The organism is Mesorhizobium sp. LCM 4577, from assembly GCF_001854795.2.
GTDB lineage: Bacteria > Pseudomonadota > Alphaproteobacteria > Rhizobiales > Rhizobiaceae > Mesorhizobium > Mesorhizobium plurifarium.
This window is the reverse complement of the sequence record NZ_MDDU01000055.1, coordinates 225,391-277,715: the sequence shown is the minus strand read 5'-3', so window position 1 is coordinate 277,715 and position 52,325 is coordinate 225,391. Positions and strand designations below refer to the sequence as shown.

The window sequence follows — 52,325 nt, the reverse complement described above, 5'->3', positions numbered from 1 at the left end:
CCATCCATGCTGGCCTCCTGCCCAGCATCAAGGTTGAATCAGATCATCGCTGATTTGGGAATCCCACGACTCCCATAAATCTCATCCGGCTCTAATGAAGATAAATCTATGGTGAGGACCGTTGTCCTGCTCAACGTCGACTGAGGGAGGCTTACCGCTTCAGCGCCAGCCCGATGGCGATGAAGCTCCAACCCTGGAACACAAGGTCGATCGCCAGGAATATGCCAAGCACCCAGAGGCTGTTCACCGGCCAGCCCATGGCGATCATCAGGCCGAGCAGAATGGTGATGATGCCGGCCGCGAGCAGCCATCCCCAGCCTTGCTGCGGCCGGTGACTGAAGGCCACCCAGGACCGCAAAAGCCCGGAAGCGACAAGCGCGATGGCCAACAGCAGCGTCAGCACCGCCGAGGCGAGCAGCGGATTGTCGAAGGCGAAGAAGCCGGCGACGGCGTAGAGCAGGCCGCTCAACAGCCAGTAGAAGAAACGCCCCCACGTCTTGACCCCGAAGGCATGGATGATCTCGATGATGCCGGCCATCAGCATCAGCCAGCCGACGACATAGACCGAGGCGACGGTGGCGATGAACAAATTGCCGAAAGCGATGCCGCCGAAGATCAGCAGCAACACGCCAAGCGCCACGAACCATCCCCACTTGTCCCGCGTCTGGCCGATCGCGTCCCTGAGAGCGTCGCTTGGCAGAGTCATGGTTTCATCTCCCTCGAAATTCACCGCCGATCGTGCGGCGAAAGGAAGCTAAACTGAATGGCAATGGCCGTCCAGCAACGCGGGACCGGGCCGTGGGCGGCCGGTTGTCCATGACCTCCGCCGCGGCCGCGCTGTGATGCCGCTGCACGCGGACCAGGGCGGCCGGATCYGAGTATCGCGCCATGCTCGTGAGATCGACGACAGGTCGCATCCGCTGGGTCGCATCAGTTCGGCCGCGCGATCATCCTGCGCCAGGCCAGTCGAGGTCCGAGTGCGAGCGTCCTGAAAGAGGGGGCGCCGACAGCCGCGAGCAACAGCAGCTTGCACGTGACGGCGATGGGTATGCCCGCGGTTCGCAACAGCAACTCGATGTCGCGTCTTTCCAGTCTTGAGACGCCGGCCCCCGTGGCGGCGCGCCATGCCAGAAAACCTGCGATGGCCTGCGCGGGTCGGCCGTTCGCGTCGAACGGCTCGCCGCGATAGYGGCGCAACAGCGCCGACTGCCTGGCCAATGCCGCGGCCGCCTTTTGCTGGTCCTGCTTCACGCGCGATACTTGTCCCGGATGCGATCTCAGCTTTACGAGYGGGATTGCCATATTGGCCAGTTTTCCCGTCTCGGAAAGCCGCAGCCATAGATCATAGTCTTCGGCATAGGTGAACGCGTGGCGGTAGCCTCCCGCGCGCCGGACGGCCTCGGTCCGGAACATCACCGTCGGGTGAAGCATGGGATTGTATCTGGCGAGCGCTTCCCGCAATGGGTCGTTGCCGGTAGGCACGCCGATCGGCCTCAACAGCTTCCCGTCCCGGTCGATCTGCAACCCCGCCGTACCGAGCAGCTGCAAATCGGCATCCGCTTCGAAACACGCCACCTGCAGGCGCAACCTGTCGGGCAGCGAGACATCGTCGCAATCCATGCGCGCCACAAGAGGGGCCCGCGCGAGTGCAATCCCCATGTTCAGCGCATCGACGATCCCCTTGCCGCTGTTGGCGACAACTCTGACCCGGCCGTCACAGTCGCCGATCGACGTCGCGATCGCGGCGCTGTCATCGCAAGATCCATCGTCGACGACGATGACTTCGATATCCGTCAGATCCTGGTCCAGGATGCTTTGCAGGGCCTCGCCGACATATTGCGCACCGTCTTTCACTGGAATGATCACGCTTACTGTCGGCAATGGAATGGCCCTTGCGATGACCGGCCGGATCGAACGGCCGTTGAATTGCCGGATATCGGCAGCCTGGTTTCAGAATTCCAATTCCAAAGTTCCGACATCTGTCGACTGTCAATTTTCTTGTCTGGCCGATCCGAGCGAGATCTCGATGGCCGGGGCGAGCAGCCTAAGGACCGCTTCGCGCTTTTTCGCCTTCAGCGACAGGTCGCCGTCGAGGCCGACTTCATGAAGCCAGCTTCCCCGCCATTCGCAATAGGCCTGCCTGAGCTCAATCCCGGGCAAGGCGGCGAATGCGGTTATCGGCCGTTGCGGCACCGTGTTCGGGTCCACATGCCGATAGAGCACCTCCCAATTGGCTCCGCCGGTGTCGAGGCCGGCGAACCAGTCGAGCCCGAAATCGAGAGGCTCTCGGCCGACGGCGTCGAAGCGAAAGAAACAATAGCCGGCCCACAAAAACCATCGCGCGCCGGCCCAGCGCAGGTCGCCGTAAAAAGCCGTGGCTTCAAGAGGTTCGAAGGGGTCGCATGGCTGCGTCGGGAAAAGGTCCTGGTCGAGGAATCCGAATGCGGCCGGTGCGGCAGGCTCAAGCACATTGCGCCACATCCAGTTGAGCGCCGCGCCGTGCGACCGGCTCGGGTTTTTCACAGTCCACGGATTGGCCGGCAGCCTGACATAGGCGGCGCCACGGTTCGCGCAAACCCGCCTGTTCTCGTCCGCGGAAGCATCGCTGACGCTGTTGTCGGCGACGATGTGGAGATCGTGGCGGACAAGTCCTTCCGTCAGCCGCAATTGCAGGTCCAGGCACCGAGGATCGTCGAAGGCAACAGTAAGCAGGACATGGCGGCCGCGGGCGGCATCGCGGATGGCCGGGACATCGTCACCCTCGACCGGTTGGTGCACGAACCTCTGGTCGATTCTCCGGTAACGGGCAGTCTTGATGGCGTGCAGCAGCGGCTGCAGCCTCAGCCATTGCCGCCATTCATATTCGCGCAGGGCCTTTGGCACGGTATGGCGGCTTTCAGTCGAACCCGGCCTGGCAATCGCGATCGACCGGGGGAATCTGCATGAACGCACGCTCCAACTGATTTTTGGAAAAAGCTCGAACGCGAAAGCATCCGAGTCTCTTGATAACTGGTTATATACAGCATATTCGTGTTTTCAACACGACCGACATTTGAGCGCCCGCTGTGTTTGTTTGAATGGGGAAGTCTGGGGCGCACCCGGAGTCTCTCTCCGTCAATCTTGGGGGGTAGGGCGGCGCTCCGGAAAATGTGATGAGAATCTGCTGTGCAATCTCTGCCCTGTTTATGAACGGGGGTCTGCAGAGGGATTGTCTGAATATCAGCGACCGACTGATCGCGCGCGGTCATAATGTGACGATCCTGACGACCCGCCAGGTCGGTCATGTCGAGAGTTCGGCGACGATAAAAGTCCATCCGGCACGGGTTCTCTCCAATCCGGGCACGGAATATGCGCTGGGAAGGACCGTGCTGGCGGCCAGGCGCGACTTCGACTGTGTGGTCGGTTTCAACAAGATGGCCGGCCTGGACATCTACTATGCCGGCGACCCGCCTTATTTTGCCTCGAAGCTCGGATGGTGGCGGCCGTTTTCGCCTCGCTTCATTCGCCAGCAGAATCTCGAATCGATGATCTTTGCCCCCGGCAACGCCGTGCAGATCATTTCGCTCAGCGAAAAGCAGGCGGCGCTTTACCGCGACTTCTGGCGAACTGAGGAATCCCGCATTCACGTCGTCGGGCCGACGCTCGATCCGAGACGCTGCAGACCGGAACTGCAAGCCGGCGACCGCAATGAGATCCGCGATCGCTTTGAGCTGCCTCGCGAAGCGGTCATTGCCTTGAGCATCGCCAACAAATCGAAGGTGAAAGGTCTCGATCGGGCGGTAAAGGCCCTTCAGCCGTTCCCGGGGGTACATTGGCTGGTCGCCGGTTTTCGAAAGGGCAGTGAGGAAGAAATCCGGCTTCGCGGCCTGATCGCCAAATCCGGGATGTCGGATCGGGTCACGCTGCTGGGCATCCAGGAAGATATCCCGGCGATCGTGGTTGCGAGCGACTTCATGCTGCACGCGGCGCGCCTGGAAAATACCGGCACGGTGATCCTCGAGGCGCTCGCGAACGGCCTGCCGGTCATCGCCTCGGACGCCTGCGGATATGCAAAATATGTCGAAGCCAGCGGGGCGGGACTGGTCGTGGCCAATCGCGACGATCCCCAAATCTGGCGGCGAGCGGTCCAGAAGGCCGGCGACCCGGCGGTCCGCGCGCAATGGCATCAGGCGGCCCTTGCCTACGGAGCGTCAAACCCGCTTACCGGCGGACTGGAAGCAGCCTGCGATCTGATAGAGAGCTTGCGCCGCAACCGGCGTGTTGGCTAAGGCATGTCCCGAAAGTGGGAACCGGTTCCGGGATAAAGACATGCGCAAAATCAAAAACCTAAAGCGCATGGAGCGAATCTGAAAGATCGCGACGCGCTTTAGTTGGCCTGTCTGTTCCGATGTTACGATTTTAAGTCAAATTTTACCGAACGCACGGCATGGCTTGAGCGTCGGCGGGTAGTGCTGCCGGCGCGTTTCGCGTAAGGGGTGACGATGCGTATTGTCGGGAAGATTCCTCTGGCTGTCGCCTTGGGCCTGGTCACCGCGCCTGCCGCGCAGGCGGGGGAGGGCAGCTGGATTTCCGGCGACTGGTATCTGACATTGGGCGCCACCGGCCTCGTCGCGCCGAATTTCGAGGGCGGCAAGAAATATATGTTCAGCGCCCAGCCGATCATATCGCTCGGCAAGGTCGGTCCCGAGGCGCGCTTCACCTCGCGCAACGACAACATCTCGCTGGCGCTGATCGATGACGGTTCCGTTCGCGCCGGCTTGACCGGCAAGTTCATATTCTCGCGCGATAGCAAGGACGAACTGAAAGGCCTCGATCCGGTGCGCTGGGGCGGCGAGGTGGGCGGCTTCTTCGAATTCTATCCGCTGGATTGGGTAAGGGCGAGGGCGGAGCTCAGGCACGGCATTCGCGCCCATAACGGCTTTGTCGCGGACATCGCTGCGGACGCCTTCTACGACATCACGCCGACGGTGCGCATTTCCGGCGGCCCGCGCGTCTCCTTCGCCTCGTCCAACTATTTCGACGCCTACTACGGCGTCAACGCCAAGGAAGCGGTTGCTTCGGGCTTGAGCGAGTACCATCCGGGCGGCGGGCTTAGGTCGACGGGCCTCGGCGGCGCGATCACCTGGAAGGTGACCGAGCCGATGACGGCAAGCGTTTTCACCGAATACTCGCGCCTGATGGGGCCGGCTGCCGATTCCAGCCTGGTCAAGGAACGGGGCGACCGCAACCAGTGGACCTTCGGTGTCTCGACCACTTACCGCTTCAATTTCACGATGTAGGTCGTGAAAGCGGCTTCATGCCTTGAAATCCGCGCTTTATTCCTGTCGCGCCATCCGCTAAAAGCCACGCCATGACGAGCTTTTCGCGCCTTTTCGCGATCGCGATACGAATTACGGGCCCGGTGTTCCGGGCGGCCTGAGCGCCGCTGGAGCCGCCGGGAATTTTCGCGCGCGCCCCTCGCGTTTTTCATGAACATCAACGCATATCGCCCGAAGGTGGCTTCGGTTTTGGGAAAACGATATGCGTCGAAGCAAGACTTGAACGCCCGGCTTTTGTCGTCGGGTACCTTGAGATGGCAGATCAATGACCGATACCGTTGAGACGATCGACTATTCCAAAACGCTTTATTTGCCGCAGACGGATTTCCCGATGCGAGCCGGCTTGCCCGAGAAGGAGCCTGGCCTGGTCAAGCGCTGGCAGGACATGGACCTTTACAAAAAGCTGCGCGAGGAGGCCGCCGGCCGCGAGAAATTCGTGCTGCATGACGGCCCGCCCTACGCCAACGGCAACATCCATATCGGCCATGCGCTGAACAAGATCCTCAAGGATGTCATCAACCGCTCCTTCCAGATGCGCGGCTACGACGCCAACTACGTGCCGGRCTGGGACTGCCACGGCCTGCCGATCGAATGGAAGATCGAGGAGCAATACCGCGCCAAAGGCAAGAACAAGGACGAAGTGCCGGTCAACGAGTTCCGCAGGGAATGCCGCGACTTCGCCGCCAACTGGATCAAGGTGCAAGGCTCAGAGTTCCAGCGCCTTGGCGTCATCGGCGATTTCGACAATCCCTATACGACGATGGCCTACCACGCCGAGTCGCGCATCGCCGGCGAGCTGCTGAAGTTCGCCATGTCCGGCCAGCTCTACCGCGGCTCGAAGCCCGTGATGTGGAGCGTGGTCGAGCGCACCGCGCTGGCCGAGGCCGAGGTTGAGTATCAGGATTACGAGAGCGACACGATCTGGGTGAAGTTCCCGGTCGCGAGCCTCGCCCAGCCGGTGGCCGGCGCCGCGCCGGCGCTGGATGGGGCCGCGCTCGATCTGGTCGAGGCGCATGTCGTCATCTGGACGACCACGCCCTGGACGATCCCCGGCAACCGCGCTGTGAGCTATTCGCCGCGCATCGCCTATGGCCTCTACGAGGTGACGGCGGCCGAGAACGCTTTCGGCCCGCAGCCCGGCGAGAAGCTGATCTTTGCCGATGCCTTGGCCGAGGAATGCGCAGCCAAGGCCAAGGTCACACTGAACCGGCTTCACAGCGTATCGGCGGAACAGCTTGGGAAGCTTACGCTTTCACATCCTTTCAAGGGCCTTGGCGGCGGCTATGAATTCCCGGTGCCGATGGTTGCCGGCGAGCACGTCACCGACGATGCCGGCACCGGCTTCGTGCACACCGCGCCCGGCCACGGCCGCGAGGACTTCGACGCCTGGATGGAGGCCGCGAGCGAGCTGAGGGCGCGCGGAGTCGATACCACGATCCCCTTCACCGTCGACGATGCGGGCTTCTTCACCAAGGACGCGCCGGGCTTCGGTCCGGAACGCGAGGGCGGGGCGGCGCGCGTCATCGACGACAACGGCAAGAAGGGCAACGCCAACCAGGCGGTCATCGACGAGCTGATCAAGCGCAACGCGCTCTTCGCGCGTGGCCGCCTGAAGCACAGCTATCCGCATTCCTGGCGCTCGAAGAAGCCGGTCATCTTCCGCAACACCCCGCAATGGTTCGTCTATATGGACAAGGACCTCGGTGACGGCACGACGCTGCGCAGCCGCGCGCTGAAGGCGATCGACGACACGCGCTTCGTGCCGGCGGCTGGCCAGAACCGTATCCGCGCCATGATCGAGGAGCGCCCCGACTGGGTGCTGTCGCGCCAGCGCGCCTGGGGCGTGCCGATCGCGGTCTTCGCCGACGAGGACGGCAATGTGCTGAAGGACGAGGCCGTCAACCAGCGCATCATGGACGCTTTCGAAAAGGAAGGCGCCGACGCCTGGTTCGCCGAGGGCGCCAAGGAACGCTTCCTCGGAAATCACGATGCGTCCAAATGGCATCAGGTGAGGGACATCCTGGACGTCTGGTTCGATTCCGGCTCGACGCATGTCTTCACGCTGGAAGACCGTCCGGACCTGAAATGGCCGGCCGACGTCTATCTCGAGGGCTCGGACCAGCATCGCGGCTGGTTCCATTCCTCGCTGCTCGAAAGCTGCGGCACAAGGGGCAGGGCGCCTTACGACACGGTCATCACCCATGGCTTCACCATGGACGAGGAAGGCCGCAAGATGTCGAAATCGCTCGGCAACACCGTCGTGCCGCAGGATGTCATCAAGCAGTCCGGCGCCGATATCCTCAGGCTCTGGGTGGTGACGACTGATTATTGGGAGGACCAGCGGCTCGGCAAGAACGTGCTGCAGACCAATATCGACGCCTACCGCAAGCTCAGGAACACGATCCGCTGGATGCTGGGCACGCTTGCCCATGACGACGGCCAGGATGTGCCGGTCGAGGCGATGCCGGAACTGGAGCGGCTGATGCTGCACCGGCTGTCCGAACTGGACGAGGTGGTGCGCCAGGGCTACGACGCCTTCGAGTTCAAGCGCATTACTCGTGCGTTGCTCGACTTCATGGTGGTGGAGCTTTCGGCCTTCTATTTCGACATTCGCAAGGATGCGCTGTACTGCGACGGGCCGTCGAGCCTGCGCCGCAGGGCGGCGGTCCAGGTGGTGCGTCACCTCTTCGAATGCCTGGTGAAGTGGCTCGCGCCGATGCTGCCCTTCACCACCGAGGAGGCTTGGCTCGACCGCCATCCGGAAGCCGTCTCGGTGCATCTCGATCAGTTCCCGGCGATCCCGCGGAACTGGCGCAACGAGGCGCTGGCCGAGAAATGGCGCAAGGTGAGGCAGGTGCGCCGCGTCGTCACCGGCGCGCTGGAAATCGCGCGCGCCGAGAAGCTGATTGGCTCCTCGTTGGAAGCCGTGCCGGTGGTCACCATCGACGATGCGGTGCTGGAAACGGCGATCGCCGATGTCGACATGGCCGAGATGGCGATCACCAGCGACCTCGTCATCAACCGCGGCAAGGCGCCGGAAGGCGCCTTCACGCTCGACGACGTCAAGGGCGTGGCGGTGGTGGTGGAGAAGGCCGAGGATCGCGGCTTGGTCAAATGCGCGCGCTCCTGGCGTTACACCGCCGATGTCGGGCAGGACGCGGAATTCCCTGATGTCTCGGCCCGCGACGCCGCCGTGCTGCATGAGCTGAAGGCGCTTGGGCGCCTGTAGACCTGTTCATAAGCCGGTGCACAAATGCCACGCCGGGCGGTCTCAAACCGCCCGTGCGTTGCCCTTAACAAGTGGTTGAGGTAAACACGCGACACTCCGGCAGACAAATTGTCGCCGGATTTCCATCGCAAGTGCGGGGAAGAAGGGGACCGTGCCGTTGGCCGGTGGCGACCGAAAGGCTGTTAGAGTGGGACTTTTTGGCATGACCGACAGAACGTTTGCGCGCGCCGCGCTGGTGGCGCCGCTTGTGGTATCGGCCATCGCTCTGTCGGGCTGCATGAGCTCGCCCACCTACGGAACCGACAAGACGGCGGCCGCGCAGCTCTTCGACGATGTTTCAGGCGCTGCCTCGATCACGCCGAAGCGCCGCACTCCGATCGATTACAAGCCGCGCCCCGACCTGGTGAAGCCTGCCCCGGGGCAAAAGGAAAGCCTGCCGCCGCCGCAGGAAAGCATCGAGACGGCGAGCGCCGATTGGCCCGAATCGCCGGAGGCGCGCCGCGCCCGCATCCGCGCCGACGCCACCGCGCACCAGAACGATCCGAACTACCAGCCGGAAGCGGTCGAGGACATCCAGACCGACCCCGAGGCGGTGAAGAAGGCGTTGGCCGAATCGGGCTCCAGCCATCCGCCGCGCTGGACGCCGGACGATTCCAACAGTGACGCCCGCAAGGCCGCGATTCAGCGCAACCTTGCCGAACAGAAGCAGGGCGACCCGACCGTTCGCAAATATCTGAGCGAGCCGCCGCTCGCCTATCGCCAGGCTGCCACGACGGCGCCGCAGAACGAGCTTGGCGAGGACGAGTACAAGAAGGAGCGCCGCCTCAAGGCGCAGGCGGAAGGCAAGAAGAGCGGTGGCTGGTTCGACTGGCTGGGTCTGTAGCGAATAGATAGCTACCCACTACTCACTGCTCGCCAAATTTTTCACCATTCACCGCCATTCCGTTTCTCGCGAAAGAAATCCTTGAGGATGAGGGCGGCGTCGCTCTCGCCGAGCCCGGGATAGATGTCCGGCGTGTGGTGGCAGGTGGGCGAGGCGAAGAAGCGCACGCCGTTGATCACCGCGCCGCCTTTTTCGTCGGCAGCGCCGAAATAGAGCCGCCGCAGCCGGGCGAAGGAGATCGCGCCGGCGCACATCGTGCATGGCTCCAGCGTCACATAGAGGTCGTGGCCCGTCAGCCGCTCGCTGGTGAGCTTCCGGCAGGCCTCGCGGATCGCCAGCATCTCGGCATGCGCGGTCGGGTCAGAGAGTTCACGCGTACGGTTGCCGGCTTTTGCGACCAGGGTGCTGCCGCTGGCGATAACAGCGCCGACCGGCACTTCGCCGCGGCTCGCCGCCGCCTTGGCCTCTTCGAGCGCCAAGGCCATGAAATCCGGTCGTTTCAAGCGGTTTCCATTCCGATTACTTCTCGCCACCCGAGAGTGATCCTGTTATCTAGCGCGAGACCTTGAAAACCGGAATCGGTTTTTGTCGCGCGACTGGATGCGCAAAATCAAGAATGACACTGCCTGCGTTGGGCGTCCGAAAGGGCGCGCGGCGCCGTAGCAGGCGAAGACGAGCAAAGTAATGGACGACGACAAGAAATCTTCACGCGGACCGCGCAAGAGCGGCTCGAAACCGGCCGGCCAGCGCGGCGGCAAGCCGGGTTTCGGCGCCAAGAAGCCGTTCGCCAAGCGTGAGCGGCCGATGGCCGCCGAAGGCGGGCGCGACTTCAAGCGCTACGAGCCGCGTGAGACGGGCGAGGGAGCGGAGCGAGGCGACAGGCCTTTCCGCAAAGGCCCGCGCCCGGAAGGCAAGCCGTACACGCCGCGCGGCGACCGGCCGATGGCCGGCGAAGGCGAGCGCCGCGATTTCAAGCGCAGCTACAAGCCGGGTGAACTGAACGAAGGCGGGGAGCGTGGCGACAGGCCGTTCCGCAAAGGTTCGCCGCGCGACGGCGCGCCCTTCGAGAAGCGTGAGGGCCGTGAGCCCTACACAGCGCGTGGCGACCGGCCAGCGGCCGCCGAAGGCGAGCGGGGCGAGCGCCGTTTCGACCGCCCCAAGCGCGAGTTCGGCGATCGTCCCAAACGCGATTTCGCCGACCGGCCGAAACGGGACTTCAGCGATCGTCCACGCGGAGCCGGCGGAAAACCGGAAGGCGGCTTCAAGCCACGACCGCGTCCCTCGGAAGCCATGCCGGAGAGCGGTGAGCGCATCGCCAAGCGGCTGGCGCGCGCCGGCATCGCCTCGCGCCGCGACGCCGAGGAACTGGTCGCGGCGGGCCGCGTCAAGGTCAACGGCAAGGTGCTGGACTCGCCCGCCTTCAATGTCAGCGCCAACGACGTCATCCATCTCGACGGCACCGAGATTCCGCCCATCGAGCGCACGCGTCTCTTCCTGTTCCATAAGCCGGCGGGCGTCGTCACCACCAACCGCGATCCGGAAGGCCGCAAGACCGTCTTCGACGTGCTGCCATCCGACCTGCCGCGGCTGATGACCATCGGCCGGCTCGACATCAACACCGAGGGCTTGCTGCTTTTGACCAATGACGGCGGCCTGTCGCGCGTGCTCGAGCTACCGGCCACCGGTTGGTTGCGGCGCTACCGCGCGCGCGTCCACGGCAAGGTCGAGGAGAGCGCGCTTGCCGGCCTGCGCGACGGTATTGCCGTCGACGGCGTCTTCTACGGCTCGATCGAGGCCTCGCTCGACCGCGAGCAGGGAACCAATGCCTGGCTGACGCTCGGCTTGCGCGAAGGCAAGAACCGCGAGGTGAAGAACATCCTCGGCGCGCTTGGCCTCGAGGTGACGCGGCTGATCCGCATCTCCTACGGGCCGTTCCAACTCGAGGATCTGCCGGAAGGCCATGTGCTCGAGATCAAGGGCCGCGTGCTGCGCGAACAGCTCGGCGAGCGGCTGATCGAGGAATCCGGCGCCAATTTCGATGCCGAGATCCAGAAGCCGTTTTCCAACAAACCGGTGCGCGGCAGCGGTCCGCGCCGCGAAGAAGCTGATAGGCCGAAATTCACGCGTGACAGCCCCCGCCTACCGATCGGCGAGGGCGGCCTGATCAAGGCGCGCAAGCGCCGCGAAGGCAGCCGCGACGAGGCGCTGAGCAAGCTTTCGACAAAACCGGATAGGGCGTTTGGCGAGCGCGGCGGCTTCGGGGATAAGCCGCGCGGCGGTTTCGGCGACAAGCCCCGCTTAGGCGGTAAGAAATCCTCACGCGAGCAGCGGCCGATCGACCCGCCGGGCCAGCGCAAGGCCAATGTCTGGATGGCGCCGGGCGCCAGGCCGATCGGCAAGGGCAGGGCGGAGGCCGATGCCGCCAGGGTCGCCGAGGCGAAGGCGCGCAAGGCGTCCTACAAGCCGGGCGGCAAGGGTAAGTCAGGCGCAAAGCCGTTCGGCAAGCCGCGCGGCGAGCGGCCTGAAGGCGATGGCGGTCATAGGCCGCGCGGTCCGAAGAGGGGCGGCGATGCGGATCGTCGGCGGTGAGTTCCGCGGGCGTCCGCTAGCGACGCCGAAAAGCAATGCCATCCGCCCGACCACCGATCGCACCCGCGAGGCGGTGTTCAACGTCCTGGCGCATCGCTACGCAGAAAAGCTCGAAGGCGGCCGCGTGCTCGATCTCTTCGCCGGCACGGGCGCGCTCGGGCTCGAGGCGCTGTCACGCCACGCCTCCTACTGCCTCTTCATCGAGGAATCGACTGAGGGGCGAGGTCTGATCCGCGAGAATGTCGAGGCCTATGGCCTCACCGGCCGCACCAAGATCTTCCGCCGCGACGCCACGCATCTCGGCGAAGCCGGCACGATCTCGCCCTTCGGGCTGGTCTTTRCCGATCCGCCCTATGGCAAAGGGCTCGGCGAGCGCGCGCTGCGCTCGGCCAAGGCCGGCGGCTGGCTTCTGCCTGGCGCGCTCTGCGTCGTTGAGGAGGCTGCCTCGGCGCCGTTCGAACCGGGCGCCGGTTTTTCCGTCATGGACGAGCGCAGTTACGGCGAAACGGTCATCCGCTTCATCGAAGCCAACTAGCCTCGCCTCGAAAATGCCGAACAATTCACTTTGCCTCGCCGGCGAACCTTGCCTATCGTCGCGCAACCGGAACCGGAGATCTTGATGACACCAACGGGGATTGGGCTGCGAGCGGCGCTTCTTGTCGGCACGCTGGCGCTCGCCGCGGCTCCGGCTCGCGCTGCCGACGACGGCGAGGTCAAGGATTTCCTGCTCGACAACGGTATGGAGGTGGTCGTCATCCCCGACCACCGCGCCCCGATCGTCACGCATATGGTCTGGTACAAGATCGGCAGCGCCGACGAGCCGCCCGGCAAATCCGGCATCGCGCATTTCTTCGAGCACCTGATGTTCAAGGCCACGACCAACCATGCCGCCGGCGAGTTCGACCGCGCCGTGTCCGAGATCGGCGGCTCCAACAACGCCTTCACCTCCTACGACTACACCGCCTTCCACGAGACGGTGCCACCCTCGGCGCTCGAACAGATGATGGGTTTCGAGGCCGATCGCATGCGCAACCTGATCCTGACCGACGACGTCATCAAGACCGAGCGCGACGTGATCCTCGAGGAGCGCCGCTCGCGCATCGACAGCAATCCTCAGGCGGTGCTCGACGAGGAGGTCGACGCGACTCTCTGGCAGAACCAGCCATACCGCATTCCGGTGATCGGTTGGATGCAGGAGATGGAAGAATTGAACCGTCCGGACGCGACAGCCTTCTACAACGCGTACTACCGGCCGAACAACGCCGTGCTGGTGGTGGCGGGCGACGTCGATCCCGACGCGGTGAAGGCAATGGCCGAAAGGACCTACGGCAAAGTCGCCCGCGGCCCGGACCTCAGGCCGCGCATCCGCCCCGTCGAGCCCGAGCAGAACACGAAGCGCACGGTGACGCTGACCGACGCGCGCGTCTCTGTGCCGAACTTTTCGACGCAATGGGTCGTGCCGTCCTATCACACGGCCAGGCCCGGCGAAGCCGAGGCGCTCGACCTGCTTGCCGAGATTCTCGGCGGTGACAACCGCAGCAGGCTGTACCAGCAACTCGTCGTCAAGCAGGGTATCGCTTCCGAGACCGGCGCCTACTTCCAAGGCACCATGCTCGACGCCACCAACTTCACCGTCTATGGCGCCCCGCGCGGCGACGCCAGGCTTGCCGATGTCGAGGCGGCGGTCGATGCCGAGATCGCCCGCATCGTCAAGGACGGCGTGAGCGACGATGAGCTGGAGCGGGCCAAGACCCGCTATGTGCGCTCGATGATCTTTGCGCGCGACAAGCAGGACGACATGGTCAACATGTATGGCTCGACGCTTGCCACCGGCGGCAACGTCAAGGACGTCCAGGAATGGCCGGACCGCATCCGCAAGGTAACTGCCGATGAGGTCAAGGCGGTGGCGGCCCGGTACCTGGTGCTCGATCGCTCCACCACCGGCTATCTCTTGCCGCAGCAGCAGGCGGGGAATTGATGATGAGTATGGGACATGCCAGCAACTTCCCTTCTCCCCTTGTGGGAGAAGGTGGATCGGCGCGCAGCGCCGAGACGGATGAGGGGTGCTCCAGGGAACGCAACGTCTCACTTCGCTGGAACACTCCTCATCCGTCGCCTTCGGCGACACCTTCTCCCACAAGGGGAGAAGGTAAAATCTACCGCGCCGTCGTCACCCTTTGCTTCGCCCTGTTCTTCCTGCTTTTGCCGGTGCTTGCCGCGCACGCCGAGATGAACATCCAGGAGGTGAAGTCGAAGAAGGGCGTCACCGCCTGGCTGGTGGAAGACCATTCGATCCCGCTGATTGCGATCCGTTTCGTCTTCGACGGCGGCACGGCGCAGGACCCTGCCGGCAAGGAGGGCCTGGTCAACCTGATGACCGGCCTGTTCGACGAGGGCGCCGGCGACCTCGACAGCGAGGCCTTTCAACTGAAGCTCGACGATGCCGGCGCCGAGATGAGTTTTCAGGCGGCGCGCGATGGCACCTACGGCTCGATGCGCWTGCTGTCCGACCAGAAGGACGAGGCGTTCGGCCTGCTGAAGCTGGCGGTGAACAGCCCGCGCTTCGATCAGGCGCCGATCGACCGCATCCGCGCCCAGATACTGTCCGGCATCCTCGCCAATGAGCGGGACCCAAATACGATCGGCCAGCAGCGCTGGCTGCGCGCGATCTATGGCCAGCACCCTTATGCGCGGCCGGACGAAGGCAACAAAGACAGCCTCGCCACCATCACCGCCGACGACCTCAGGGCCTTCCACAAGGCGAATTTCGCCCGCGGCGGACTGCATGTGACGGTGGTGGGCGATATCGACGCCGCCACGTTGAGCGGCAGGCTTGACGAGGTGTTCGGCGACCTGCCGGACAAGCAGGCGCTGGCGCCGGTTGCCGACATCAAGCCCAGGCTCGGCCAGCAGCTCGAAGTGAATTACGACTTGCCGCAGACCTCCCTGCAGCTTGCCTGGCCGGGCGTGAAGCGCAGCGATCCCGATTTTTACGCCGCCGTGCTGATGAACGAGATTCTCGGCGGCTCGACATTCACCTCGCGCCTTTACGAGCAGGTGCGCGAGAAGCGCGGCCTTGCCTATAGCGTCAGCTCCGCTCTCGTCGATCACGAGCATTCCAACGCGCTGCTGGTGACGACGGCGACGCGTTCCGACCGCGCGGCCCAAACGCTTTCGATCGTGCGCCAGGTGGTGAAGGACATGGCCGAGAACGGCCCCACCGAGGAGGAGCTCGCGGCGACCAAGAAATACATGATCGGCGCCTACGCCATCAACAATCTGGATTCTTCCAGCTCCATCGCCGCGACGCTGGTGGAGCTGCAACTCGACAATCTCGGCATCGATTACATCAAGCGGCGCGCGGCTCTCATCAACGCGGTGACGCTGGCCGACGTCAAGGCGGCGGCGAAGAAGCTCCTGTCGACCGACCCCGCGGTGATGGTGATCGGGCCGCCGCTGGTGCTGGTTGCGGGAGGCGGCAAGGGATGAGCCCGACCTTCGGGGTGGCCTTCGGCGGCGGCGGCGCGCGCGGTCTTGCGCATATCCATATCATCGAGGCTCTCGACGAGCTTGGCATCAAGCCGGCGGCGATTGCCGGCTCGTCGATCGGCGCCATCATGGGCGCCGGCATGGCGTCGGGCATGAAGGGTGTTGAGATCCACGATTATGCCCGATCGATCCTCGGCAGCCGGGCCGAAGTGGCGGCGCGCATGTGGCGCTCGCGGCCGGGCACGATCGCGGAGGCCATGCAGGGCGGCATCCGCGTCAGCCAGTTCAACGTCGAGCGCATTCTCAAGGCTTTCCTGCCGGAGGCGATCCCGCAGACTTTCGAGGCGCTGAAGATCCCGCTCAAGGTGACGGCGACCGATTATTTCGGTCACAGCCTTGCGGTGTTCACCGAAGGCGACCTGCATTCGGCGCTTGCCGCTTCGGCGGCCATCCCGGCGGTCTTCCGTCCGGTGACGCGCGAGGGTCGAGTGCTGATCGATGGCGGCATCTACAATCCCGTGCCTTTCGACCTCATCGAGAAGGACGCCGACATCATCATCGCCATCGATGTCGTCGGCGCGCCGAGCGAGGCCGAGCGCAGGCATCCGACCACCGTCGACCTGATGTATGGCGCCACGCAGCTGATGATGCAGTCGATCATCGCCAACAAGCTCAGGCAGCACCCGCCGGACATTCTGATCCGGCCGAATGTCTCGAAATACCGCGTGCTCGAATTCCTCAAGATCGAGACGCTGATGGCTGAGACGGTCGAGATCAAGGACGAATTGAAGCGCGCCGTCGAGAAGGCCGTGGACGCGCATGGCGGCAGGCGGGGCAAGAAGGTGGTCTGAAAGCCTCGGCGATCGCCGTCGTTTGTGGAGTGGGAGCGACCGAAGCCCGGCGCCTGAGGTCTGATGTGAGCGGCGCAAAGGTCCCTGGTAAAATAAGACTTAATATAGCGCCAAGTATTCTTTACGCTGATTGGCCGTATTTGCGCATAAGTTTGACTTTTGTCATTAACTCTTCATGGAATTGCCCGTTGACGCACGCTGCGGTAGAGTTAATAATATGCTAATATAGAGTAGCGTGAAAAGAACCCGCGACCGGCAACAACGAGTACCACGCTACTGGGGCAGGGGATACGCAGCGCGGCATAAACAGCCGCTTTAGCCGCTACCGTCGAGCCGCCAGCCGTCGTGAGCCGCTTTGTGTTCGCTGCTCGCCGGCCGGGGCCGTTGGTTGCGGCTTGTCGGACGCTACGCCGATCCTCCTCCCGCACGGAATTCAGGCGCTGATCTCAGCGCTTTTTGGCATGGGGTAACTCGCCGCCTTGCGCGGCCAAAAGGGCGCTGCGGCGCAACGGGAGTTGAATATGGCCGATACCATAGTTGATCTGACTAGTGGAACGACCTAGGAGACATTGACCGACGGCACGATTTTTGCGGCCGAGCAGCAAGGTGACTCGGGCACCGGCAACTACGATACGTTCCTTGTGCTCGGCGCGAAGGGCACGGAAAGCGGATTCAACACCGATGGCACTCCGCTGCCATTGGATGACGGCCAACAGGAGCACACCAACGCGCTTCTGCTGAGCGACATGCAAGTCGTGACCGTGGATGGCCACAACTATTACGTTTTCAAGCTCGACGCCAATGAGCCGAACAGCCCTTCGGGGGCGTTGCTTTCGCTCAACTCGCTGCAGATTTACTCCGCGTCGGATCCAGATATTGCCAGCCTTTCGACGCTCCAGAGCCAGCAACTGCTCTACGACATAGATGGAAATGCTACCGACGGTGACGTTACCGTTCAGTTGAATGCCGGCAAAGACGCGCCAGCCGGCAGCGGACAAGGGGATCTGTTCGTCTATATCCCGACCAGCTACTTCGCCGGGGCGACCGGTGACTATGTCTATCTCTATTCGGCATTCGGTAGCCCCAGCGATTCGGACGGCGGCTTTGAGGAGTGGGGCGTCATCACCAAAGACAGCGTCGACCACGCCCCAGCGGTCGCGATCGAGAAGACTGCCGACCCAACCTCGATCAACGAAGGCTCGGCCACCGATGTCACCTACACCTACAAGGTAACAAATACGAGCGCGGATGGAGCCGCCGATCCACTGACGCTGACCTCACTGATCGACGACAATGCAACGCCCGGTATTGACGATGACATTAACCTGCTGGATGGCTTCTCGGTCGCCGGCAAGACCTATGGCTCGCACTATGTAAGTGGCGACGCCGATGGCGACTACCTTGTCGACAGTAACGAGACCTGGATATTTACGGCGGACGTCAATATTGGCGCCCACAATGCGGGCGACAGCATCACCAACACCGTTGTGGTGAACGCCCAGGATGACGAGGGCACCGCCGCGCCGCCGGCAAGCGACACCGCGACCGTGACGGTGAAGGACGTCGCGCCGTCGGTCGCTATCGAGAAGACCGTCGATCCGATCGAGATCAACGAGGGCGAGGAAAAGACCGTCACCTACACCTACAAGGTGACGAACACGAGCGCCGCTGGTGCCTTTGACCCGCTGACCCTGACCTCGCTGGTCGACGACAATGYCACGCCTGGCGACCCCAGCGACGACATCAATCTTCTCAACACCAGCTACRCCGGCGACAGCAACCACAATGGGCTGCTCGATTTCGGCGAGACCTGGACCTTCACGGCCAACGTCGACATCAGCGCCCATAATGCAGGCACCATCACCAACACCGTTGTGGTGAACGCCCAGGATGACGAGGGCACCGCCGCGCCGCCGGCAAGCGACACCGCGACCGTGACGGTGAAGGACGTCGCGCCGTCGGTCGCTATCGAGAAGACCGTCGATCCGATCGAGATCAACGAGGGCGAGGAAAAGACCGTCACCTACACCTACAAGGTGACGAACACGAGCGCCGCTGGTGCCTTTGACCCGCTGACCCTGACCTCGCTGGTCGACGACAATGYCACGCCTGGCGACCCCAGCGACGACATCAATCTTCTCAACACCAGCTACGCCGGCGACAGCAACCACAATGGGCTGCTCGATTTCGGCGAGACCTGGACCTTCACGGCCAAYGTCGACATCAGCGCCCATAATGCAGGCACCATCACCAACACCGYTGTGGTGAACGCCCAGGATGACGAGGGCACCGCCGCGCCGCCGGCAAGCGACGACGCGACCGTAACGGTGAAGGACGTCGCGCCGTCGGTCGCCATCGAGAAGACCGTCGATGCAGATCATGATGGCATCTTCCATTCTTCGGAGACGGTCCAGTCGGGAGCGCAGAACGTCACCTATCACTATGAGATAACCAACACGAGCGCAGCCGGCGCGTTCGATCCGCTAACGTTGACCTCACTGATCGACGACAATGGGACGGCGAATACAGGCGACGATATCAACCTGTTGGATGGCTTCTCGGTCGCCGGGCAGAGTTACGGCTCGCACTATGTGAGTGGCGACTCCAACGGCAACTATCTCGTCGATAGTGATGAGACCTGGGTTTTCACAGCAGATAGCTCGTTCAACTTGCTTCCCAACGCCGATTCCCGAACCAACACGGTCGTAGTGCATGCCCATGACGACGACAGCACCAATGACGTGTCCGCCCATGATACAGCGACGGTCCAATCATTCGCAGGTCCCGGCGTGCGCACGCCGGGCTTCTGGACCAATCTCGGCAAGACTTTCTGGGATGGCGTTGACGGCGTCGGTAAAACAGGCCCGAACTTCGCCACCCACGAACTTCTGTATCAAGTCGATTCCAACAACGACGGAAACAAAAATGGTTCCGATAAAGCCGGCCTCTTGATCGGAGATTACAACCTTGATGGAAAGACGGGTCCGGGTGAGGACACGTTCTTCATCTCCTACGCCGATGCGCTCAAGGTGATCAACGCGTCGACCAAGGACCTGCAGGACACACGCTTCGTCCTTGCCCGCGATACGGTAGCCACCTGGCTCAATTATTTGGCCGGGAATCCGATCGGCGACGCCTCCACCGATCCCAACAGCCCTCAGAAATATCTCGACCAGGCGATCGACTGGCTGCAGGTTACGAATGGCGGGACATCTTCGTCTCATTTCGAGGCTTGGGGCGGTGGAATCGCGGTGAAGGCGAGCAGCGCAGCCTGGAACGTGGGGCTGGAGGACGAGAATGCCACTGCAGGGCCCGAGCTTGCCGGAAACCTGATCCATCAGGAACTCGATTTCTACAACAATACCGGCATGACTTTCGAAGGGGCGATACTGCATGTCTACGCCAATGACGGTGGCTGAGGCGGCGGTCGGCCTGTCGAGTCATGATGTGCGACTGGCAGGCTGGATGACCGGAGTCTTTTGTTCAGTGTCGCTTCGACAATGGTAGCCAAGGCAGCATCTGGTTCAGCGCAGGCAAAGGTAAGGTTCATCGGCCTGATCCTTGTTGCTTGCGCTCTGCTGCTCCTTTTTGGCGGCGCCGGCTGGCTTTCGCCAGGCCTGCCCCGATCGTTAGGGGAGACGCTCGTTGGCGTGGCGATGGTGGGCTTCGGCGGCTTGGCTTTGTTTCGGGCGCGCCGGCCCGCGCCGGACAGCAGCATCGGTGATGTCGCCAGGCCAACCAATGCGGCGATGGGCGGCAAGCGGCCGGCAAAGCCGGTAGGCCGGCGAGCGCAATCTGCGCGCTCCGAGCTCGCCGACGCCCTTCGCTCCTGCCGATCGGCTTTCCTCGCGGTAGGGGTGTTCAGCGGCGTGCTCAATGTGTTGATGCTTGCCGGCTCGCTTTACATGCTCGAGGTCTATGACCGCGTGTTGCCAAGCCGAAGCCTGCCGACACTCGTCGGCATCACCATGTTGTTGGTCATCCTCTATTGCGGCCAAGGCATTCTCGATTTCGTGCGCGGTCGGGTACTCGTGCGCATCGGCGGGGCCTTGGACGAAGCGCTGGGCCGCCGTGTCTATACGTCGATGCTGCAGTTGCCGCTGAAAAACGGGCGCGGGGGCGATAGCCTGCAGCCGATGCGCGACCTCGACAGCGTGCGGGCTTTCCTGTCCGGCATGGGGCCGACGGCGCTTTTCGATTTGCCTTGGCTGCCGCTCTATCTTGTCATCATCTTCATGTTCCACTGGTTGCTTGGCGTGACAGCGCTGCTTGGGGCCATCGTGTTGGTGGCTCTGACCGTGGTTGCCGAGCGATTGACGCGAAAGCCTGTATCGTCCGGAACTTTGACCGGTATTCGGCGCAATGGGCTGATCTCGGCTGGAAGCCGCAACGCCGAGGTCGTTGCCGCAATGGGCATGACTGGCGGGCTCGCCGCTCGGTGGGAAAATGCCAACCTTGAATACGTTGCAGAGCAACGCAAGGTGAGCGATGTGGCCGGCGGCTTCGGCGCAATATCGAAGGTTCTGCGAATGCTGCTGCAGTCCTCTATGCTCGGCCTCGGTGCTTGGCTGGTCATCGAGGGGCAGGCGACGGCGGGTATCATCATCACCGCCTCGATCCTCAGCGGCCGCGCGCTGGCTCCGGTCGATCTTGCGATTGCCAATTGGAAGGGCTTCGTCACCGCGCGCCAGGGCTGGCAGCGGCTGAATAGGGTGCTGGCGGCGCTGCCGGCTGAAACCGAGCCGATGTTGCTGCCGCCGCCCAGTGCGAATGTCGGCATGCAAAACGTCTCGGTCGGCGCCCCGGGCACGCAGAGACTGCTAGTTCACGACGCAAACTTCGCTCTGGAGGCAGGCCACGGCGTCGGCATCATCGGACCGAGCGGGTCGGGAAAGTCTACGCTGGTGCGCGCGCTTGTCGGAGCCTGGTTTCCGGTCGCCGGGCGCATCAAGCTGGACGGCGCTGACCTCGATCAATGGTCTCAGGCGGAGCGCGGCCGCCACATCGGATATCTGCCCCAGGATGTCGAACTCTTTGCCGGGACGGTGGCGGAGAACATCGCTCGCTTTGAACCTGACGCCGATGCCGGCGCGATCATCGCCGCGGCGAAGGCAGCGGGCGCGCATGACCTCATCGTCGGTTTTCGCGAGGGCTACGAAACCGAGATCGGCGACCACGGCGAAGCGCTCTCGGCCGGCCAGCGCCAGCGCATCGCGCTGGCCCGCGCGCTCTATCGCGATCCTTTCCTCGTGGTGYTGGACGAGCCGAATTCCAATCTCGACATGGACGGCGAGCAGGCGCTGATCAAAGCGATGTTGGGTGTCCGCGAGCGAGGCGGGGTTGTCGTCATCGTCGCGCATCGGCCGAACGTGCTGACAGCCGTTGATTTCGTGCTGGCCATGAACCAGGGGCGTGTCCATGCCTTCGGCCCGAAGGAGGAGGTTTTCGCCAAGATGTTCCCGACGCTGCGGCCGGTGCCGGCCGGCGGTCCGCAACTGAGAGTGGCTTCGGAAGGCCCTCATCTTGCTGTAGCCGACGGAACCGAGGCGGGACGCTGACATGGCCACGCCTGGTGTCTCCCATTTATCCATCCGCTTCTACACGCGACTTGGCGTCGGTGTCGTGCTACTGCTTGCCGGCGGTGTCGGCGGCTGGGCTTCGGCCACCGAGATTGCCGGCGCGGTCATCGCCCCCGGCACGCTCGTCGTCGATTCCCACGTCAAGGACGTGCAGCATTCGACCGGTGGCATTGTCGCTGAGATTGACGCCCGCGACGGTGATCGCGTGAAAGCCGGTGACCTTCTGCTGCGCCTCGACCGCACCATGCCAGCGGCCAATCTCGGTGTGGTGAATAAGGCGCTCGACCAGCTTTCCGCGCGCAAGGCCCGGCTCGAATCGGAGCGTCGGGGAAGCGACGCCATCATCTTTCCGAACGAACTCTTGGACCGGAGCGCCGATCCCGACGTCGCCGAGGCGATTGCCGGCGAAAAGCAGCATTTCGAGACGCGGCGCACGTCCCGCGCCGGCCAGAAAAGCCAGCTCGGTGAACGCATCGCTCAACTTGAGAAGGAGATCGCGGGCAACACGGCGCAAGCGGAGGCAAAGAGCAAGGAAATCGAGCTTGTGCAGAAGGAGCTCGCTTCGGTGCGAACGCTTTGGGCCAAGAAGCTCATCTCTATCGACCGGCTGACACAGACCGAGCGAGAGGCCACGCGCCTCGACGGCGAGCGTGGCCAGCTTATCGCGGCCCAGGCGCAGGCGCAGGGGCGGATCGCCGAGATCAAGCTGCAGATCATCCAGATCGATCTCGATCTCAGCACCGAGGTGAACAAGGATCTGCGTGACGTTGACGGTCAGATGGGCGAGCTTCTGGAGCGTAAGGTCGCCGCCGAGGACCAGTTGAAGCGGGTCGATATTCGCGCCCCGCAAGATGGTGTGGTTCAGCAGTCGATCGCCTACACGATCGGCGGCGTGGTGACACCGGGCCAGACGATCATGCAGGTCGTGCCCGACAATGACAGCCTTGCCGTGGAAGCCAGGATCGCGCCGAGCGACATCGACCAGCTGTGGGTCGGCCAACCTGCCTCGCTGCGCTTCTCGGCCTTCAACCAACGCACGACGCCGCAGATTAACGGCGTGGTTGAGCGGACCTCGCCCGACATAACCACGGACCAGCGCACGGGCGTCAGCTATTACACGGTGCGCATCACGACGACCGCCGCGGAGGTCGCGCGGCTCGGCGAGGTCAAGCTGGTTCCCGGCATGCCGGTGGAATCCTTCATCAAGACCGAGGATCGTTCGGTGATGTCTTATCTGGTCAAGCCGCTGCAGGATCAGATCAGCCGGGCCTTCAGACAGTAAGAACCCTGAGCTTCAGCGAGCAGCGCCGATCCTTGCAGGGGCACACTTCGATTTCGGATCGCCGCCGTTCCGGCGACCCGTAAAAGAAAAGCCCGCCGAATGGCGGGCTTGCGGCTTTGGCTGGAGGCCTTTGCTTAGTTGAACTTGTACTTGGCGTCGATGCGCACGGTGTGGAAGGACGGGGTCGCCGTCGCGAGACCGCTCGGGATCGGGAATGCATCCGAGAAGTCTTCCTTTTCGAACTGCGAGTAGCGGTATTCGATGCCGACCGTCATCTTGTCCGACAGGGCCGTTTCCAGACCTGCGCCTACCGAGAAGCCGCTGGAGCCCCAGTCGACATCGAGCGGTGCCGGAGCATCGAGCTTGAAGTGCTGCCAGCTATAGCCTGCGAGCGCATAGGCCAGAGTGGCTTCGTTGACCTTCATGCCGATACGGCCGAGTACGTCGAAACCATAGTCGGCGTTGAGGCTAATCGAGTCGATACCGCCCAGGATGCCACCCAGATCAAGCTTCGACTTGATGCCGGAGAGACGCGCGTCGACCAGGCCGCCGACCACCCAACTGCCCATGTCCTGGTCGTAGCCGATGCTGGCCTCGCCGAACACGCCTTCGCCGCCGAGGCCGTTGAACTTGGCTCCGCCCAGTGGCGGAATCTCGATCTGATGCACGACCGCTCCGGCGCCGAGCCCACCGCCGACATAGAAGCCGGTCCAGTTGTAGGAAGGCGTCTCGAARCTGGCCGCCCCGCCGTCATTGGCGTTGAAGCGGTAGCTGGCAGCAACCTCGAAGGTATGGCGTGACGTATCGAGGTTGAGCGCACCGTCCGGAGCATTCAGCCCGGCATCCGAGAGCAAGCTGTCGTTGGTGCTGAAGCGCGTGTAGCGATACTCGCCCTTAAGAGTCCAGTTGCTGTTGATCGCCGTTTCGACACCTGCGCCGACGAAGTAGCCGCCCTGGTCCCAATCGAACCCGAAGCCGGCATTGGTGTCGAGCTTGTACTTCTGCCAGGCGTAGCCGCCCAGGACGTAGCCCAGCGTGCTCGGCGTCAGCAGGTAACCGGCGCGCACGCCGACGTCGAACCCATACGTTTCCTTGATGTCAGCGCTCAGCCCGGCAAGGTCAAGCGAAGTCTTGATCGTGCCGACATGCGCGTCGATCAAGCCACCGAGCAGGAAGCGCTGCGAGACCATATAGTCGTAGCCGACGGTCGCCTGGCCGAAGATGCCTTCGCCTCCGATGCCGTTAAGCGAAACGCCGGGCGCAAAATCGCTGCTGAGCTTGTGAACATTGGCGCCGGCGCCGACGCCGAAGCCGACATAGACGCCGCTCCAGTTGAAGCCGGGAGCCGCCTGCTCCTGGACGACGTCGGCGGCATGCGCAGCCGACATCAAAGCGACGGCCGAAACGGCGCCCAGCAGAACGGATTTCGCGGAAAGACGAAGAAACATAGCTCATAACCCCAAGTTAAAACCCGGCGATGTTCTAGCAAGGGTTGTTGAAATTTGTGGTGGCAGAAATGCCACACCGATAGGCAAACTACCGTAGCGGCAGGCGCAATTCCGGCGATGCACCCAGAAAAGGTCGGTGAGCCGCGGAAGGCCGGCACGGCTGGTCCGGCCACTTGCCTGACGCTGGACCAGTCGCAGGAAATGACCCTTGCGCGATGTCAGCCTTCAGTCTACTCTCCCTTTGAGAAAACCTTTTCCCAAGCCGCCGTTTCGATATCCGTCCCCCGGTCCGAATAAGCAGGCTCCTGTGAGAAAAGGTTTTCTCAATTTGGGAGGTCCTGCGCCGGAAATGGTTTCAGACGCCGAATCAGCGCCTGTCTTTGCCAAGCCGCCCGTCACCCTGCGCGAGGTGGCGGCGGCCGCCGGCGTCAGCGTGGCGACGGCGTCCAAGGCGCTGAACGGGCAGGGGCGCATGACGGCGGAGACGCGCGAGCGCATCCGCGAGACGGCGCGGCTGCTCGGCTTCCGGCCGAACAGCCTGGCGCAGAGCCTGCTCAGAAAACGCTCCTTCACCGTCGGGCTGCTCACCAACGATACCTATGGCCGCTTCTCGCTGCCGCTGATGGCCGGGGTTTCGGATGCGCTGGTCGACAAGGGCGTCTCGGTGTTCCTGTGCAATGTCGAGGACGATCAGCGGCTCGGCCAGCTGCATGTCGAGGCCATGCTCGACAAGCGCGTCGACGGCATCGTCGCCACGGGAAAACGCATCGACCGCCACCTGCCGGTCGATCTCTCCAATTTGCGCATCCCGGTCGTCTACGCCTTCACCCAGCCGGATCCCGGCGCGGTCGGCCTCGTCTCCGACGATGCCGGCGGCGCGCGGCTGGCGGTCGAGCATTTTTTGCGGCTCGGGCGCCGGCGCATCGCCCATGTCACCGGCCCGGCTGGCTTCGCGGTGGTGCATACGCGGGCCGAGGCCTGGCGCGGTGTCCTGAAGGAGAACGGCCTGACTACGAGCGAGCCGCTGCTCGGCGCCTGGTCGGAAGGCTGGGGGCACGAGGCAGTCGAGAAACTGTTCGGCAAGGCGGGCAGGGGAGGTCAGCCGGATGCCATCTTCTGCGGCAACGACCAGATCGCGCGCGGCGTCATCGATGCGCTGCGCGAGCGCGGCATCCGCGTGCCCGACGATGTCGGCGTCATCGGCTTCGATAATTGGGAGATCGTGGCCGAGGCGACGCGCCCGCCGCTCACCTCCGTCGACATGAACTTGGCGAGCCTCGGCCGCGAAGCCGGGCTGGCCCTGCTGTCGCTCGTCGACGGTCAGCCGGCCGCGCCGGGCATCAGGAAACTGCCGTGCCGGCTGGTGGTGCGTCAGTCATGCGGCAGTCCGCCAGGATGAAGCAACAAGGCCACGCGTCCGCCGGGCGGCGCGGCCAAAACCGGGAGGAGAACCATGAGGAGGAATAACATGAAGACCATGCTTGCCAAGCTGATGCTTGCCGCTTCCGTCATCGGCGGCGGCATGCAGGCGGCGGCCGCCGAGACCGCCAACATCTGGGTGCGCGCCGACGGCTCGAACTTCATGCCGCGCATCGTCGACGCCTTCAACAAGGCGAACAAGGACCAGATCAAGCTCGACATCATTCCCAATGCCGAGATCATCCCGAAATATGGTGCCGCCGCCGCCGGCGGCACCGCGCCCGACGCGCTCTCGCTCGACCTGATCTACACGCCGTCCTTCGCCGCCGCCGGCCAGCTGGAGGACATCACCGACTGGGCGAAATCCTTGCCCTATTTTTCGAGCCTCTCGCCGGCGCATGTGAAGACCGGCACCTATAAGGACCGCATCTACGGCTTGCCGTTCTCGGCCGACGCCTCGGTGCTGATCTGGAACAAGAAGCTGTTCAAGCAGGCGGGGCTTGACCCGGAGAAGGGGCCGGCCAACTGGGCCGAGATCGAGGCCGACGCCGAAAAGGTCAACGCGCTCGGCGGCGATATCAAGGGCTTCTACTTCTCCGGCAATTGCGGCGGCTGCAACATCTTCACCTTCACGCCGCTGATCTGGGCCTCGGGCGGAGACATCCTGTCGGAGGACGGTTCGAAGGCGACGCTCGACAGCCCGCAGCTGCGCGGCGCGATCGACCTCTACCGCTCGATGGTCAAGAAAGGCCTGGTGCCCGAGGGCGCGCAGACCGACACCGGCGCCAATTTCTTCGCCGCCTTCGCCGGCGGCAAGATCGGCCTGTCGCCGTCCGGCGCCTTCGCCATCGGCGCGCTCAACACGCAGTACCCCGACGTCGACTACGGCATCACCTTCCTGCCGGGCAAGGATGGCGGCTGGTCCTCCTTCGCCGGCGGCGACAATTTCGTCGTCACCAAGGGCACCAAGAAGATCGCCGTGGTGAAGGAGTTCCTCGACTTCGCCTATTCGCTCGAAGGCCAGACCATCCTCGCCAAATATGGCAGCCTGCCGGTGCGCAACGACATCGCCAAGGACGCGCTGAAGGATCTCGACCCGCGCTACCAGGTGGCGGCCGAGGCGATGGCCAAGGGCAGGACGCCTTATTCGGTGGTGTTCAACGACCTGATCAACTCCGCCAACGGTCCGTGGACGCAGATGATCAACGAGGTGTTCTTCGGCGACGACGTCGACGGCGCCATCAAGAACGCCCAGGAGACCATGCAGTCGATCATCGACCAGGCGCCGAACAAGTAAGCGCCTGCCTTAACCTCCCCCTTGAGGGGAGGTCGGACCGCAGGTCCGGGTGGGGTCGCCCGCGGCAGTGCTCGACGCTATCTCCCCGTCGAGTGCGTCGCGGAGGACCCCACCCCCGGCCTGCGGCCGGACCCTCCCCTCAAGGGGGAGGGGGACGCCGCGCCCAACGGATGAAAACGAAATGGCTTCCATCGCCGTCACCTCCGCGCCCGCCCGAACACGCACCGCCACCAGCCTGCGGCAATGGATCGGCCTGCTCTATGTCCTTCCGGCGGTCGCCTTCGTCACCGTCTTCTTCGTCGTCCCGCTCGGCATGACGGCGTGGATGTCGCTCAACAACTGGCCGCTGATGGGCGAGCATTCCTTCGTCGGCCTAGACAATTATGTCGCCATCCTGCGCGACACGCGCTTCTGGAATGCGCTGAAATTCACCTTCTACTACACGGTGGTCGTCACCATCGCGATCTTCGCCGTCGCCTTTCCGCTGGCGATCTTCATCGAAAGGCCGCGCCCCTTCACCAACCTCTACCGCACCGCCTTCTTCATGCCGGCGGTGGTCGGCTTCGCTTCGGCCAGCCTGCTGTGGTCCTGGCTGCTCAACGTCGATTCCGGCCTGTTCAGCCCCGCCGCCTACGACCTCGGCCTGACCGAAAAGAAGGTCAATCTTCTGGCGACCTTCCAGCCGGCCTTCTGGTCGATCATCGCCATGGTGGTGTGGAAGGTCGCCGGCTTCACCATGATCATCCTGATGACGGGCCTGCAGTCGATACCGCAGGATTTGCAGGAGGCCGCCGTCATCGATGGCGCCGGCCCGTTCGCCAGGTTCCGGGCGATCACGCTGCCGCTGATGCGCCGCACGCTGGCCTTGGCGCTGATCCTGTCGGTGGCGGGCTCGATCCTCGCCTTCGACCAGTTCTACATCATCCTGCGCGGCGGCCCGCGCAACCAGACGCTGACGGCGGTCTACTGGATCTTCAACCAGTCCTTCGTCTCGTTCAAGCTCGGCTACGGCGCGGCGCTTTCGATGGTGCTCTTGGTCATCCTGGTGGCGCTGAGCCTCATCCAGCTCTGGCTGCTGCGCAAGCCCGAGGGGCTCGACTGATGGCCGAGGCGATGTCGCAGAACCGCAAGGCGGCCTTCAGCCTCGCCAGGCATTCCACCGGCATCATCGCCTCGGTGCTGTTCCTGGCGCCGATCGTGTGGACGGTGCTGTCGACCTTCAAGCCGGCGCAGGAGGCGCGTCAGCCGCCGCTGCCGCCCTGGCCAACCACCGGCTTCTCCATCGAGAATTACGAGACGCTGAACTCCTTCGGCGACGGGCTCCGGGCCTCGGCGCAGAACAGCATCTATGTCTCGGTGATGACGGTGCTGCTCTCGGTGCTGGTCAGCGTGCTCGCCGGCTACGGCTTCTCGCGCTTCCGCTTTCCGTTCCGGGATTTCTTCTTCGTCCTTATCCTGTCGACGATCATGATCCCGTTCCAGTCGATCCTGACGCCGATCTTCCTGGTGCTGACGAGGCTCGGCCTGCACAACACGCTGACGGGTTTGGTCTGCGTCTATGTCACGCTGCAGCTGCCGTTCTCGATCTTCATGATGCGCAACGCTTTCGACGCCGTGCCGCGCGAGATCGAGGAGGCCGCGCGCATGGACGGCGCCAACAACGTCACCATGCTCATCAAGGTGATGCTGCCGCTTGTCTGGCCGGGTGTCGTCACCATCGCGCTGTTCGCCTTCCTCGGCGCCTGGAACGAATTCCTGGCCGCGCTCGTGCTGATGACCGACCAGTCCAAATTCACCTTGCCGGTGATGATGACGGCACTTCAGTCAGGCCGCTTCGGCGCCATCGACTGGGGCGCGGTGCAGGCGGGCGTCACGGTGATGATGGTGCCCTGCCTGATCCTCTTCCTGGCGCTGCAGCGCTTCTACATCCGCGGCCTCATGGCCGGGGCCGTCAAGTAATTCGAATGGAGTGAACCTCATGACCGCATCGCAGCCCGCCAACGAGACCGGCACCTCCGCCAGGCCGAAGCTCGCCTTCCGGCCGTTGCCCGTGCCGCAGGTCGATATGCGCGGCTTCTGGGGCGACCGGGTCGACGCGGTCGCCGCCAAGACCGCCGGCATTCTCTACGATCGCTGCGTCGAGGCGCGCATGCTGGAGCAGGTCGATCCGGACCGGCCGTCGCCGGGCGTCGTCATCCCGTTCCATTCGCCATCGCCCGACGAGGCCGGCGAGCAGGGCGCCGAGTTCACCGGCTCGACGGTGACGACCCAGATGTTCTGGGATTCCGACTGGGGCAAGACGATCGAGACCGCCGCCTATTCGCTCTATCGCCGCCGCAACTCGGAGTTGGAAAAGAAGATCGACGCCGTCATCGAGATGTATGAAAAACTGCAGCAGGAGGATGGCTATCTCTCCAGCTGGTATCAGCGCATCCAGCCCGGCCTGCGCTGGACGAACCTGCGCGACTGCCACGAGCTCTACTGCGCCGGCCATCTGATCGAGGGCGCGGTCGCCTATTACCAGGCGACGGGAAAGCGCAAGCTGCTCGACATCATGTGCCGCTATGCCGACCACATCGCCTCGATGTTCGGCCCCGAACCCGGCAAGAAAAAGGGTTACTGCGGCCATGAGGAGATCGAGCTGGCGCTGGTCAAGCTGGCGCGGGCCACCGGCGAGAAGAAGTACATGGAACTCGCGAAGTACTTCATCGACCAGCGCGGCCAGCAGCCGCATTATTTCGATGAGGAAGCGCGCGCCCGCGGCGCCGATCCGAAGGCCTATCACTTCAAGACCTACGAATATAACCAGTCGCACAAGCCGGTGCGCGAGCAGGACAAGGTCGTCGGCCACGCGGTGCGCGCCATGTATCTCTATTCCGGCATGGCCGACATCGCGACGGAATATGGCGACGACACGCTGCGCGTAGCGCTCGACCGGCTCTGGGACGATCTCATGACCAAGAGCCTCTACGTCACCGGCGGTCTCGGGCCGTCGGCGCACAATGAAGGCTTCACCAGTGATTACGACCTGCCCAACGAGACAGCCTATGCCGAGACCTGCGCCTCGGTCGGCCTGGTGTTCTGGGCAAGCCGCATGCTCGGCATGGGTCCGAACGCCCGCTATGCCGACATGATGGAGCGGGCGCTCTACAACGGCTCGATCTCGGGTCTCTCGCTCGACGGCTCGCTGTTTTTCTACGAGAACCCGCTGGAGAGCCGCGGCGGCCATCATCGCTGGAAGTGGCACCGCTGCCCGTGCTGCCCGCCCAATATCGGTCGCATGGTGGCCTCGATCGGCAGCTATTTCTACGGCCTCGCCGACGATGCGCTGGCGGTCCATCTCTATGGCGACTCGACCGCGCGCTTCGAGATCGCCGGCCGACAGGTTGCCCTCGTCCAGACCAGCAACTATCCGTGGGATGGCGCGGTCGCGATCGAGGTCGGGCCGGAGGCGCCGGTTGCGTTCACGCTTCATTTGCGCGTGCCGTCCTGGTGCCGCAAGGCGGCACTTCGGGTCAACGGCAAGCTCGTCGATCTCGAAGCGGCGACGGCCGACGGCTATGCCGCGATCCGCCGCGAATGGCGCCAGGGCGACAAGGTCGAGCTCGACCTCGAAATGTCGACGGCGCGCCTCTTCGCCAACCCGCAGGTGCGCCAGGACATCGGCCGCGTCGCGCTTGCGCGCGGCCCGCTGATCTACTGCGTCGAGGAGACCGACAATGGCGGCGGGCTGCACCGCATCGCCTTGCCGCGCGAAGCAAGGCTCGAGGCCCGCAAGGAGCCGAACCTGCTCGGCGGCATCGTCACCCTCTCGGCCATAGGCAGCAGGGCCGAGACGGAAAAATGGGGCCACGATCTCTATCGATCAGAGCCGCCGGCAGCGGAGGAGACGACAGTCAGGGCAATCCCGTACTTTGCCTGGGACAACCGCGAACCCGGCGAGATGCTCGTGTGGCTGAGGGAAGGGTAGGGCTCCGGCTACAGATGCACGTAAGCCGTCAGCGGCAGGTGGTCGGAGGCGACGCGCGACAGCGGCGTGTCATGCGCCTCGACGCCTGAAACCAGATCGTGTCGGTTGCCCATGATGCGGTCGAGCGCCAGCACCGGCAGGCCCGACGGGAAGGTGGGCACCGCCGGCGGCGTAGGCCCGAAGGTCGTGTGCAGCGTGTTCAGCGCCGAGCGGTTGCCGAGCCGCCATTCGTTGAGGTCGCCGAGCAAGAGCGTCGGCCTCTCGTCGGCGCTGCTCATGATGTCGAGGACGACGCGGGCCTGCTCGGAGCGCGAGCGGCGCAAAAGGCCGAGATGGGCGGCAATCACGCGCAGCGACCGTTTCTCGTCGAGATCGATTTCGGCGACCAGCGCGCCGCGCGGCTCCAGCCCCGGCAGCTTGAGCTGGTGGACGTCTCGCACGGTGCCGCGCTTGAACAGGAGCACGTTGCCGCGCCAGCCGTGTCCCTTGCCGTTGCCGGTGACCGGCACCGGCACCAGCCCCGTTTCCAGTTCCAGCCGGGCAAGGTCGAGCAGCCCGGCGCGGTCGCCGAAGCGGTTGTCTGCTTCCTGCAGGGCGATCACGTCGGGGCTGATTTCGCGGATGACGCGTGCCGTCCTGTCGGGGTCGAACCTGCGGTCCGTGCCAATGCATTTATGGACGTTGTAGGAGGCAACGACGATCTCGGCGCCGTTGACGCGCTTGCGCGGCGTCGCCTTCGCCTTGCGCGCATTTCTGGCGCGGATCGACAACAGCACGGTCTCCGGCAGGCTGCGTCCTTTGATGTCGTCTATCTCCATGATCCTGCTGCTCGATTTCCTGCTCTAAAGATAGGGCGATCCCAGCCACAGCAAACGGTCGAAGACGCGGACAATGAAGGGTCTTTCCTTCAGCGTCTGCAGCGTCACCGGCTGCGCGGTGGAGATGGCCGCCTCGATGCGGGCGTCAATCTCGGCGGCGAAGTTTTGATCCAGGACTTCCATGTCGATCTCGAAATTCAGCCTCAGCGAACGGGCGTCCAGGTTGGAGGAGCCGACATAGGCCCACACGCCGTCGATCGCCATCAGCTTCGAATGATCGAACGAACCTTCGTGGCGCCAGACCCGGCAATAGTGCTTCAAAACCTGGTCGAACTGCGCCGTCATCGCATGGTCGACGAGGAAAAGGTTGTTCACCGCCGGCACCACGATGTCGATTTCGACGCCGCGCCGGCCGGCCGTGGTCAGCGCGCTGATGAACTCCCGGTCCGGCAGGAAATAGGGCGACATGATGCGGATCGATTTGCGCGCCACCGAAAACGCGCCCATCAGCAGCTTGAGATTGGTTTCGTTGGACGCGTCCGGCCCGGTCGCGACCGCGCGCACCAGCATCGGCTGCCCGGGCGGCGGCGCGGCGCGTTCGACCTGCCAGGGCCCGTCCTTCAAGGCCTCGTTGCCGGCAAAGCGCCAGTCCTCGGCGGCAACCGCGAACAGATCGGCCACCACCGGCCCGGTGACCTCGAAATGGGTATCGCGCGAACTGTCTGAACCGGCGAATTCGGCTGAGAATCCCTTGCGGATGTTCATGCCTCCCGTGAACGCCACCGTGCCGTCGACGATCAGGATCTTCCTGTGGGTCCTGAGATTGGCATAGGGAAGTCTCAGGCCCATGACGATGTTGCCGTTGAAGAGATCGACGGTGACGTCGGCCTCCTTCAGTTGTTTCAGAATACTGGGCACCGAGTAGCGCACGCCGACGGCGTCGATCAGCACCCGCACGGTGACGCCGCGCTTGACGGCGTTGCCGAGCGACTGGACGAAAAGCGCTCCGACCGCGTCATTGTCGAAGATATAGGTTTCCAGAAGGACGCTTCTTTGCGCGGCGTCAATTGCCCGGCACATCGCCGCATACGCCTCGTCGCCGGTCTTTAGCACCGCGATGGTGTTTCCGGAGGTGAGCGGACGCCGCGCCACCCTGTCGCCGAGCGTCTTCAGCCCGGTGAAGCGTTGCCCGTATTCGGCGTTGATCAAGGCTTCCAGCGCGACGTCGCGGTCATGCCTGGCAGCGGCGGCCTCGGGCGAGACCGGCCGCATGGCGCTGATCGTCGCGCGGCGGATGCGGTTGATGCCGGCGATCGCGTAGATGATCGCGCCGAGGAAAGGCGACAAGAGCATCACGCCCACCCAGCCGGTGGCGGCGCGCACGTCTTCCTTCGTCATGATGGCGTGCACGATGCCCACCGCCGCCATCGCCAGCGAGAGGACCAGGATAAGCGTCGACCAGTGACTCGCAATCGCCTCGAACATCGGCCCGACTATTGTGCGGGCCGGCGCAGAAGGCAATGCGGACGGTCAAGGCTATTCCGGCAAATGGGCGCCAGCACGGCAATGCGCCGCCTGTACCTCGACGGCACGCGCCATTTTCCTTGCCTGCCGCGTGAAGAATGTCACGGGGCGGACGCAGCGACCTTCGGGCGGGTGCCGCGTCCGAACTCGACGTCCCAGCTGCGTTCCGCCGGGGCGGATTCCCCGCTCAGCCCGAGTTTGGGGAAAAGCAGTTCGGCGACGTTGAAGACCTCTTCCAGATGCGGGTAGGCGGACGCGATGATCGTTTCGATGCCGATCTCCTGATACTCGCGGATTCGCGCCGCGACATTGTCGGGATTGCCGACGAGCGCGGTTCCGGCGCCGCCGCGCACCAGCCCGGGCCCGGCCCACAGATTCGGACCGATGACCAGCTTGTCGCGCCGGCCCTGATGCAAAGCCGACATACGCTTCTGCCCAACCGATTCCGAGATGTTGACGAAGCCGTTCTGGGCTTCGGCGATCAGGTCGTCGGTGACATGGCTGATCAGCCGGTCGGCGGCGGCCCAGGCCTCGTCCTCGGTTTCGCGCACGATCAAATGGATGCGCAGGCCGAAGCGGATCGTGCGGCCTTGCGCCGCCGCCGCTTTTTTCACGCGACCGATTTTTTCGGCGAGCTGGTCCACCGGTTCGCCCCAGCTCAGATAGGCGTCCACATGCTTGGCGGCGATCGCGATGCCGGCATCGGAAGAGCCTCCGAACCAGAGCGGCGGATGCGGTTGCTGAATGGGCGGGAAAGAGATGTCGGTGCCGTGCGCCGAGAGGTACTTGCCCTCGAAATCGGCCGGCTCACCGGAAAGGATCCGCCGCCAGATGGTCAGGAACTCGTCTGTCTGCGCATAGCGCTCGTCATGAGCGAGCTTATTGCCGTCGCCCGCTAGGTCGGCCGGATCAGCCCCGGTGACGACGTTGAGCAGCACCCGGCCGCCGGAAATGCGGTCCAGCGTGGCCGCGTGGCGCGCGAACAGCGCCGGAGTCCCGCTGCCCGGCCGGAGCGCCACCAGGAACTTCAGCCGTTCGGTGAGCGGGATCAGCCCGGCGGCCACGATCCAGGCGTCCTCGCACCGTGTGCCCGTGGGCAGAAGCACGCCCTTGAAGCCAAGCCGGTCGGCGGCCTGGGCGATCTCCTTGAGATAGCCGAAGGTCGCCGGCCGGTGGCGCTCGTCGGTGCCGAGATAGGGGCCGTCGCCATGGGTCGGCAGATACCAGTAGAGATCGAGCGGACGGGCGTTGTTGCCGGACATCGGATAGTTCCTTCAGCGATTGCGGAATCCGGGAAGCAAGCCTCAGAGCTTGCCTTTCCAGGGGATGAGGCGATGTTCCAGCCAGCGCATGCCGCTGGTGAAGGCGAAGGCAAGCGCGGCGATGACGATGAGGCCGACGAACACGACATCGGTCGCGAGGAAATTGGCCGCCGACATGATCATGTAGCCGAGGCCGGACTGGGCCGCGATCAGCTCGGCCGCGACCAGTGTCGACAATCCGGCGCCGATGGCGATCTTCAGGCCAGTCAGGATTTCCGGCAGTGCGGACGGTAGGACGATGCTGGTGAAGAGCTGCAGCCGGCTGGCGCCGAGGGACAGCGCCGCGTTGATGCGTTCGACCGGCACGGAACGGACACCCGCCTGTGCAGCAAAGCAGATGGGCGCGAAGGTCGACAGCGACAGGAGAACGATCTTGGAAGTCTCGCCGATGCCGAGCCAGATGATCAGCAGAGGCAAATAGGCCAGCGGCGGCAGGCCCCAATAGAGATCGATCGGCACGCTGAAGATGCCTTTGACCCAGCGGTTGAGCCCCATGAGCAGGCCGAGCGGAATGCCCACGAAAATGCCGACGCCGAGCGCCGCGCCTATGCGGCCGAGGCTTGCCAGCGTGTGGTCGAGCAGCGTGCCGTTGGCATAGCCGTCGGCCGCGACGGCGGTGAACTGGGTCAGCACATCGGCCGGCGACGGCAGGAAAAGCGGCGACGCCCAGCCGAAACGCGCGGCGAGGAACCACAAGGCGATCAGCCCCGCCAGCGTGACGAGGCTGATACCGAACGTGCTTGTCGATGCGGCCCGGCGCGGTTGGAGAGAGGGCTTCCGCTGAGCCGTCGCGGGCTGGAACGAGGTTGGGGAATTGGCGGCAAACGTCATTGCAAGGTTCCTGTGCGGGCGCCTTCCGGCTGGTGGATGAGCGAGCGGATTTCCTGCCGCAATTCGATGAAACGCCGGTGAGACTGGATCGGCCCGATGTCGCCGCTTTCGGCGAAGTCGCGCACGAAGTCGGCGTCGAAGCGGGCGACGATGCGGCCCGGCCGGGGCGACATCACGACGATGGTCGTCCCGAGCGTAAGCGCTTCCTCGATCGAGTGGGTGATGAACAGGATCTGCTTGCCGGTCTTGGCCCAGACCGAGGCCAGCAACTGTTGCATCGTCTCGCGCGTCAGGCTGTCGAGGGCGCCGAACGGTTCGTCCATCAAAAGGATTTTCGGATCGGTGGCCAGCGCCCGGGCGATGCCGACCCGCTGGCGCATGCCGCCGGACAGTTCATATGGCGGCTTTTCGGCGAAATCGGCGAGGCCGACCAGTTCCAAAAGGTGCCTGGACCGCTCATGGCGTTCGCCTCGCGGCACGCCCCGGTACTTCAGGCCAAGCGCGACGTTGTCCAGCACATTGGCCCAAGGCAGCAGGGTGTCCTTCTGGAACACGACGCCGCGATCGCCGCCTGGCGCCACGATCTCCTGTCCGTCGAGCGTGATGGTGCCTTCGGAGAGCGGCAGGAAGCCGGCGATCGCGTTCAGCAATGTCGACTTGCCGCAGCCGGAAGCACCGACCGCGACAACGATGGAAGCGGGAGCGATATCGAGCGAGACGTGATCGAGCGCATGCACGTCCTGGCCGTCGGAAGCCGGAAAAGTGACACTGGCATCGCGGATTCGAAGCATGGTGGCCTCCGGGCGATTTGGCCGGCGCGCCGGCCAAATCGCGTTTCTTCAGGGATTGCTAGTTCGAGGCCTTGGCCACTTCCGCGTATTGCGGATCGGCGAAGGCCGCGTAGCTGTCCTTGATCGAGGTGATCTTGTGCTGGTCCTTCAGGAAGCTCGCGGTGTCCTTGAGGATTTTCGCGACCGCGCTCTTTTCGCCGCCCCCCAGCCATTTGTCGGAAACCTGTTCGTCGAGCGGCGGGACCACGGTCGTCTTCAGCTGTTCCGAATTCTCGGCCGCCGTGCCGCCCTGCAATTTCGCGATCGCCTTGGCGCTCTCGGAGTCCGGGCCCCAGGCGGCCGGGTTGCTCAGATAGGCCTGGTTGTAGCCGTCGATCAGCCGCACATACTGGCCGAGGAACTCCGGATTGGCCTTGGCGAACGCGCCTGTGACGACCAGCGCGCTGAAGGTCGGCGCGCCGCGATCGGCGACCTGGCCGGCGGTAAGCAAGACCTTGCCGTTCTTCTTGAGTTCGGACAGCGCCGGATCCCAGACGAAGCCCCCGTCGATGTCGCCGCGCTTCCAGGCTGCGACGATCTCGGGCTGCGGAATGGCGATGACCTGGGTTTCCTTTTCGGAAATGCCTTCCTGCTTGAGCACGGCCAGAAGCTGATAATGGTCGGTCGAGACCGGCGCCGCGGCGAGCTTCTTGCCGCGCAGATCCGCCGGCGACTTGATTTCGGGCCGCACCACCAGGGCCTCGCCGTCACGCGAGACCGACGAGATGTAGAACGCTTTCACGTCGATACCCTTGCTGACGGCAGCCGAGAACGGGCTCGACCCGACATCGCCGATCTGCACATCGCCGGATGCGATGGCGGCGAAGATGTCGGCGCCGGAATTGAAGCGGCGGAATTCGATGTTCCACCCGGTCTTCTTGGCAAGGTCGCCATTGGCGATGCCGAGATTGTAGGGGTTGGCGCCGGTCTGGTAGGCGATGACGACTTTCTTGTCGTCCGCGGCGTTCGCCGCGGTGTGCGCGGACGCCAGGGCAAGCCCGAAAAGGGCGGCGGAAATCAATTTTCGCATGGGCTTTAATCCTTTGAACGGAGGGCACTGCCTCGATTGCAGCCACCAGTGGGCCGCGAATTAAAGTCGACTAACCCGATAGAATTAGACAGAAATGATATTCCGAAAGGGCGATCCGCGATGAAAAAGAATTGAGCTGAAATGCGAGGTGATCCCGCAGGGTCATTCTACGCAGGCACAGGTCGTGCCTCGCAGAGGCCCRCCGGCTGCGAGGCCGAAGCGTGGCGTTACGACTGTCTGGCGGCAAGAACCGCGGTCATCCGATCGGCCAGTTCCGCGATCGGTCCCGTTTTTTCCCAGGCATAGATCGAGACCGCCATCGAGGGTTCGGCGCCGAACGCCGCATAGGACCGGACATGACGCCCGGCCACCGCGCTTTTGGGCAGCAACGAGAGGCCGAGCCCGGCCTCCACGCCGATCAGCACGTTGCGCAGGCTGCTGCCGGAGAAGGCGATGTACCAGCGCCGTTGTTCGCGTTCGATCCGCTCGAACATGGCCTCGCGATAGAGGCCGCCGGGCGGAAAGGCGACGAGCGGCACCGGATCGGCCCAATCGGATTGACGGTCAGCGCTTTCGAACCACGCCAGGGGTTCGGGAAAGCTCGCCCGGCAGTCGGGCTCGGCCACCGCTTCCTTGACCACCACGATGTCGAACTCGCCGGCGCGGTAACGCCGGGCAAGGTCCCGGCTCAGGCCGGCGGTGACGTCCAGCCGCGCCGCGCGGTTGTTCTTGGCGAAGCCGCCGAACACCTCCGCCATCTGCGAATTGACGATATCCTCGGGCACGCCGATCCGCACCGGCGCGGTGCCGGCCGGATCGCCAAGCGCCGTTTCCGCCTCATGCTGCAAGGCAAGGATGCGCCGCGCATAGCCTAGCAGGCGTTCGCCCGCGGCCGTCGGCTGGATCGGCCTCGTGTCGCGATCGACCAGACTTTGGCCGACCGCGTCCTCCAGCCGGGCAAGCTGCTGGCTGATCGTCGATTGCGTCATGTTGAGCCGCTCCGCGGCCTGCGTGAAGCTGCCGGCGTCGGCAATCGCGATGAAGGAACGCAGAAGGCGCGGATCGAGCATCTTTTCCGTTTCGTCGGTGCATCGGTATCGGTCATTTAAAATCATAATGCGGTGGATGCATATATTTAATTTCTAAATGTAGATGCGCGGCCCTATCTGGAAGCGCGGACAAGGCCATGCGTGGCCGCTACCGCAGGAGCCAGGAATGCGTCGTCTCTTTTTTGCTTTTGCCTTGCTGGCGCTCGCTTCCGTTTCGGCGATCGCCTCAGGAGAAACCATGCGCACCACCCCTTTGCATGCAGCGGCCGCCGCCGACGACGTGGGCGCCATCGGCAGGCTTTTGTCGCAGGGCGCCGCGATCGATGCGCGCGACGGCACCGGCGCCACGCCGCTCCTTGTCGCCACGCACGAGAACAAGATAGCAGCCGCCAAGGCGCTGATCGCTGCCGGTGCGAACGTCAACGCCAAGGACAATATCGAGGACAGTCCTTACCTCTACGCCGGGGCGCGTGGGCATCTCGAAATCCTCAAGCTGACGCTCGCGCATGGCGCCGATCTCAAGAGCATCAACCGCTATGGCGGCACCGCCCTCATCCCGGCGTCGGAGCGCGGCCATGTCGAGACCGTGCGCACGCTGCTCGAGGCCGGTGTCGATGTCGACCATGTCAACAAGCTCGGTTGGACCGCGCTGCTCGAGGCGATCATTCTCGGCGACGGCGGCGAGCGCCACCAAAAGATCGTCGAAGTGCTGATCAAGGCCGGAGCCGACGTCGATCTCGCCGACGGCGATGGCGTGACGCCGCTGCGGCATGCGCGGGACCGCGGCTTCAAGGAGATCGAGAAGCTCCTCACGGCCGCTGGCGCAAGCTGAGAAGAATGGGCGGTGCCATGAACGGACAAAAGGGCATCGAGGCGACTTCCAGCCGCGTTCTCATGCTTGCCATGGTCGCCCTGGTCGGGCTCAACCTCAGGCCGTTCATCACCGGCATCGGTCCGCTGGCGGCGGGCGTGCGTGCCGAGACCGGTCTCGGCACCCAGGGCGTCGCGCTGCTGACGCTGGTGCCGATACTGCTGATGGGGATCCTTGCCTTTGCCGGTCCTTCCCTGCAGGCGCTGATTGGTGCCAGCCGGGCGGTCATCGCGGCGCTGGCCATCCTCGCCCTCGCGTCCTTCCTGCGCCTCTTCGTGTCGACCGGTTTCGGGATGATAGGTACCGCCGCCTTGCTCGGCCTGGGGGCGGCCGTCGTTCAGGCTGTGTTCCCCGGCATCGTCAAGCGGCAGTTCCCCGGCCATGTCAGCCTCGTGATGGGGCTTTATTCATCGATGCTGATGGGCGGCGGCGCGGTTGGCGCGCAGCTCGCGCCGCTGATCGCCACGGCCTCGGGCGACTGGCATTTCGGGCTCGCCTGGATGGCGTTGCCGGCATTGATCGCAGCGGTGCTCGCCTTGGCCTGCTTGCCGCGCGACGCCGTCCGCCCGCAAGGCATGAACGCGGCGGCGGCCCTTCTCAAGCGGCCGCGCACCTGGCTGCTGATGGCTTGCTTCGGCCTCGTCAATGGCGGCTACTCGACCGCGGTGGCATGGCTTGCGCCTTACTATCAGGAACAGGGCTGGACGAGCGGCTCAAGCGGCGGCCTGCTGGCGGTCATGGCCGTAGGGCAGGCGCTCTCGGCCCTGCTGCTGCCGGCCCTTGCCGGCAAGAGTGCCGACCGCCGGCCGTGGCTCTGGCTGACCTTGGCCATGCAGGGCGCTGGTTTTGCCGGGTTGATCCTGCAGCCCGGGACCGCGCCCTTCATCCTCGCGCTGCTGCTGGGAGCGGGGCTCGGCGGCTCCTTCTCGCTCACCATGATCGTCGCGCTCGAACATCTGCCGGACCCGGCGGAAGCCGGCGCGCTGTCGGCCATGATGCAAGGCGGCGGCTTCCTCGTCGCCGCGATACCGCCCTGGATCGTCGCGGTGCTGCACGACATGACCGGCGGTTTTCGCGCCGGCTGGCTGCTGCATCTCGGCTGCATATCGATCGTCACCGTGCTGACTTTCCGCCTTGCGCCCGGCAGTTATGCGCCGGCAATGAAGTTACGGACACCTGAACCGGTCGCGGCGTGATGCAGGCTCACCAGCCGGAACCCGCCTAAAGCTTCCTGAAGAAGCCCGACAGGATGTTCGGACCCGTTTCGCCCGGCCGTAGCCGGATCCCGTCCTCGAAGCAGTTCAGCGTCACGCATTCGAAGCCGCCGGCTGCGAGCAGCGCCACCAGCGAGTCGCGGTCGAAATGGTGCAGGTGCTCGTTGGGCAGGCGCATGCGCCACTTGGCGAACCACGCGTCGCCGTCGGTGCCGAGCTCGCGCCAGCGGCAATAAGGGACGGCGACGGCCAGGTGGCGAGCCTGAAGGCGCGAGAGGAAGCTCAGGTCCGGGATGTGCTCGAGCACGTCGAACATGGCGACAAGATCCCATGAGCCGGCGAGCGCCTGATTCCAATCGACGAAGCGGACACCCTTGGGCAGCGGGAACTCGGCGATATCGCAGCCGGCGCAATCGGCGACGCCGGTTATCTTGGCGGCTTCGATGAACGTCCCGGTACCATATCCGATTTCCAGCACCGAGCGAGGAACCTCACCGGTGATGCCGAGCACCCAGCCAAGCCGCTGATAGCCGAGCTTGATGGTCCGGTCGCTCAGGTCCTCATAGTAGGAAATATATTTCTTGTCGTATTTGATCGGCGTGAAGTCGATCTGGTGGATCACACCGAACCTGTCCACCTCATAATTGTCCAACATTTGCCCACGGCCCCCGGAATTCCTTACAAGGTCAATTACACGCAGCCACGGTCTTGAGCGCTTCGGCCCGGGAGGTGGCGGGCAGATTTCCGATCCGTCGAACGGATGCGTAGAACCTCGGATAGTCGCGCGCGCATAAGTCGAACAAGCGAAGGAACGCTGGAACCTCTTCGCCGTAGACGGCAGTCGCGGCAAGCTTTGCGTTGTTGATCGGGCTGTCGAACCAGGCGTCGTAGCCGCGGTATCCGGCCCATCGCCGGTCGCGCATTTGTCGGTAGCGCGTCCGCAGCCTGTCGATCGTGGCTGCCTTGGCGGCCGCCATCTGCTCCGGACCGCGCGGGCTTCCATAGACCTGTCGCAGCTCGTCCCGGGTCTTCGCGATCAGTCCGAGAAAATCGGCCTTGCGCTTGTGGTCGATTTCGTAGCTGCGCAATCCGGCGCGATTGCCGGTGGCGCGCAGCCATTTCCTTGTACCGGTGGTTTCGACGGAAACCGCGAAAGCCTCGTTGAACGCGGAGTCGCCGTTCACATAGACTTTCTGGTGCGCCAGCTCGTGGAAAACAAGGCTTGCGAGGTAGGTGTCGTTCTGGCGCAGCATGGTGCTGAGCAACGGGTCGCTGAACCAGCCGAGCGTGGAATACGCCGTAATGCCCGTCACATAGACGTCCAGCCCCTGTCGTTGCAGTTGAGCGGCATTTTCGAGCGCGTCCTTGCGCGAGAAATAGCCTTTGTAGGGAACGCATCCGAAGACCGGAAAGCACCATGTTACCGGCGCGAGCGAGAATTGCRGCGCGGCGAAGACCGCCAGGGTCACATCATTGCGGCCGACATCGACATAGCTGCGGTAGCTGCTGTTGTCGGGCAGCGCCAGTTCTTCCGTGGCAAAGCGGCGTATGGCGCTGGCCGAGGTCAACTTGGCGCGCAATGGTTCCGGCGTCGACGGATTATGGATCAGCGTCGCAACATTCTTCCGCGCGGCCATGATCTCGACATGGCCCTCCAACGACTGCGCATAATAGGAAATGCTGGTGCATCCGGCCACGCCGGACATCAGGACTGCAGCGGCGAGCAATCGAAAAATGCGCTTCAAAGCCTGCCCACCGCCTGCTCTTCTCCTCGGGAGCAAATGTTCCCATGCTCCTCATGTCTCAAACAGGCGGACCTGCTTCGTCAAGACCAGAGAACGCTGCTGCCTACTGTCGATTTGACGAGCCGGCGTCGGATCATGCGCCATGCGGCGCTCATGGACAGGTTACCGCCCGTCTAAATGGAACCGAAGTACGGCTCGCGCGTTGTGCCTCTCGCGGGAGTGTGCCCGCAAGGGGACGTTTTTCATTCACGACAGTCTTTATCGCTATCAGCCGGGGCTGTGAGGGGGCGCTGTGAGTACGTTGAGATCCAAGCCGCAATTGGACCGCCGCCAGATTTTGAACGCGCTCAAGGCCTTCCGCCGGGGCGATTTCTCTGTGCGTATCGACAATGTCTATGAAGGCCTCGATTCCGATATCGCAGACACCTTCAACCAGATCGTGGAGATCAACGATCAGGTCACGCGCGAGTTCGAGCGGCTGAGCAGGGTGGTCGGCAAGGACGGGCGGATCGGTGAGCGCGGCCACGTGCGCAATGCCACGGGCAGCTGGGAAACAAGCGTCCGCTCCGTCAACGATCTGATCGAGGACATGGTTCAGCCGACCACCGAGGTGGCTCGCGTCATTGGTGCGGTTGCCAAGGGTGACCTGTCGCAAACCATGATGGTGGAGATCGACGGCCGGCCTCTGCGAGGCGAGTTTCTCCGCATCGGCAAGGTCGTCAACACCATGGTCGGGCAGTTGGGGTCCTTCGCTTCGGAGGTGACGCGCGTTGCCCGCGAGGTGGGCACCGAAGGCAAGCTCGGTGGCCAGGCGCGGGTGAAGGGCGTGGCCGGCACCTGGAAAGACCTGACCGACAACGTCAACGCCATGGCGACCAACCTCACCGGACAGGTCCGCAATATCGCCGAAGTCACCACGGCCGTCGCCTCGGGCGACCTGTCGAAGAAAATCACCGTCGACGTGAAAGGCGAAATCCTGGAGCTCAAGAACACCATCAACACGATGGTGGACCAGCTCAATTCGTTCGCCTCGGAAGTGACGCGCGTGGCGCGCGAGGTCGGCACCGAAGGCAAGCTCGGCGGTCAGGCGCGCGTCGAAGGCGTCGGCGGCACCTGGAAAGACCTTACCGATAACGTCAATTCGATGGCCGAGAACCTGACCGGTCAGGTCCGCAACATCGCCGAGGTCACGACAGCCGTCGCGCTCGGCGACCTTTCGAAGAAGATCACCGTCGATGTGAAGGGCGAAATTCTCGAGCTGAAGAACACCATCAACACGATGGTGGACCAGCTCAACTCGTTCGCCTCCGAGGTGACCCGCGTGGCGCGTGAGGTCGGTTCCGAGGGCAAGCTGGGAGGCCAGGCCCAGGTACGTGGTGTCGCGGGCACCTGGAAGGATCTGACGGATAATGTGAACTCGATGGCCGAGAACCTGACCGGACAGGTTCGCAACATCGCCGAAGTGACGACGGCGGTCGCGTCTGGCGATCTGTCGAAGAAGATCACCGTGGCCGTTCAGGGCGAGATATTGGAGCTCAAGGACACCATCAACACCATGGTGGACCAGCTCAATTCCTTTGCGTCGGAGGTGACGCGCGTTGCCCGCGAAGTCGGCACCGAGGGCAAGCTTGGCGGCCAGGCCGACGTGAAGGGCGTCGGCGGCACCTGGAAGGACCTGACCGACAGTGTCAACCTGATGGCTGCCAATCTTACAGGCCAGGTGCGCAATATCGCCGAAGTGACCACCGCCGTCGCGCGCGGCGACCTGTCGAAGAAGATCACGGTCGACGTCAAGGGCGAAATCCTGGAACTGAAAGACACCGTCAACACGATGGTGGATCAGCTCAACTCCTTCGCTTCGGAAGTGACGCGCGTGGCGCGTGAAGTCGGCTCGGAAGGCAAGCTTGGCGGGCAGGCTCATGTGGAAGGCGTTGGCGGCACCTGGAAGGATTTGACCGACAATGTGAACGCAATGGCCGGCAATCTCACCGTGCAACTGCGTGACGTCTCCAAGGTCGCGACCGCGATCGCCACTGGCGACTTGACGCAGAAGATCACGGTCGATGCCTTGGGCGAGATCCTGCAGATCAAGGACGTCATCAACACGATGGTCGACCAGCTCAATTCGTTTGCCTCGGAAGTGACGCGCGTCGCGCGCGAGGTCGGCTCCGACGGCAAGCTGGGTGGGCAAGCACAGGTTCGCGGCGTGGCCGGCACGTGGAAGGATCTGACCGACAATGTGAATGCCATGGCCGCGAATTTGACCGGCCAGGTGCGCAATATCGCCGAGGTGACGACGGCTGTCGCCCTTGGCGACCTTTCCAAGAAGATCACCGTCGACGTCAAAGGCGAGATCCTGGAGCTGAAATCCACCATCAACACCATGGTCGACCAGCTCAACTCCTTCGCCGGCGAGGTGACGCGTGTCGCACGCGAGGTTGGCACCGAGGGCAAATTGGGCGGCCAGGCCCAAGTCCGAGGTGTTGCGGGCACATGGAAGGACCTCACCGACAACGTGAATTCCATGGCCGAAAACCTCACCGGCCAGGTGCGTAACATCGCTGAAGTGACCACCGCCGTCGCACGCGGCGATCTGTCGAAAAAGATCACCGTGGATGTCAAAGGCGAGATCCTGGAGCTGAAGTCGACGATCAACACCATGGTCGATCAGCTGAACTCCTTCGCCGGGGAGGTGACGCGCGTGGCGCGCGAGGTCGGTACCGAGGGCAAACTCGGCGGCCAGGCCCGCGTCGAGGGTGTTGCCGGCACCTGGAAGGATCTGACGGACAACGTCAACCTGATGGCCACCAACCTGACGAACCAAGTGCGCGGTATCGCGGATGTCGTGACCGCGGTGGCGCAGGGAAATCTGCGCCGCAAGCTCACCGTCGATGCCAAGGGCGAGATCGCCTCGCTGGCCGATACCATAAATGGCATGATCGAGACGCTCGCCACCTTTGCCGACCAGGTGACAAACGTCGCGCGCGAGGTCGGCATCGAAGGCAAGCTCGGCGGCCAGGCTCGCGTGCCGGGCGCGGCAGGGCTATGGCGCGACCTGACCGACAATGTCAATCAGCTGGCAGCCAACCTCACCACGCAGGTGCGAGCTATCGCCGAAGTGTCGACGGCAGTGACCAAGGGTGATCTGACACGATCCATCAGCGTCCAGGCGTCAGGCGAAGTGGCGGCACTCAAGGACAACATCAACGAGATGATCCGCAACCTCAAGGATCAGACGCTCAAGAACGCCGAGCAGGATTGGCTGAAGACCAATCTGGCGCGGTTCTCGCGCATGTTGCAAGGCGAGCGCGATCTGGCGACGGTGTCGCGCCTGATCATGTCCGAGCTGGCGCCGCTGGTGAATGCGCAATACGGCGTCTTCTATGTGACCAACCGGGAAGAAGACGAGTCCTATCTCGAGCTCGCCGCGTCCTACGGGGCTGAAAGCAAGTCGGCGATGAAACAGCGTCTTGATTGGCGCGAGGGCTTGATCGGCCAAAGCGCCGCCGACAAGCGCGCGATCGTCCTCGACAATGTGCCGCCGGACTTCCTGCGCATCACATCGGGCCTCGGCAACGCCACACCGGCCAACGTCATCATCCTGCCCGCGCTCTTCGAAGAGGAAGTCAAGGCCGTGATCGAGCTTGCCTCCTTCAGCGAGTTCCGCGACACGCACCAGTCGTTCCTCAACCAACTGATGGAATCGGTCGGCATCGTGCTCAACACGATCGCGGCGACGATGCGCACTGAAGGGTTGCTCAAACAGTCGCAACTGCTGACCTCGGAATTGCAAGCACGCCAGACGGAACTAACCAAGAAGCAGGAGGAACTGCACGCCACCAACGAGGAGTTGCAGGAAAAGGCGCAGCTGCTCGAAAACGAAAAGAAGCAGGTGGAGAACAAGAACCTGGAAATCGAAATGGCGCGGCGAGCACTTGAGGAGAAGGCCGAACAGCTCGCCCTGACCTCCAAGTACAAATCCGAATTCCTGGCCAATATGAGCCACGAGCTCCGCACGCCACTGAACTCGCTGCTCATTCTCTCGAATCTGTTGGCCAGCAACCAGCAGGGAAATCTCAACGACAAGCAGGTCGAGTTTGCCCGCACCATCAACTCGGCCGGTACTGACCTGCTCAGTCTCATCAACGACATCCTCGACCTGTCGAAGATCGAGTCCGGCACCGTTTCCGTCGAGATCAATGACATGCCGCTGGCGCATCTGCGCCAGCACATGGAACGCACGTTCCGTCAGTTGGCCGCCGACAAGGGACTGGGCTTCACGATAGAACTTGACCCGGGACTTCCGGAGACAGTGCGCACCGACGAGAAGCGGCTGCAGCAAATCGTGCTCAATCTGTTGTCGAACGCGTTCAAATTCACGTCGACCGGTAACGTCAGCCTCACCTTCAGGCCGGAGAAGACCGCGCGGCGCAACGGTGCCCAGGCGCCGAAGGCGCTCGCTATCGCGGTCACCGATACCGGTATCGGCATTCCCGATGATAAGCAGAAGTTGATCTTCGAGGCTTTCCAGCAGGCCGACGGCACCACCAGCCGCAAATATGGCGGCACCGGGCTCGGCCTGTCGATCAGCCGTGAAATCGCGCGGCTGCTCGGAGGCGAACTGAGGGTGGAGAGCACGCCAGGCAAGGGATCGACATTCACGCTCGTAATCCCCATGGAGGGTCCGAGAGCGGTTCCGCAGCCCGTGATTGTCGAACAGGAGGTGGTGGCTCCGGCGGCTGGTGTTTCCGTCCCGGAATTGATCGACGATCGCGATGCCCTCTCGCCCGAAGACAGGGTCGTGCTTATCGTAGAGGACGATCCCACCTTTGCAGGACTGCTGCTGGGCATGGCGCGCTCGGCGGGCCTCAAGGGCGTCTTGTCCACCGCAGGCTCCGGGACAGTAGCGCTCGCCAGGAAGCTGGTGCCGGATGCGATCACGCTGGACCTCGGTCTTTCGGATATCGATGGCTGGGTGMTGTTCGATCTTTTGCGGCACGATCCCAAGACCGCCGGCATCCCGATCCATGTCATCTCGGGTGCGGAAGATACGGCGGGCCTGTTGCGCAATGGCGCCGCCAGCGTCTCGACCAAGCCTGTGTCATCTGACGACCTCATGAAGGTGTTCGAGGACATTCAATCGAGCCAGTTGCGCATCCAGCGCAATGTCCTGATCGTGGATGCCGATCCCGAGCGGCGGCTTGCCCTGGTCGAAGGGATCCGCGATGGCGTCACTTCCGTCACACCTGTCGGTCGGATCGCTGCAAATGGTCGGGGAATAGACTTCGATATCTATGACGCGATTGTGCTGGGCTTTGGGAGGTCGGGCAAGGACAACGCCAAGATGATTGAGGAGATCGCGGCCTCGCTCGAGAGCCTGTCATCCAAGCTCGTGTTCTTCGCACCCTATCCGGAGGCTCTGGAGCAACTGATCGGGCTCAAGCCGGAATTGGCGGACGTTGCCCGTGCCGAGAATTTTGGCCAGTTGGCGCTGCTGATGTCGGCAACCCTGCCGCGAGACAGWCACACCAATGGGGCCGCGACCTCCCAACGATCGGACAAGACCGACCTTGCCGGCGCCAAAGTCCTCATCGTCGACGACGACATCCGCAACATCTATTCGCTGACCAGCGTGCTCGAAACATATGGTATCCAGGTTTTGCATGCCGAGCGTGGTCGCGATGGCATCGCGCTGCTCGAGCAAAATCCAGACATGGATGTCGCGCTCATCGACATCATGATGCCTGAGATGGACGGCTATGAGACGATGCGGCAGATACGCGGCATGCCATCGATCGCGCACGTCCCCCTTATCTCGGTGACTGCCAAGGCAATGAAGGGCGACCGGCAAAAGTGCCTTGATGCCGGTGCTTCGGATTACATAGCAAAGCCTGTGGACCTCGACCTTCTGCTCGCGCTGCTCCGGGTCTGGATCGGTCGATCGCGACAGCACGCCCAGCCGGCAGAGAAGCTTGTGGCGGCCATGTGACGGGTCGCCAATGCAAAGGATGCTGAAGACCAAAACCGAACATCGTGCGGCCCTGTCAGAGGTAGCGCAAGGCGCGCGCATCCTCGCCGTTGATGATGACGATCGCAATCTCCTGGCGATCAGCGARGTCTTGGCTGGAGTGGGCGAGGTTGTCTGCGCACAGTCCGGCGAGGAGGCGTTGCGGTTCCTTTTGAAGGAAGAGTTCGCCGTAATTCTTCTGGACGTGCTAATGCCGGGATTGGACGGATACGAGACGGCCTCGTTGATCCGCCAAAGAGAGCAGTCGAGGCGGACTCCGATCATCTTCCTGACCGCGATCAACAAGGAAGAAGCGCATATGCTGCGCGGCTACGATGCCGGTGCGGTCGATTTCGTCTTTAAGCCGTTCGATTCAGCCATGCTGCGTTCCAAGGTGGCCGTGTTCATCGAATTGCACGAGAAGACCCTGGAAATCCAGCGCAAGGCAATCGTGGAGCAGACGCTGCTGGAGCAGGCGCTGGAGGCGCAAAAGTCAAGGCTTCAGGCGGAGCGAGCCTTGCGTGCCGCGGAGCAGCGCCAGGAAGCCATACTGCAATCGGTTCCGGTTTGCTTTCATGCTCGATCGCTCGAACCGCCGTTTGATGCCCGCTTCGTCACCAGCGGGATCGAGCGGTTGACCGGATTTTCTCCCGAGCGGCTGACGTCCGAGCCTGGCTTTGGCCTGAGCCGTGTGCATCCGGACGACTTGCCGGACGTCGAGGCCGCCCTGCTTGGCGCCAAAGCGGCCGGCGCCTACAGCTGCGAATTCCGATGGCAGTGCGCGGATGGCAAATACCGAAGCTTCCTGGACCAGGGCGTCATCTCGCATAATCCCGTGGAGAACACGCAAGAAATCGTCGGAACGCTGCTCGACATAACCGAGCGGCGCGAGCTTGAAGACAGGCTGCTCCAAGCGCAGCGCCTTGACGCCATCGGCAAGCTTACAGGCGGACTTGCCCATGATTTCAACAACCTGCTTGCGGCAATCCTCAGCGGGCTCGGGCTGCTCGAGCGCAGCACCGCGCTCGACGAGCAGGCGAAGAAGGTGCTCGACCTAACAAGGCGCTCGGCCAAACAAGGCGCCGAATTGGTCAATCGCATGCTCGCCTTCTCCCGGCGTCAGCATCTGAAGCCCGAACCTTTGCAACTGGCAACCCTGGTCGAGCCGCTGAACGGGCTCGTGGCGCCAGTGCTCGGAGGTCTGGTTCGCTTCGAATGGCAAATCGACAATTCGGTTTGGCCTGTGCTGGTGGACGCAGGCCAACTCGAACTCGCTCTCATGAATTTGGTTTTCAACGCGCGCGACGCGATGCCTACGGGAGGTTCGATCACCATACGCGCCGAAAATCACACCACCCACAGCAACTCCGACGAACTGGGCGCGGGCGACTATGTCGTCATCTCGGTCATCGACACCGGTTCGGGTATTCCGGCCGATCTCGTGGCGAAGGTCATAGAGCCCTTTTTCACGACGAAACCCGTCGGCAAGGGGACCGGCCTTGGCTTGAGTACCGTCTACGGCTTTGCAAAGCAGTCTGGCGGCACGCTTCGGATCGAGAGCGTTGTCGAGCGAGGCACGGCGATGCAGCTGTGGCTGCCAAGATCGTTGAAGCAGCCAGCCCGATCGATCGAGCAGGGACAGATCAGCCAGCCCCGCATTGACGGCAATGGCGCTCTGCCGTCTATACTATTGGTCGACGACGGTGATGCGCTGCGCGAGTTGACGGCTGCGTCGTTGAGGCAAAGCGGCTTCCATGTGACATGCGCCGCCGGCGGTGCCGAGGCGCTGGCCAGGATCGAGAAGGCCCCGCAGGATTTCGACGTGATCGTCACCGATTTCGCCATGCCGCTCGTTTCAGGCCTGGACGTGATTCGATTTGCGCGCAATCTCAGGGCGGATTGGCCCGCCCTCATCATTACGGGCTATGCCGAAACCGAGGCAATCGGCGATCTGCCGGCAGATGTTCTTTTGCTCGCGAAACCTTACAAAGATCAGGAGCTTGTCGAGTCAATACTGATGGCGAGACGGGGAATGGCAGCCCCTGAGGCAGACCGGGCCGTTGTCAAGCTCACTTCCGCCCTGCCACCAGCCGCAGCCACGGCGCAAGATGGAACGCCGCCATCAACAGATACATAGGCGCCATGCCGCTGAGGACCGTGGCGCCCGACATGCACATCATGTCGTGGCTGCCATAGGCAGCCGTCAGCAGCGCCATCGCCGCGAAGGTGGGCGCCGCGGCGAGGCAAAGCCAGTCGGCGAGGCCGAAGCCGCTCAGGCGAGGGGCGGGATTGTCGATGCTCATGGTGTCCACCGTCTGGAGTGATTGAGTTCTCAGGCGTCCGAGAGGGAAGGGTGCGTGGCGAGATCGGCTCCGGCGGCGCGCGCCGCCGGAGTCGCTTCAGGCTCAGGCGTTCTTGTTGCGGAACGCCGCTTCGCCGGCGTCCGATACCTCGACCCATCTCTGGTCGGGGGCGGCGCCTTCCTCGTAATTGTCGTGCCAGTTCCACCATTTGTAGGTCTGGGTCTGCGGATAGCCTTCGGGCGAATCCTCCCACACCTCCTGGCGGCCGAGCGGCGTGACATCGAGATAGCTCCAGACGGTGCCGAACGCCTCGTCGCCGCGGTTGTTGACGAAATAGGTGCGGAAGATGCGCTTGCCGTCATGGATGAAGACGTTGTGGCCATGCCATTCGTCGACGCCGAAATCCTTATCCCAGCTGTCGGTGATGGTGTACCAGGGCATCTTCCAGTCCATGCGCTCCTTCAGCCGCTGGATGTCGGCCTGCGGCGCCCGCGAGGCATAGGCGAGCGTGGTGTCGCGGGCGTTGAGATGGGCGAGGTTGCCGACCTGGTCTGCGCCGAGCGAGCAGCCGCGACAGGCATGTTCGGGCCAGCCAAAGACGCCGGGCTCGAAGAAGGCGCGGTAGACGACGAGCTGGCGGCGGCCTTCGAAGAGGTCGAGCAGGCTCGCCTTGCCGTTCGGGCCTTCGAAGACATAGTCCTTCTTGACTTCCATCCACGGCATGCGGCGGCGTTCGGCGGCCAAGGCATCGCGGGCGCGGGTAAGCGCCTTTTCCTTCACGAGCATCTCTTCATAGGCGCCTTCCCACGCTTCCTGCGAAACGACCGGCGGTGTCTTCATGTGTTGGGTCATTGCTCTTGTCCCGTTCTTGCGTTTGGTTGGGGGTGACGAGGACAGACATAGGGCCGCGCCCGGTGATGGTGAGAGTTACAAGTGTGACGCGATTTGAACCGGCGGCCCTTGAGGGGACGGCATGGACTCGCTGATCAACGCCGCCGGCCGCGCGCTTGCCGCGGGTGATCCGCTCGGCGCCTTGAAGCGCGTCGCGCTGCGCGACGATGCGCCGGCGCTGGCGCTGCGCGGCATCGCGATGGCGCAGCTCGGCGACTTCGCCAAGGCCAAGGCGCTGCTGAAGGACGCCGCCCGCGCCTTCAGCCCGAAGGAAGCGGTGGCGCGTGCGCGCTGCGTCGTCGCGGAGGCCGAGATCGCGCTCGTCTCGCGCGACCTCGGCTGGCCGGAGAAGGCGCTGCGAGCCGCAAGGGCGACGCTTCAATCGCACGGCGACCGGCTGAACGCCGCCTATGCCGGCAGCCTCGAGGCGCGCCGGCTCATCCTGATCGGTCGGCTCGACGAGGCCGAGCGGTTGCTGGCGGACTTCGACCCGGCGCCRCTGCCCCCGGTGGCGCGTGTCGCGCATGAGCTGGCCG

Annotated in this window: 37 protein-coding genes and 1 pseudogene (1 of these 38 running past the window's edge); 22 read left to right on the top strand and 16 right to left on the bottom strand. The window is 63.6% G+C overall.

From position 1 onward, the window contains the following. Positions 1–151 precede the first annotated feature (151 nt). From LCM4577_RS33125 to LCM4577_RS33115, 3 genes are all read right to left on the bottom strand, one after another. Entirely contained in the window at positions 152–706 is a 555-nt protein-coding gene (locus LCM4577_RS33125; protein WP_041009665.1) for an HdeD family acid-resistance protein, read from the bottom strand. A gap of 224 nt (positions 707–930) precedes the next feature. After that, complete coding sequence (locus LCM4577_RS33120; RefSeq protein ID WP_157900526.1) at positions 931–1,866, bottom strand: glycosyltransferase; 936 nt, start codon at positions 1,864–1,866, stop codon at positions 931–933. Between the two features lie 123 nt (positions 1,867–1,989). After that, a complete protein-coding gene (locus LCM4577_RS33115; protein ID WP_071074841.1) occupies positions 1,990–2,883 on the bottom strand; it encodes a hypothetical protein in 894 nt (297 codons plus the stop codon). A gap of 269 nt (positions 2,884–3,152) precedes the next feature. Here LCM4577_RS33115 and LCM4577_RS33110 point away from each other — a divergent pair, with 269 nt between their 5' ends. From LCM4577_RS33110 to LCM4577_RS33095, 4 genes are all read left to right on the top strand, one after another. Continuing rightward, positions 3,153–4,268 carry a glycosyltransferase family 4 protein gene (locus tag LCM4577_RS33110; protein WP_071034484.1) on the top strand — a complete coding sequence of 372 codons (1,116 nt, stop codon included), beginning with the start codon at positions 3,153–3,155 and terminating at the stop codon, positions 4,266–4,268. A gap of 213 nt (positions 4,269–4,481) precedes the next feature. After that, entirely contained in the window at positions 4,482–5,279 is a 798-nt protein-coding gene (locus LCM4577_RS33105; RefSeq protein WP_041009670.1) for a MipA/OmpV family protein, read from the top strand. A 304-nt stretch (positions 5,280–5,583) separates the two neighbouring features. Beyond that, a complete protein-coding gene (ileS, locus tag LCM4577_RS33100; protein WP_071074840.1) occupies positions 5,584–8,547 on the top strand; it encodes an isoleucine--tRNA ligase in 2,964 nt (987 codons plus the stop codon). Positions 8,548–8,749: 202 nt separating this feature from the next. Further along, the gene (locus LCM4577_RS33095) at positions 8,750–9,430 is read left to right on the top strand and encodes a hypothetical protein (RefSeq protein WP_041009673.1); all 681 of its coding nucleotides are present in this window, start codon (positions 8,750–8,752) and stop codon (positions 9,428–9,430) included. Between the two features lie 41 nt (positions 9,431–9,471). Here the strand turns inward: LCM4577_RS33095 and LCM4577_RS33090 are convergent, their stop codons facing one another. After that, complete coding sequence (locus tag LCM4577_RS33090; protein WP_071034491.1) at positions 9,472–9,933, bottom strand: nucleoside deaminase; 462 nt, start codon at positions 9,931–9,933, stop codon at positions 9,472–9,474. Between the two features lie 181 nt (positions 9,934–10,114). On the opposite strand from LCM4577_RS33090, the gene LCM4577_RS33085 reads away from it, so the two are divergent. The 8 genes from LCM4577_RS33085 to LCM4577_RS33050 all read left to right on the top strand — a co-directional run bounded on the left by LCM4577_RS33085 (position 10,115) and on the right by LCM4577_RS33050 (position 23,220). Then, positions 10,115–12,019: a pseudouridine synthase gene (locus LCM4577_RS33085; RefSeq protein WP_071074839.1), complete on the top strand. Its 1,905-nt coding sequence runs from the start codon at positions 10,115–10,117 to the stop codon at positions 12,017–12,019. After that, on the top strand, positions 12,000–12,554 hold the full coding sequence (gene rsmD, locus LCM4577_RS33080; protein WP_071074838.1) for a 16S rRNA (guanine(966)-N(2))-methyltransferase RsmD: 555 nt from the start codon (positions 12,000–12,002) through the stop codon (positions 12,552–12,554). The genes LCM4577_RS33085 and rsmD overlap by 20 nt, the downstream gene beginning before the upstream one ends. 84 nt (positions 12,555–12,638) lie before the next feature. After that, a complete protein-coding gene (locus LCM4577_RS33075; RefSeq protein WP_071074858.1) occupies positions 12,639–13,997 on the top strand; it encodes a pitrilysin family protein in 1,359 nt (452 codons plus the stop codon). A gap of 2 nt (positions 13,998–13,999) precedes the next feature. Then, positions 14,000–15,508 carry a pitrilysin family protein gene (locus tag LCM4577_RS33070; protein WP_244508497.1) on the top strand — a complete coding sequence of 503 codons (1,509 nt, stop codon included), beginning with the start codon at positions 14,000–14,002 and terminating at the stop codon, positions 15,506–15,508. After that, positions 15,505–16,359 carry a patatin-like phospholipase family protein gene (locus LCM4577_RS33065; RefSeq protein WP_071034494.1) on the top strand — a complete coding sequence of 285 codons (855 nt, stop codon included), beginning with the start codon at positions 15,505–15,507 and terminating at the stop codon, positions 16,357–16,359. Before LCM4577_RS33070 ends, LCM4577_RS33065 begins: the two co-directional genes overlap by 4 nt. A gap of 569 nt (positions 16,360–16,928) precedes the next feature. After that, positions 16,929–19,778, top strand: coding sequence for a hypothetical protein (locus tag LCM4577_RS33060; protein WP_071074837.1), 2,850 nt, complete (start codon positions 16,929–16,931; stop codon positions 19,776–19,778). Between the two features lie 330 nt (positions 19,779–20,108). Continuing rightward, entirely contained in the window at positions 20,109–21,917 is a 1,809-nt protein-coding gene (locus tag LCM4577_RS33055; RefSeq protein WP_071074856.1) for a type I secretion system permease/ATPase, read from the top strand. A gap of 1 nt (position 21,918) precedes the next feature. Continuing rightward, a complete protein-coding gene (locus LCM4577_RS33050) occupies positions 21,919–23,220 on the top strand; it encodes an HlyD family type I secretion periplasmic adaptor subunit (RefSeq protein WP_071034500.1) in 1,302 nt (433 codons plus the stop codon). 134 nt (positions 23,221–23,354) lie between these two features. Here LCM4577_RS33050 and LCM4577_RS33045 read toward each other — a convergent pair whose 3' ends face one another. Further along, positions 23,355–24,668 carry an outer membrane protein gene (locus LCM4577_RS33045; protein ID WP_040986675.1) on the bottom strand — a complete coding sequence of 438 codons (1,314 nt, stop codon included), beginning with the start codon at positions 24,666–24,668 and terminating at the stop codon, positions 23,355–23,357. Positions 24,669–25,017: 349 nt separating this feature from the next. Between LCM4577_RS33045 and LCM4577_RS33040 the strand changes: the two genes are divergently transcribed. The 5 genes from LCM4577_RS33040 (at position 25,018) to LCM4577_RS33020 (ending at position 31,354) form a co-directional block, all read left to right on the top strand. Beyond that, positions 25,018–26,067: a LacI family DNA-binding transcriptional regulator gene (locus tag LCM4577_RS33040; protein WP_071074836.1), complete on the top strand. Its 1,050-nt coding sequence runs from the start codon at positions 25,018–25,020 to the stop codon at positions 26,065–26,067. 69 nt (positions 26,068–26,136) lie between these two features. Further along, on the top strand, positions 26,137–27,384 hold the full coding sequence (locus tag LCM4577_RS33035; protein ID WP_071074835.1) for a sugar ABC transporter substrate-binding protein: 1,248 nt from the start codon (positions 26,137–26,139) through the stop codon (positions 27,382–27,384). Positions 27,385–27,565: 181 nt separating this feature from the next. Beyond that, positions 27,566–28,486 (top strand): carbohydrate ABC transporter permease, encoded by a 921-nt coding sequence (locus LCM4577_RS33030; RefSeq protein WP_071074834.1) that lies wholly within the window; start codon positions 27,566–27,568, stop codon positions 28,484–28,486. After that, a complete protein-coding gene (locus tag LCM4577_RS33025) occupies positions 28,486–29,343 on the top strand; it encodes a carbohydrate ABC transporter permease (protein WP_071074833.1) in 858 nt (285 codons plus the stop codon). Before LCM4577_RS33030 ends, LCM4577_RS33025 begins: the two co-directional genes overlap by 1 nt. 19 nt (positions 29,344–29,362) lie before the next feature. Next, positions 29,363–31,354 (top strand): glycoside hydrolase family 127 protein, encoded by a 1,992-nt coding sequence (locus LCM4577_RS33020; protein WP_071074832.1) that lies wholly within the window; start codon positions 29,363–29,365, stop codon positions 31,352–31,354. Between the two features lie 8 nt (positions 31,355–31,362). Here the strand turns inward: LCM4577_RS33020 and LCM4577_RS33015 are convergent, their stop codons facing one another. The 7 genes from LCM4577_RS33015 to LCM4577_RS32985 form a co-directional block, all read right to left on the bottom strand. After that, positions 31,363–32,172, bottom strand: a complete 810-nt coding sequence (locus tag LCM4577_RS33015; protein WP_071034513.1) for an endonuclease/exonuclease/phosphatase family protein — start codon at positions 32,170–32,172, stop codon at positions 31,363–31,365. A 24-nt stretch (positions 32,173–32,196) separates the two neighbouring features. Next, positions 32,197–33,657, bottom strand: coding sequence for a phospholipase D-like domain-containing protein (locus LCM4577_RS33010; protein WP_071074831.1), 1,461 nt, complete (start codon positions 33,655–33,657; stop codon positions 32,197–32,199). 140 nt (positions 33,658–33,797) lie between these two features. Next, positions 33,798–34,958: an FMNH2-dependent alkanesulfonate monooxygenase gene (ssuD, locus tag LCM4577_RS33005; RefSeq protein WP_040986659.1), complete on the bottom strand. Its 1,161-nt coding sequence runs from the start codon at positions 34,956–34,958 to the stop codon at positions 33,798–33,800. Between the two features lie 42 nt (positions 34,959–35,000). Beyond that, complete coding sequence (locus LCM4577_RS33000) at positions 35,001–35,849, bottom strand: ABC transporter permease subunit (protein ID WP_071074830.1); 849 nt, start codon at positions 35,847–35,849, stop codon at positions 35,001–35,003. Continuing rightward, complete coding sequence (locus LCM4577_RS32995; RefSeq protein ID WP_040986655.1) at positions 35,846–36,640, bottom strand: taurine ABC transporter ATP-binding protein; 795 nt, start codon at positions 36,638–36,640, stop codon at positions 35,846–35,848. Before LCM4577_RS32995 ends, LCM4577_RS33000 begins: the two co-directional genes overlap by 4 nt. A gap of 58 nt (positions 36,641–36,698) precedes the next feature. Next, positions 36,699–37,709 (bottom strand): taurine ABC transporter substrate-binding protein, encoded by a 1,011-nt coding sequence (tauA, locus tag LCM4577_RS32990; protein ID WP_041009698.1) that lies wholly within the window; start codon positions 37,707–37,709, stop codon positions 36,699–36,701. Between the two features lie 227 nt (positions 37,710–37,936). Beyond that, on the bottom strand, positions 37,937–38,779 hold the full coding sequence (locus LCM4577_RS32985) for a LysR family transcriptional regulator (protein WP_041009861.1): 843 nt from the start codon (positions 38,777–38,779) through the stop codon (positions 37,937–37,939). 145 nt (positions 38,780–38,924) lie between these two features. Between LCM4577_RS32985 and LCM4577_RS32980 the strand changes: the two genes are divergently transcribed. Together LCM4577_RS32980 and LCM4577_RS32975 are read left to right on the top strand one after the other, a co-directional pair. Then, entirely contained in the window at positions 38,925–39,590 is a 666-nt protein-coding gene (locus LCM4577_RS32980; RefSeq protein WP_083354932.1) for an ankyrin repeat domain-containing protein, read from the top strand. A gap of 17 nt (positions 39,591–39,607) precedes the next feature. After that, the gene (locus LCM4577_RS32975; protein WP_071074854.1) at positions 39,608–40,825 is read left to right on the top strand and encodes a cyanate transporter; all 1,218 of its coding nucleotides are present in this window, start codon (positions 39,608–39,610) and stop codon (positions 40,823–40,825) included. Positions 40,826–40,850: 25 nt separating this feature from the next. On the opposite strand, the gene LCM4577_RS32970 is transcribed toward LCM4577_RS32975, so the two are convergent. Continuing rightward, positions 40,851–41,480: a class I SAM-dependent methyltransferase gene (locus LCM4577_RS32970; RefSeq protein ID WP_244510861.1), complete on the bottom strand. Its 630-nt coding sequence runs from the start codon at positions 41,478–41,480 to the stop codon at positions 40,851–40,853. Positions 41,481–41,529: 49 nt separating this feature from the next. Beyond that, positions 41,530–42,549 (bottom strand): aminopeptidase, encoded by a 1,020-nt coding sequence (locus tag LCM4577_RS32965; RefSeq protein WP_071074853.1) that lies wholly within the window; start codon positions 42,547–42,549, stop codon positions 41,530–41,532. Between the two features lie 331 nt (positions 42,550–42,880). On the opposite strand from LCM4577_RS32965, the gene LCM4577_RS32960 reads away from it, so the two are divergent. Then, positions 42,881–48,577, top strand: coding sequence for a HAMP domain-containing protein (locus LCM4577_RS32960; protein WP_071074829.1), 5,697 nt, complete (start codon positions 42,881–42,883; stop codon positions 48,575–48,577). Positions 48,578–48,596: 19 nt separating this feature from the next. Continuing rightward, complete coding sequence (locus LCM4577_RS32955) at positions 48,597–50,732, top strand: response regulator (RefSeq protein ID WP_244508496.1); 2,136 nt, start codon at positions 48,597–48,599, stop codon at positions 50,730–50,732. Here LCM4577_RS32955 and LCM4577_RS32950 read toward each other — a convergent pair. Both LCM4577_RS32950 and LCM4577_RS32945 read right to left on the bottom strand, forming a co-directional pair. Beyond that, positions 50,665–50,856 (bottom strand): annotated as a pseudogene (locus LCM4577_RS32950) (hypothetical protein); the annotation flags it as partial. The gene LCM4577_RS32955 and the pseudogene LCM4577_RS32950 sit on opposite strands and share 68 nt — an antisense overlap. Before the next feature lie 144 nt (positions 50,857–51,000). Beyond that, complete coding sequence (locus tag LCM4577_RS32945) at positions 51,001–51,750, bottom strand: DUF899 family protein (RefSeq protein ID WP_040986640.1); 750 nt, start codon at positions 51,748–51,750, stop codon at positions 51,001–51,003. 121 nt (positions 51,751–51,871) lie between these two features. Here LCM4577_RS32945 and LCM4577_RS32940 point away from each other — a divergent pair, with 121 nt between their 5' ends. Next, positions 51,872–52,325, top strand: partial view of a DNA-binding protein gene (locus LCM4577_RS32940; protein WP_071074827.1) — the 5' end (the start) only. 767 nt of this gene lie beyond the right edge of the window; the window shows 454 of its 1,221 coding nt (coding positions 1–454); it begins with the start codon at positions 51,872–51,874; the stop codon falls past the right edge of the window.

Bases quoted from the DNA above. Each gene is read 5' to 3' on its own strand.
- LCM4577_RS33125 (WP_041009665.1), bottom strand. From the start codon at position 706: ATGACTCTGCCAAGCGACGCTCTCAGGGACGCGATCGGCCAGACGCGG.
- LCM4577_RS33020 (WP_071074832.1), top strand. From the start codon at position 29,363: ATGACCGCATCGCAGCCCGCCAACGAGACCGGCACCTCCGCCAGGCCG.
- LCM4577_RS33075 (WP_071074858.1), top strand. From the start codon at position 12,639: ATGACACCAACGGGGATTGGGCTGCGAGCGGCGCTTCTTGTCGGCACG.
- LCM4577_RS33050 (WP_071034500.1), top strand. From the start codon at position 21,919: ATGGCCACGCCTGGTGTCTCCCATTTATCCATCCGCTTCTACACGCGA.
- LCM4577_RS33065 (WP_071034494.1), top strand. From the start codon at position 15,505: ATGAGCCCGACCTTCGGGGTGGCCTTCGGCGGCGGCGGCGCGCGCGGT.
- LCM4577_RS33035 (WP_071074835.1), top strand. From the start codon at position 26,137: ATGAAGACCATGCTTGCCAAGCTGATGCTTGCCGCTTCCGTCATCGGC.
- LCM4577_RS33110 (WP_071034484.1), top strand. From the start codon at position 3,153: ATGAGAATCTGCTGTGCAATCTCTGCCCTGTTTATGAACGGGGGTCTG.
- tauA (WP_041009698.1), bottom strand. From the start codon at position 37,709: ATGCGAAAATTGATTTCCGCCGCCCTTTTCGGGCTTGCCCTGGCGTCC.
- LCM4577_RS32985 (WP_041009861.1), bottom strand. From the start codon at position 38,779: ATGCTCGATCCGCGCCTTCTGCGTTCCTTCATCGCGATTGCCGACGCC.
- LCM4577_RS33105 (WP_041009670.1), top strand. From the start codon at position 4,482: ATGCGTATTGTCGGGAAGATTCCTCTGGCTGTCGCCTTGGGCCTGGTC.
- LCM4577_RS33030 (WP_071074834.1), top strand. From the start codon at position 27,566: ATGGCTTCCATCGCCGTCACCTCCGCGCCCGCCCGAACACGCACCGCC.
- LCM4577_RS33010 (WP_071074831.1), bottom strand. From the start codon at position 33,657: ATGTTCGAGGCGATTGCGAGTCACTGGTCGACGCTTATCCTGGTCCTC.
- LCM4577_RS32995 (WP_040986655.1), bottom strand. From the start codon at position 36,640: ATGCTTCGAATCCGCGATGCCAGTGTCACTTTTCCGGCTTCCGACGGC.
- LCM4577_RS32980 (WP_083354932.1), top strand. From the start codon at position 38,925: ATGCGTCGTCTCTTTTTTGCTTTTGCCTTGCTGGCGCTCGCTTCCGTT.
- LCM4577_RS32975 (WP_071074854.1), top strand. From the start codon at position 39,608: ATGAACGGACAAAAGGGCATCGAGGCGACTTCCAGCCGCGTTCTCATG.
- ssuD (WP_040986659.1), bottom strand. From the start codon at position 34,958: ATGTCCGGCAACAACGCCCGTCCGCTCGATCTCTACTGGTATCTGCCG.
- LCM4577_RS33015 (WP_071034513.1), bottom strand. From the start codon at position 32,172: ATGGAGATAGACGACATCAAAGGACGCAGCCTGCCGGAGACCGTGCTG.
- LCM4577_RS32945 (WP_040986640.1), bottom strand. From the start codon at position 51,750: ATGACCCAACACATGAAGACACCGCCGGTCGTTTCGCAGGAAGCGTGG.
- LCM4577_RS33025 (WP_071074833.1), top strand. From the start codon at position 28,486: ATGGCCGAGGCGATGTCGCAGAACCGCAAGGCGGCCTTCAGCCTCGCC.
- LCM4577_RS33095 (WP_041009673.1), top strand. From the start codon at position 8,750: ATGACCGACAGAACGTTTGCGCGCGCCGCGCTGGTGGCGCCGCTTGTG.
- LCM4577_RS33000 (WP_071074830.1), bottom strand. From the start codon at position 35,849: ATGACGTTTGCCGCCAATTCCCCAACCTCGTTCCAGCCCGCGACGGCT.
- LCM4577_RS33040 (WP_071074836.1), top strand. From the start codon at position 25,018: ATGGTTTCAGACGCCGAATCAGCGCCTGTCTTTGCCAAGCCGCCCGTC.
- LCM4577_RS33085 (WP_071074839.1), top strand. From the start codon at position 10,115: ATGGACGACGACAAGAAATCTTCACGCGGACCGCGCAAGAGCGGCTCG.